Here is a 57,671-nt window from a genome sequence, read left to right as displayed (position 1 = left end):
CACGGCAGAGCACGCGATGGACATCGGCAACCATCGCTGCTATCCAGCGCATGTTAAAGTTTTTACAGCGGGGGCCGTGCTCGCCAGCCAGCAAGTCGTCAACGTAACGACGCATCTGTGGTTGCCAATGACGGTAATTTGACATGTTGATGGCAAACTCACAGGTTTCCTGCGGTATTTCAATATCGGTATCAGTGAGTAAGAACTCACCAACTTTCTGATCCAGAGTGAACACCCGCACGCCGCGACCGGTAGTGAACACTAGCATGGTCGATGGTCCATAAAGGACGTAGCCCGCCGCAACCTGATGAGTGCCTGGCTGTAAGAACATCTCCGGACCCGAAGTTGTCTTATCTGGTGTTGGCAATATCGAAAAAATGGTACCGACGAGACTATTAATATCGATATTAGAACTGCCGTCGAGCGGATCAAAAGCAACTAGGTATTCGCCCGTTTGCTCGCCATCGACAATTCCTTCCTCTTCTTCAGAAGCGACCGCACGAACGTGAGGATTCTCCAGTAGAATATCTTTCAGTAACTGATTGGCGAGGACGTCGAGCATTTTTTGCGTTTCACCCTGAATGTTCTCGTCCAGAGTCGAGCCAAGCACACCTGCCAACTCACCTTGATGGAGCCGGAATGAAATTTCTTTGGCACAAATTTGTAGAGTATTTATGACTGAAAGAAGTCCCTCATCGACCTGATCACGGCGTAACGTAGGAATTAAGCGTTGCATAACGTCCTCATTTGAAGTGCTGCTCAAAATCGCGGCTAAGTTTACCGCAAAAACAGGTAAAATGCCTGCAAGAATCTATGTAAATTGTACCTGCATGCTACACTAGCCCCGTTTTTAGTGCGCACAGCGATGCGATGTAACGACTGGACGAAATTATGCATATTCATATTCTTGGTGTCTGCGGCACCTTCATGGGCGGCATTGCCGCGTTGGCAAAAGCCATGGGACACCATGTTACCGGTAGCGATACTGCCGTTTACCCACCGATGAGCGATCAATTGGCCGCGTTGGGGATCGATGTCTATCAGGGCTACGATCCGGCGCAACTTGAACCATGCCCAGACTTGGTGATTATTGGTAATGTGTTAAGTCGCGGTAACCCAGCAGTGGAAGCGGTTTTGAATCAGCGTATTCCCTATCGTTCTGGGGCACAGTGGTTGCATGACGCATTGTTGCAAAACAAATGGGTACTCGCAGTGGCTGGTACCCATGGCAAAACCACGACTGCCAGCATGTTGGCGTGGATTCTAGCACAAGCCGGTTATCAGCCGGGTTTTTTGGTTGGCGGTGTACTAGCGAATTTTGGTTGCTCAGCACAATTAGGTGCGAGCGACTTCTTTGTCATTGAAGCCGACGAATACGATACCGCATTTTTTGATAAACGCTCGAAGTTCGTGCATTACCAGCCTTCGACCCTGATTTTGAATAATCTCGAATTCGATCATGCGGATATATTCCCGGATCTAGCGGCGATTCAAACGCAATTTCATCATTTGGTCCGGATCATTCCAGGCTACGGTAAAATCATCTATCCAGCTGCGGACGCCAACATTGCGCAAGTGCTGGAGCGTGGTTGCTGGAGCGAGCGTGCAACACTTGCGTCCGCTGCTGCCGGCGCGAACGCAGATTGGCAATTTAAGCTTGTGCACCCAGACGCTAATAGCTTTGCTGTTACTCACCACGATAAAAGCGCTACAGTAGACTGGGAGCTGGTAGGTAAGCACAATGCTGCGAACGCGGTGATGGCCATGGCAGCGGCGCATCATGTCGGTGTTCCGTTAGATGTCTCGGCCGCCGCATTAGGTGAATTCAAAAATACCAAGCGACGTTTGGAATTGCTTGGGACGCCAAATAATATTGCGATTTATGATGATTTTGCTCATCATCCAACCGCGATCGCCAGCACGCTCAACGCATTGCGTGCAAAGGTCGGCTCTGCCCGTATCGTCGCTGTACTTGAACCGCGCTCGAACACCATGAAACGCGGTATTCACGCTGATCAACTTGATGCTGCGTTAAACGCAGCGGATTCATGCTTTATGTTGCAACCTGAAGGGTTACAATGGGCGATCGCAGATTATGTACCAACAGCCAAGGTAACCCACACAGTTGATGAACTTGTAACGCAACTGTTGCGTACTCTAGAGCCTGGCGATCAGGTCCTCATTATGAGTAATGGCGGGTTTGGTGGTTTGCATCAACGGTTGCTGCAAGAATTAGCTGGTCAGCAATGACAAAAGGTAGCTCTATGACGGTCTCAAATTCAGCGATAACACTCGCCATTACCGGCGCTTCGGGTGCACCTTATGCGGTGCGTTTGTTAGAATGCTTACTCCAACAACAGCAGCAAGTGCATGTGCTGATGTCGAGCGCGGCGCGCGTAGTCTTTGTTACTGAACTCGACTGGCAATTGCCAGCGGCTCCACAAGCGATGGGCAACGCGTTACGTGAGCAGTTTAAAGTAAGTAGCGAACAGCTACAGGTTTATGGCAAAGAGCAGTGGTTCGCTCCTTCAGCTTCTGGTTCGGCTGCGCCAAAACGTATGGTGGTGTGTCCATGTTCGACGGGTACTTTGTCAGCGATCGCCACCGGTGCTAGTGATAATTTACTCGAACGTGCTGCCGATGTGGTTATCAAAGAACGCGGGCAGTTGGTCCTAGTACCACGCGAAATGCCGTTATCTGCGATTCATTTGGAAAATATGCTGAAGTTGGCGCGCTTAGGGGTGACGATCATGCCCGCCGCGCCAGGTTTTTATCATCAGCCGAAGCGCATTGAAGATTTGGTTGATTTCGTGGTCGCGCGGGTGCTTGATCACCTTGGTTTAGAGCAAACTTTGCAGCCTCGCTGGGGCTACGGAGAGGAGTCGTAATTCGACATGAAAGCTTTATCGATTAATAACTTAAGAAAAACCTACAAAGGTGGATTCGAAGCTTTGAAAGGCATCGACCTCAATGTTGAAGAAGGCGATTTCTTTGCTTTGCTAGGCCCCAATGGTGCGGGAAAATCGACCACCATTGGTATTATTTCGTCGTTAGTGAACAAAACCGAAGGCAAAGTGAGCGTATTTGGTTACGATCTTGATACCCAGTTGGTTGAGCTAAAACGCCAAATCGGTCTGGTGCCGCAGGAGTTTAATTTCAATCAATTTGAAACAGTGCGCCAAATTGTTGTAAATCAGGCTGGCTACTATGGTGTGCCACGCCAGGTTGCCCATGAGCGAGCGGAGCACTATCTAAAGCAGTTGGGATTGTGGGACAAGCGTGACAACCCGGCACGTATGTTGTCAGGTGGTATGAAACGCCGACTGATGATCGCACGTGCTCTGCTGCATGAACCGAAACTGTTGATTCTTGATGAACCGACCGCCGGCGTCGATATTGAATTGCGCCGCAGTATGTGGGACTACCTGCTGGAGATTAACAAGCAGGGTATAACAATTATTCTGACCACCCATTATCTGGAAGAAGCCGAAACCTTGTGCCGCAATATCGCTATCATCGATCGCGGTGCTATCGTCGAAAATACCTCAATTAAACGCCTATTAGCGACATTGAATCGTGAGACCTTCGTGCTTGATTTAAGTCGTGATGAAGACGAACGCATTGAGCCGCAACTCGAAGGGTTTACTATGCGTCAAACCGACGACCACACGATTGAAGTTGACGTGGAAAAGTCGCAAGGTCTGAACAAAGTATTCGATCAGCTCAGCGCACAAAACATTAAGGTGTTGTCGATGCGTAACAAAGCGAATAGGTTGGAAGAGCTTTTCGTCGATCTCGTGGAACGCGGTCGTACGGCAAAATCAGCAGGGGGAGCCTAATATGACGGCGTCATTCAATTTTATTGCGCTAAAAACGATTTGGATTAAAGAGTGTACGCGATTCTTACGCATTTGGGTGCAAACCCTGGTGCCGCCTGCGATTACCATGACCCTTTATTTTGTTATTTTTGGCAGTATCGTCGGTGAACGGATTGGTGATATGAGTGGCCGCCCTTACATGGAATTTATCGTACCTGGCTTGATCATGATGTCGATTATCACCAACTCGTATTCCAACGTTGCATCGTCATTTTTCAGTGCAAAATTTCAGCACAATATCGAAGAAATGCTGGTCGCCCCAGTATCAACACCGGTGATTATTGTTGGTTATGTCGGTGGTGGTTTGGTGCGGGCGCTGATAGTAGCAGTGATCGTAACCCTGGTGTCGTTCACCTTTGTTGAAAACGTGAGTATTAATAATGCGGGCATATTGGTACTGACGGTGGTGTTAACTTCGACACTCTTCTCACTGGCCGGACTCATTAATGCGATCTATGCCAAGACCTTTGACGACATTTCGATAGTGCCGACCTTTATCTTAACCCCACTAACCTACTTGGGTGGGGTGTTTTTCAGTGTCAGCTTGTTGCCTGGAATATGGGAAACCGTAGCCCGTGCAAATCCAGTGCTGTATATGGTCAACGCCTTTCGCTATGGCTTTCTTGGCGTCTCTGATGTCAATATCACTGTCGCATTGAGCGTGATTATTGCTTTCAACCTGGTCTTTTTCTTCACTGCTTACACTTTGCTACAACGTGGCACGGGTATCCGTTCGTGAGTGCAATGGAATCGCGTCCGGTTACTACTAATCAGCATGGGAATCATGAGGATTTGACCCAAGTGGTCATGCGGCACCTGCGCTCACCCTTCAAAAAGCCAATTCAGGAGCACAACCGTGAAGCTTTTCAGCAGGCAGCGCAGGCTGTTGCTGATTGGCAAGGACCGGTTATTTTGGACTCCTGTTGCGGGGTCGGCGAGAGCACAGCATGGCTGGCGCAGCAAAATCCTGATGCGTTAGTGATTGGGATAGATAAATCTGCCCATCGGTTGCAGCGTCATGCCAACTGTCAAACGAGCGAAGCTGGGCAGCGTTATTTACTGGTACGTGCCGATCTACAAGACTTCTGGCGCTTGGCGGTTGAGGCAAACTGGCAGCTGCAGCAGCATTATATTTTATATCCGAACCCATGGCCGAAAGCCGCGCACTTAAGTCGCAGATGGCATGGCAGCCCCGTATGGCCGTACGTGATGGCATTGGGCGGGGAGTTAGTGATGCGCTCCAATTGGGTAACCTATTTGACCGAAGTGGCGAGCAGTCTCGCGCTGGTAAACTGTTCCGCAACCTTGCAGCCATTACTAGCGAGACACGAGTCGATTACGCCGTTCGAGCGCAAGTATCAACATAGCGGTCAGCAGCTTTGGCAATTAACTGCTACGCTGCCAGAGGATAGTCGCTATTTTTCTGCCATCGAGGCAGAATAATTAGCCCCGCGTAACACTCGAAACATAAGAAGGGTTAAGCTCTTGGGTGATCAAGTTTTTGCTGAAGTGAGTGAAGAAGCGTTACTAAAGATCTTTACGCTGCCAGAAGCTCCAGATTCGACCTTAGGTCGGATCGAAAAGGATTTGTCAGAGAACCTGATGGGGTTTCTTGGCGAGCACATTGTTGCGCGCGAGAAGCCATTACATGAAATTGAAACCAACTTTTCAGACAGCGAAGTACCGGAGCAACCACGTTACGTTTCCGACCACACTGAGTTCCTACTCGATAACTTAGTGGCACATTCGGTACACACGTCGTCACCGCGTTTTATTGGCCACATGACCTCAGCCTTACCCTATTTTTTATTGCCGTTAGCTAAGCTGATGGTTGGTTTGAATCAGAACCTGGTAAAAATTGAGACTTCGAAGGCCTTTACCCCTCTTGAACGCAACGTTTTGGGAATGCTGCATCATTTGGTTTACGGTCGTGATAAGGCGTTTTATCAACGTTGGATGCATAGCGCTCAGCACTCGCTCGGAGCGATGTGCTCCGGCGGTACTGTGGCCAATATTACCGCCCTGTGGGTAGCGCGGAACCTGTTGCTCAAGCCAGAACCAGGATTTGCCGGTGTCGCTGCAGAAGGTTTTGCTGCTGGGCTTACGCATTATGGTTATAAAGGCCTAACCGTGATGGTGTCGGAACGCGGACATTATTCGTTGGCGAAAGCGGCTGATATCCTTGGCATAGGACGCAATAACTTGATCGGGGTTGCGACCGATGATCACAACCGTATTCGCGTTGATAAGTTGCGTGAGGCTTGTGATAAGGTTGCCGCGGATGGCGGTAAGGTGCTAGCCATTGTTGGTGTTGCCGGGACAACTGAAACTGGACACATTGACCCATTGGCCGAACTTGCTGATTACGCAGCAGAGATCGGCGCCCACTTTCACGTGGACGCTGCTTGGGGTGGTGCGACCTTGATGTCGACCCGCTATCGTGAACTACTGAACGGAATCGAACGCGCCGATAGTGTCACTATCGATGCGCACAAACAAATGTATGTGCCCATGGGTGCCGGCATGGTGCTTTTTAAAGAACCGGGCATGGTCCGTGCCATCGAACACCATGCCGAGTATGTGATTCGGCATGGTTCGAAAGACCTAGGGGCGCATACTATGGAAGGCTCGCGGGCGGGCATGGCAATGCTGGTGTATTCTGCCATGCATGTAATGGGGCGCCGTGGTTACGAATTACTAATCGATAAGAGTATCGAGAAGGCCAGGCAGTTCGCGGCTCTCATCCGGCAGCAGAATGACTTTGAAGTGATAACGGATCCGCAGCTGTGTTTGCTGACCTACAGATTTATACCCAAGCAGGTTAAAGTGGCATTGGAAGATGCCACTGCTGAGCAAGTTCGACGGCTGACCCCGCATCTGAATGCCATCACGCGTTTTGTGCAAAAACGGCAACGGGAGACCGGCAAGTCTTTTGTGTCGCGTACCAAATTAACACCGGCACATTATCATCGTGAACCGACGGTGGTATTTCGTGTGGTATTGGCGAATCCATTGACCACGCACGAGATGCTTGCGGATGTACTACAAGAGCAACGTGAAATTGCCGAACAGGCTATGGGTCTGCGCGGTGCTCTGCATACAGAAATGCGCGAGCTGGGCTTACTGTCCCGCAACAGTTAGTTGTTGCGGGAAAACGGTAAGTTATCGATAAGTCGGGTGCTGCCTAAATAAGCAGCCACCAACACCACCAGTTGCTCATCGTCAGCCGTGGCAGGTTGCAAATCGTCTTGCCGTTTCAATTCTAGGTAGTCCATTCGGAAGCCGCTTTCTTGCAAGGCAATGCGCGCTTCGGCCAACGCTTGTTCGGGGTCGATGTTATCGTGCTGAATGGCATGGGCGATACTTTGCAGTACTTGGTAAAGAACCGGCGCTAGCCGTCGTTCTGAAGTTGATAAATAACCATTGCGCGAGCTTAAGGCGAGTCCGTCACTCGCACGCTCGGTTGACATACCAATAATTTCCACAGGAAAGCTTAGATCTTCCGTCATCAAGCGAATAATCTGGAGTTGCTGGTAGTCCTTTTGCCCAAAAATAGCGACATCGGGTTGTACCATATTGAATAACTTGGCGACAACAGTCGCCACCCCGCGGAAATGTCCGGGCCGACTTGCGCCACATAGAATATCTGAGATGTGTGGTACCTCAATTGAAGTCTGAGCGTCGAGCCCGCGAGGATACACGTCACTGACCTGTGGCGCAAAAACCGCATTAACCCCGCGTTCGGCAAGTGCCTGACAGTCGGCGTCCAGCGTCCGGGGGTAGCTGTCGAGATCTTCGTTCGTTCCAAATTGCATAGGGTTAACGAAAATGCTGACAACCACTTGATCTGCGTGTTGCTGCGCGATTTCGACAAGCTTTAGATGTCCTTCGTGGAGATTGCCCATGGTGGGCACTAGCGCTAGTGTACCTTTTTGCTGGCGTCGCCATGCGCGCAACTCTTCGCGGCTGTTAAACAACTGCATGACGTTACCCTTTGAAGCTATGTTCGGGACCGGGGAAACTGCCTTCCTTAACTTGCTGCACGTACAGCTCGACCGCCTGAGTGAGGTCACCCGCCTCTGCCAAAAAGTTTTTCACAAATTTGGGTAAGTAATCGCCGTTCAGACCAAACATATCGTGCATGACCAAAATTTGTCCGTCACAATGAGGACCAGCACCAATACCAATGGTTGGAATCGTTAGTTTCTCGGAAATGCGTTTGGCCAGTGAGGCAGGAACACATTCAAGAACCAGCAATTGTGCACCTGCTTCTTGCAACGCTAAAGCCTGACGTATTGTGCTATCCGCCGCGCTGGCTTCTTTGCCTTGTACTTTGTAGCCTCCCAGAATATTTACTGATTGGGGTAACAGGCCTAAGTGGGCGCAGACGGGAACACTGCGTTCGACCAGCATCCGGACGGTTTCCAGCAACCAGTCACCGCCTTCCAATTTAACCATGTTTGCGCCGGCACGCATGAGTTTCGCGGCCTCCATACAGGCGTGTTCGGGAGTGACGTAACTCATGAACGGCATATCGGCGATAACAAAAGCATCAGGTGCGCCGTTACGTACCGCTTGTGTATGATACGCAACATTTTCGGTGGTTACCGGGAGCGTACTGGAGGCACCTAAAATAGTATTTCCCAAGGAGTCACCGACCAACATAAAGTCGACCCCACATTGAGCGAAGAGTTTAGCAAAGGTAGCGTCGTAAGCAGTTAATGAGGCAATTTTATCGCCTTCGGCTTTCATTTTAGCGAGTTTGGCAATCGTCGTTGCGGTCATGGGGGATCCTTAACGCCAAGCATAAGAGATGCTTCGATTGTATCAGGTAATTTTTACCAGGTCATGACTGGCAATTGCATCCAGTAAATCACCAATTGCGCGACCATCCGGGAGCACTAACTCGGGTGCTAATTCGGCTAGGGGTAGTAATACAAAGTCTCGCTCGGCAAGGCCTGGATGAGGCACCTGTAACCGTTCGTGCTGTAATTTGAGATGACTGTAAAGTAGCAGATCAAGGTCGAGCGTACGTGCACCCCAACGTCGTCCGCGGACTCGGCCAAAGTCGTTTTCCAGCTGCTGCAAGAAGTCGAGTAAGGCAAGTGGGGCGAGCTCGGTTTCAGCGTAAAGTACAGCATTCACATAATCGGGCTGATCTTGTGGTCCCATAGGTTTGCTGCGGTAAAAACTGGAACAACGGCAATGACTCAGTTCGGATAGCTGCTGCACATGCTCAAGCAACTTTCGCAAAGTTGTTACTGGGTCGCCCAGATTAGCGCCCAGCGCAATATAGACTTCTGTCATGAGCTTGCTGGTTTACCCGGTTTTTTGCGGCGCCGGCCACCACGACGGCCGCGTCGTTTTGTCGGTTGCTCTTCGTTATCCGGAGTGGCTGCAGGCGCAGGAGCATGCTCCTGCTGATCGGTCCAGAACTGCGCAAGTTGATTTAGCTTTTTCTGTTCCAATGGCGTCGCTGTAGCACTACGCAATAGTAGAAAATCATAAGCTGCACGGAAACGCGGATGGCCAAGCAATGATTTAACCCGTTTGCCTTTTGCGCGCTCGAGGCGTTGCTGTAGCTGCCAAATTTCACGCGCCGGAATGGTAAAGCGTTTCGGCACTGCGACACTTTGCATTTGTCGTCCAATCACGTCCGCTGCGGCAATATTCATGGCATCGACAGGTGGTAAGCCACTTTCGAACATAAGCTCTTCCATCCGCGCTTGCAGTGGCCACCACAATAGTGCAGCGAACAAATAGGCCGGAGTGATACTCAAGCCTTTAGCAATGCGTTTATCAGTATCTGCAAAGGTCTGTCGCAGTAATTGATAAGGAGCTTCTTCGGGAGCTTTCAAGTAGTTTTTTAACTGCGGGAACAACTGTTGAAACAGATGATAATCACTCAACATTTCGAAATTAGCCAGCGCTTTACCCGCGGTAAATAGCTTTAGACATTCTTCGAAGAGTCGTGCTGCGGGTATGTTCTGCAATAGCTGCGCGTGTTTACGGATGGGGTCGGCCACACTAGGGTCCATCCGCATCGACAATTTGGTGGCGAAACGAATCGCTCGCAACATACGTACCGGGTCTTCGCGGTAACGGGTTTCCGCGTCACCGATCATTCGTAGTACGCCGTTGTTGATATCGCGAACACCGTTAGCAAAATCATGAATCGAGAAGTCAGCGATGTTGTAGTACAACGCGTTAACGGTGAAATCGCGGCGTTGGGCATCCTCTTCGATACTGCCGTACACGTTATCGCGCAGCAGCATGCCATCGTCGTTACTTTTGGCGTGCTTCTGCGCCTGTTCATTTTCTTCGTCGTCGCTGTGGTGGCCACGAAAAGTGGCCACTTCAATGATTTCCCGACCGAACATGATGTGTGCCAAGCGGAAGCGGCGCCCTACTAAGCGGCAGTTGCGGAATAGTTTTTGTACTTGTTCAGGTTTAGCGTTCGTTGCGACATCAAAATCTTTTGGTTTGATATCGAGTAGGAGATCACGCACGCAACCGCCAACCAAATAGGCTTCATAGCCGGCATTGTGCAGTCGGTACAGTACCTTCAGCGCCGGCTCAGCGATATCCTTGCGCGAAACCGGATGCTGATCACGAGGTATGATTAAAGGCTTCGCAAGTATATTGCGAGGTAAGTCGGAACTTGTTTCGGTCTGCCGCAGCGCCCTCTTGGCGAATGCTTTAATGCGTTTGATAATAGTTTTGTCTCCCGAATCAAACCTTTGGTGTGGCTATAACAGTGCGTATTGTAGCGGTTACTGAAGCATCAGGAAAGATACTTTGCCCGCCACGCGGTGGTTGCTTGTTGTAATAGTTCTGTGGTCGAGCTTACCGGTTCGATCCCGCTTAGCTTTAAGAACTCAAACGCCGTCCTAAGTTGCTGTGCGGCATTATTGGCATTTAAGGCTGGTGCGTGGTTCTGTTTACTGAGCTTGCGGCCGCTTGGATCAAGTGCCAGGGGGACATGGGCGAAGCGCGGTGTGCGTTGGCTTAGTTGTTGCCATAATGCGAGTTGCCAGCTGGTAGCCGTCAACAAATCGGCGCCGCGGACGATATCGGTAACGCCCTGGGCGTGATCATCAACGACCACAGCAAGCTGATAGGTATAAAGCTGATCACGTCGAAACAGTAGAAAATCTTCCCGCGCAAACATCGAATCGAGACTAACATGGTCCTGAATACGGTCGCTAAACTGCGTTGTTGGATGGTCGTTGCGAAAACGTACGGCACTGCCGGTAGCCGATCGTTGACGATCGCGGCAATAGCCAGTGTAATGCGCGCCGCGTGCCTTAATTTGTTTACGGGTGCAGGTGCAGAAGTAGGTCAAGCCCTGTGCGTGCAACTGATCGAGCGCATCTTGATAAGCAGAGTCGCGTTGAGATTGGTACCAAACTTCGCCATCCCAGTGCAGACCGTGTTGTTCGAGTTGGGTTAAAATAGTGCTGGCGGCGCCGGGGACGGCCCGCGGTTTATCAACGTCTTCAATCCGCACCAACCACCGGCCGGCATGAGCTTTAGCATCAAGGTAACTCGCAACCGCGGCCACCAATGAGCCAAAATGAAGAGGCCCCGACGGGGTCGGGGCAAAGCGTCCGCAATACGGGAGACGTGTCGCCATTTTAGGCGCCGGTCATTTGCTTCTCTTTGATCTCCGCGAGAGTCTTGCAGTCAACACAGAGATCAGCTGTAGGTCGAGCTTCAAGACGACGGATACCAATTTCGATGCCGCATGAATCACAGAAGCCAAAATCATCTGCTTCAATTTTTTGCAGCGTTTTCTCGATCTTCTTTATTAGCTTACGTTCACGGTCACGGGTGCGCAATTCAATGCTGAATTCTTCTTCTTGCGCAGCACGGTCGACCGGGTCAGGAAAGTTAGCCGCTTCATCTTTCATGTGATGCACGGTACGATCCACTTCCTCGCGCAGCTGGTTACGCCACACTTGCAGAATTTTGCGGAAATGCGCGCGCTGCTTTTCGTTCATATATTCTTCGTTTGACTTATCCTGATAAGGTTCTAAGCCAGCTTGTGCCAAAATGCCATGAGCTTTTTTGGGCGTTCCTTGAGGCATTGTGGATCTCCTATATGAGATGAATCTTCAAAAAAGGTCGGTACATATATCAGAAAGCCGACCCCTTCGCAATTTTATTTGCTGGGTAATTCGCCGATAGCGTAAATGCCCTGCGGGGTGATATCTGTTTCCAGCGCATAAAATTCAACCCCCAGCTGTTTAGCCTCAGCGGCTAATGCGGCATAAGCTGGGTCGCAGTGCTCGGCCGCCTGCACACTGGTGACATCACTGTGTAGCACACAGTAGACCACCGCGGCGCGGTGTCCGTCACCGGTCATATCGATAAGATTATGTAAGTGCTCACTTGCGCGTTTGCTCACCGTATCGGGAAAGTAACCTTGCTGCTGTTCTGCAAGGGTGACACTTTTGACCTCGATAAAAATTTGTCGACCTTGAGCGTCGTTACCATACCAGTCAATCCGGCGGTTGTCGTAACCATAACGTTGCTCGGCACGTAAATTGTCGAGCGGGCCAATGGCTTTGCATAAAGCGTTCTGCAGTGCTTCGCCAACCACGGCGTTGGCGCGTTGAGTATTGACGCAAATGCGCGCTCCAGAGAACGTTTCAGCAAGCTCCCAAGTATAACGATATTTGCGTTTGCTGTTACTTGAGTCACTCAACCAAACCCGCATGCTTGCTTCGGCACAGCCCGTCATGGCGCCTGTGTTTGGACAGTGCACCGTCAATGCTTGCTCAGGCGTTGGATGTTCGGGCCAGTCTGGATGGTAGACATCAGCAAGGAAACGCTTGTAACGGCGGACCAAAAAAGCCTCGCGCAAAGGGTTGTCAAACTGCATTGCCAGCCTCATATAGTTGCAATACGATAGAATTAAATTGATTCGCAACCTTAATGGGAGCTGTAAAGCATGTCTACTGCATTAGCTGTATTTATTGTTAAGCAAGAATTCTCCGATGCTGGCTGGAAAAAGAGCGCCGCCGTAATTATGGGCGACCAGGGCGCAACTATTTATGTAAGTGACGATGAGGCCGAAAATTTACGCAAGATTCAAAAAGCCGGACGTCAGCTTGATTCGCTGGGCGTGACCCAAGTGCAGCTGCAAGGCAGCGACTGGGATTTCGAACGGCAATGGGCGTTCGCCAACGGCTATACGGACACCCGTAGCACCAACGCTATTCAGTGGGCGAATGACTCGGAAACCTTGGGTTCCATGCGTGAACTGGTGAACTGGTCGCGGGAACTGACGAACTTGCCACCTGCGGATATTTATCCAGCATCGCTCGCTAAGCGTGTCTCTGAAAAACTTCAAGCGATCGCACCAGATCATGTCAGCACCCGGGTTATCTCCGGTGACGAGCTGCTTGACGAAGGCTGGATCGGCATTCATACCGTTGGTCGCGGCAGTAAGCATAAGCCGTGTATGCTCATCGTTGATTACAACCCGAGCCAACAAGACGATACTCCGGTGGATGCCGTCTTAGTCGGTAAGGGGATTACCTTTGACTCAGGTGGTTACAGCATCAAGTCGAGCGAAGGTATGTTGGCTATGAAATGCGATATGGGCGGTGCGGCAACCGTCGCTGGCGCGCTTGGCCTGGCGATGCAAAAAGGTTTGCAAAAGCGTGTGCAATTGGTGCTGTGCTGCGCGGAAAACCTGATTGATGGTACTGCCTACAAACTGGGTGATGTGATTACCTACAAAAATGGTACCACGGTTGAAGTTGTGAATACCGACGCTGAAGGGCGATTAGTCCTCGCTGATGGCCTGCAGTACGCTGGTGAAGTTGGAGCCAAGTTAGTTATGGATGCCGCCACTTTAACTGGCGCTGCGCAGATGGCCGTAGGCAACGAATATAACGCGCTGTTTAGCGTCGACGATGAGCTGGCAAATAAAGCCTTAGCGACCGCGGCAAAACAGCGCGAGAACCTGTGGCGTCTACCGCTACATAACTGGCATAAAGAAAATACGCCATCGGCATTTGCCGATTGTGCCAACAGCCGACCGCAAAAAGGTGGTGGTGCTGGTGGCGCGAGTAACGCGGCGGGCTTCCTGTTACGCTTTGCACCAAATAACGGTAAAGGCTGGCTGCATTTCGATATTGCCGGCGCCTACCACAACAGTGCCAACGCCATGTGGGCAACAGGCGCAACAGCGCTGGGAATGCGTACCATTGCGGCGCTATTACACACACACAGCGACTAAGTGAAGAAGACAACAGATCTGCCGGTCGCTGCACTAGTTCCCGAGGTTCTGGCGCAGCTTGGCGGTGCGAAGTTGGTGTTACAGGCACCGCCGGGCGCCGGCAAATCAACTTACCTACCCTTAGCTTTACTGCAACAAGGTCGTTGGCAACAACGGCGTATCCTGCTGCTACAACCGCGGCGTTTGGCTGCGGTCACGATAGCTCATTATCTCGCGGAACAACTTGGTGAACCGGTGGGCGAAAGCGTGGGTTACCACGTCCGTGGCGAACAATGTTTTCAGACGCAGACTCGACTGCTGGTGATCACCGAAGGTATTTTTGTTCAGTACCTGCAGCATGATCCCGAGCTTAGCAATGTTGCGGTGGTACTGTTCGATGAATTTCATGAACGTAATTTATTCAGTGACCTTGGTTTGGCGATGCTACTTGAAGCCTTACCTTTGCGCCCGGACCTGGGCGTGCTAATTATGTCTGCTACCCTGCCTGCGGAAACCATTGCCGCTTGGTTGGGTGATGCTAAGGTGCTGCAAAGTGAGGGGCGGCAACACCCGATTACCCTGCACCACCGTGCGCCGAAAGCGGGGCATGATTGGCTGTCGCATTGTGCCCAGGTGATCAGTGAAGCCTTACAAACAGCCGAGCGTGGTGTATTGGTGTTTTTGCCGGGCTGGCGCGAGATCCATCAGTTACACCAGCGCCTGCAGCTACCGGCGGAAGTTTTGCCACTGCACCGGCAATTACCCTTAGCTTCCCAGCAAGCCGCTTTGCGCGAGCCATCGTTAGGGCAGAAGAAGGTGGTACTGGCGACCAATATCGCCGAGACCAGTCTTACCATTCCCGGGATTGATGTGGTGGTCGATAGTGGTCGCGAACGGCGTTCTATTTTCTACCCACGGCATGGTATCAGCCGCTTGCAAACACAGCGTATTAGCAAAGCGTCGGCGACCCAGCGGGCTGGACGTGCTGGTCGACTAGGTCCGGGCCAGTGTTATCGGCTCTGGAGTCAAAGCGACGAGCATAGTATGCGCGACTACGATGACCCTGCGCTGGTAACTGATGATCTCAGTAGCGCCTCATTGGAGGCCAAACGCTGGGGCTCTGAATTGCAAGACATGCAATTCCTATCGCCACCGAACCCCGTGCATTTACAGGTTGCCATCCAGCAGTTAAAAGCTCTAGGTATTGTTGATGAGCAAGACAATCTGACCGCTTTAGGTCAGCGGGTTGCAAGTTATGGTGCCGAACCACGCATTGCACGAATCGCTGTTGCGGTAGAACAGGCTAATGAACAACGGCGTGGCGAAGCTGCGTTGTTATTGGCCCAGCTTGAGCACCCACCGCGGCAGCCGGAGCAATTCCCGCTCCGCGCCGAACAACTGCAGGGCGAAACCCGCAAGCGCTGGAAGTTTTGGTGTCAGAAGTTTCGGGTAAAACCATCAGTAACCGATATAACAAGCTCTGCAGCTGCTGAGCTCGCGCTATGGGGGTATGGTGATCGCATTGCCCGGCGGCGTGGCGAAAATAGTAACGACGGCACCAGTTATCGGTTGGCGTACGGTGGTGGCGGGAAATTTCATCACGCCGATACGCGTCGTGGTGACGAGTGGTTGCTGGTGCTGACCATGAATTTCACCGAAGCACAGACCGATGCCATCATTGGTTGTGCATTATCGCTAACAGAAGCTGATCTAGCGCATCCGGCATTGACGTTGGCATGGCAGCAAGAGTTGCAGCTCAGTGGCCCGAAACAGCGGTTTGAAGTGGTCGAAGTACAGCGTCTTGGCGCTATATTGGTTGCTCAGCGCGTTGCGCGAACACAGCCGAGTAATGACGAGCGAGTTCAGTTGCTGGTCGACTATGTGCAAGCGAAGAATAGCGATGTCATCGATTGGCAGTCAGTGACGTATTTATTAGCACGATTGCGCTTAGCGCAAAATCATCTGGCAGATCATGAACGACAAGCTTGGCCTGATTTCAGTGACCGTGCTTTACTTGATGAGCTAGCGGGTTGGGCGGCACCTTATTGGCAGCCGATCAAAAACCTTGCCGAGTTACGACGCTGGTCACCCAAGTCGGCATTGTTGGCGCGCCTCAATTATCAGCAGCGACAGCTGCTCGACGAACTTTGTCCACAGCATTGGCTTGCACCAAGTGGTCATCGTCACCTTATCCATTACCAGACTGATGGCGCCGAGGGCATACCGAATGCGACAGCTAATGTTACAACCAACGCCAGTGTCGCGCTAAAACTGCAGGAAGTATTCGGTGCACCAGTGTCGCCGACGATTTGTCGCGGCGAGGTGACGTTAACGCTCGAGCTTTTATCGCCGGCAGGTCGACCGCTACAACGCACCAGCGATCTGGCAAGCTTTTGGCAGAATGCTTATCAGCAAGTCAAAAAAGAAATGAAAGGCCGTTACCCCAAGCATCCATGGCCAGATGATCCACAGCAAGCTCAAGCGACGCGTAAGACCAACCGCTTTCTTTAAATTTAGCGAAAATTATCGGCGAAAGGGTACACATAACTGAAAAGCACAGTATCCTAGTGAGTCTCTGAAATAGGAACATAGATACCGATGCGTTTTTTGCTAAAGACTTCGGCCAAGCTTATCCTCGTGTTGATCATTACGCTTGGTTTTTACGCCATTTATCTCGATAGTTCGCTGACCAAGCGTTTTGCCAGCGAGCGTTATCAAGCCTCGGCAATCGTTTACGCGCGCTCGCTCACTTTCGAGCCGACTACACCTTTGCGGTTGTCGCAGGTGCTGGCAGAGTTGCAGCAGTTACGTTATCTCGAAACCAGTGATTTATCGCAAAGTGGCAGCTATCGTCGCCACGGCAATCAGCTTGAAATTCACCGTCGACCTTTTGATTTTGCTTCCGGTCCGGCAATGGCCCAACGTGTACGGGTGAATTTTGCTAATGGCCGGGTCAATGGCGTTGTGAGCTTGCCCGATGGGCGACCGCTGAATCAGTTTCAACTGGATCCTCTGGTGCTAGGTCAGGTCACTGGCGACAATGGTGAAGATCGTTTGTTGGTTGGCTTGGAACGGGTTCCCAATCTGTTGATTGAAACGCTGCTGCTGGTCGAAGACCGTGATTTCTATCATCATGCCGGCGTCTCGCTAAGCTCTATTGGCCGAGCGGCATTGGCGAACATTGTTGCCATGGAAACTGTACAGGGCGGCAGTACACTCACCCAGCAGCTGGTTAAAAACCTTTACCTAACCCGAGCGCAAACCGTTTGGCGTAAAGCCAACGAAGCATTGATGGCACTTATCATCGACTTTCGGTTTAGTAAAAATGAGATCCTTGAAACCTATTTTAATGAAATTTACTTTGGCCAGGATGGTGGTAGAGCGATACACGGCATCGGGCTGGCGAGTCGCTACTACTTTGGTAAATCGGTGGAGGAATTGGAGCCAGCCGAAATGGCAATGCTAGTCGCCATTGTTAAAGGTCCGTCCTACTACAATCCGCATCGCTACCCTGAACGCGTTAAACAGCGTCGCGACATGATTCTACAGTTAATGTTTAGTGAAGATTTGTTATCGCAACCGGCCTATATCGCTGCGCTGGATAAACAGTTGGTGGTACCGAAAGGGCCGCGCGTGGGACAAACCTGGGCGCCTCATTACTTAGCGCAGGTGAAGAGCGAACTGAGTCAGTTGAATGTACCTGCGGATTGGGCCCAGCAGGGGCTGCGTGTTTTTACTTACTTTGATCCTTTGGCGCAAAAGATCGCAGAAGCCAGTGTTGCAAGTCAATTGCCGCGGCTGAGTAAATCTGAAGAACTTCAGGCCGCAGTGGTGATTGCCGAACCGAGTGATGCCAGTTTGGTGGCATTAGTCGGTGATCGGCAACCGCAGCAAGTTGGTTTTAACCGTGCCACCATGGCCATTCGGCAAGTTGGTTCGTTGATTAAACCGACCATTTACGGACTAGCCTTGCAAAAAAATAGCGGCTATCACCTTGGCACAATTTTGGAAGACCGGTCGATGGAATTACAAGAGGCCGATGGCACGATTTGGCGCCCGGATAATTACGATGGCGAGTTTCGTGGTAGCTTGATGCTCTATGATGCGCTGGCGCAGTCGCGCAATATTCCCGCGGTAAGGCTCGGTATGAGTGTGGGCATTCCCGCCATCGTCGAAAAATTGCAGACCGCCGGAATCGATACGCCGATTCCCAATGTACCCTCACTCGCCCTTGGTTCAGTAGAACTTTCAGCGCTGCAAATTAGCGAACTCTACGGTGTGTGGGCGCAGCAGGGCCGCTACCGCAGTTACGCGACCATTCAAGCCCTCACTGACCATCGCGGTGTGGAATTTTACCAACGTCGTCCGCCCGCCGGCTATGAAGTGTTTGATGAAGTCACTACTGCCTTGGTTAATTATGGTTTACGCGGTGTGGTCAACGAAGGTACGGGTAAAGCGCTGGGGCAGCTGTTCGGTAGCGATGCACTTGCCGGAAAAAGTGGCACCACAAACGACTATCGGGATAGTTGGTTTGTGGCCTACGATCAGGACAGGTTGGTTACCGTGTGGTTAGGACGCGACGACAATAAGCCAATAAATTTAACCGGCAGTTCAGGAGCTTTGCCGGTGGTGGCAGAAATTTTTACTGAACTGGGAGTGCGACCGTTAGCTACGGAACCACCGGTACCTTTGCAACTGACCGCATTCCATCCAGAAACGGGTGTTGCGATTCCATTAGACTGTCCGACACAAAGACGCTTCCCGGCGTATCCGCAGAACTTGCCGGAACAGGTGAATTGTGCAGGAGAACTTGAGAAACGTCCGTGGTGGGAGAAGCTCTTTGATTAAGCTTCTCACCACCAGTTTAGGTGTTTTAGCCTGGATTTAGTTCGGCAAACGCGATGGTTGCGGCTGCTAAGGTTGCATCGATATCGGCATCCGTATGCGCTGCCGACATGAAACCCGCCTCATAGGCCGATGGTGCCAGATAAATCCCTTGTCGCAACATGCTGTGGTAGAACTTGCGGAAATGTTCCATGTTGCACTGAGTGGCTTGGGCATAGCTGGTGACCTTAGCGTCGGTACTGAAGAAAAAGCCAAACATCGAGCCCGCGCTATTGGTGGTAAACGGAATACCAGCGGCATCAGCACGTTCTTGCAGGCCGGTCACCAAGCGTTCGACTTTGGCGCTAAGCTGCGGATAAAGCTGTTCGTCATCGAGCTGTGACAAGGCTGCAAGGCCAGCGGCCATCGCAACTGGATTGCCCGACAAAGTTCCGGCCTGGTAAACCGGGCCAACCGGTGCGATGTAATCCATGATCTCGCGTTTACCGCCAAAAGCACCAACTGGCATACCACCACCGATGACTTTACCTAGCGTGGTCAGATCAGGCGTTACTTGATAAAACTCTTGCGCACCGCCGCGAGCAACGCGGAAGCCAGACATCACTTCGTCAAAAATCAGCACGCTGCCATGGTCATCACAAATTTCACGCAAGCCCTCTAAGAAGCCTGGTGCGGGTGGAATACAGTTCATGTTGCCAGCCACGGGCTCGACGATAATAGTAGCGATGTCGTTACCATGTTCAGCGAAGATTGCCTTGACCGAGTCGAGGTCGTTGAAGGTCACCGTTAATGTGTGTTTGGCAAAATCTTCCGGGATACCCGGTGAGTTGGGTACGCCAAGCGTCAGCAAACCTGAGCCTGCTTTTACCAGCAAGGCATCAGCATGGCCGTGGTAGCAGCCTTCGAATTTCAAAATTTTGTCACGGCCGGTGTAACCGCGCGCCAAACGGATTGCGGTCATGGTGGCTTCGGTACCCGAATTGACCATACGCACCTTCTCAATGGATGGCACTAAGGCTTTAATTTTTTCCGCCATGGTGATTTCACTGGAGGTCGGCGTACCAAAGCTTAAACCGCGTTCCACTGCAGCGTGAGTCGCTTCGCGAATGGCTGCGTTATTATGACCTAAAATCATCGGTCCCCAAGAGCCGACATAGTCAATGTAGCGTTGCTCATCGGCATCAAACATGTAGGCGCCGTCGGCACGTTCAATAAAGATAGGTGACCCACCGACTCCATTGAAGGCGCGTACGGGAGAGTTGACGCCGCCGGGAATGGCGAGCTGGGCTTGGGCAAATAAATCTTCAGATCGAGACATCGTGATCCTCTTTACTGTGTGTTAGACGTTGCGCTTGTCGCTGTACCAGTTGACTTCACATTCATAGTTCTGGACTTGATCAACGACGCCAAGGGTAAGCGCAAACAACGCCATTCGAATAAGTACACCATTGTCTGCTTGACGAAATATGGCCAAATTAGGATTTTGGTTCAAATCATTATCAAGTTCATTCGCTTCGGCGCGAGAATCGCGCGGCAAAGGATGCATAATAACGGTGTTAGGTTTGTAATGTTTGGTGTAAATCTCGCTATTCAGGCGGAACTTGCCACGGTACTGATCTGCTTCTTGCGGTGAAGTGAAACGCTCTTGTTGAATCCGGGTTTGATAGATAATATCGGCGTCGGAGCTGCCACTAACTTGATCCGTAACAGTCACCTTATGGCCTGCATTGCTAAGCACGGCCATGACGCTATCGGGCATCATTAGTTCGCGGGGTGAAATCAGGGTAAAGCGGACATTATCGTACAGTGCCAGTAATCGTGATAGCGAGTGTACCGTACGGCCAAACTTGAGGTCGCCCATCATGCAAATATGCATACCGTCAATCAGATGCCCATGATAGGCCAATTCTTTTTTGATGGTGTAGAGGTCCAGCAAAGCTTGCGTAGGGTGTTCGTTGGCACCGTCGCCACCGTTGATGACCGGAACACGACTGCCTTCAGCAAACTCGGCGACCGCCCCGGATTTTGGATGACGCATGGCGATAACATCGCTGTAGCTGCTTAAAACCCTGGCAGTGTCATAAAGTGACTCGCCTTTCGCCAAAGCTGAGCTCTCCATGCCTGTGGTTTCGCGAACCTCGCCGCCAAGCAAATTAAAAGCAGTGCCGAAGCTTACGCGGGTACGTGTGGAGGGTTCGAAAAACAGGTTGCCGAGAATTGCACCGTCGAGCACGCGGGTACGCTTTTGCCGTCGTGCATAGGGCAACATGCGATCTGCTACGGTAAATATGTCGTCGATACTGTCACGGTTAAATTGGTCAACAGAGAGTATGTTGGCGCCAGTGAAGTTCATGTGTTGCAGCCTCAATGAGTAGCGAAAAGTTGATCAAACACTGGACCGCTATACTAGCAGATAGCGGCAGCAAAAAGAATCTTCGCGATCAAAATGGCTTGAGTATTGCCAGCAACACAATAGCGAACAACGTAAGCACCGGGATCTCGTTAAAAATACGATAGAATTTGTGGCTGCGCCGGTTGCGGTTATGTTTGAAATCAGCCAGTAGCTTGAAGCAATACAAGTGATAACCGTATAAGAACGCGACCAGCAATAATTTAATATGCATCCAGCCACTAGCAGCAAACCATGCGCTGCCATAAGCGATAATTAACCAAACGCCAAAAACCAGCGTCAATACTGCGAAGGGCGTAACAAAATACAGCAGGCGGCGCTCCATGATTTTTAGCTGCGCACTGACTTCAGCAGAATCAGTTTGTGCGTGGTAGACGAACAAGCGCGGCAAATAGAAAATTCCGGCGAACCAAGCCACCATGAAAATGATGTGCAGGGCTTTCACCCAGAGTAAAGTCATTGTCTATTCCTTTTAAGCTGCGTAGCATAGCGTGCGTCCCATGATAAGAAGAGCAGCCATGAATGAGAAGCAAAAGTTTGGTCTAATCGCCGTAGCTACAATTAGCGCACTGATCTTAGGGTACCTGTTCGGGGTGGGGCAGAACTGGTATTTAGCAGAACGCGTTAACGAACTTGAGCAGCGGGTTGAGCGGTTGTATGAGCAAGCCGAAACGCTGGATTATGAAAAACATATTGCTGAAGTTGAATTAGGTATCGAGCGTGCGGCCAGTGAGGAATTGGAGCAGGTACTTACCGCCGGACAGGACGAAATATTAGCATTGAAGCGAGAACTCGCGTTCTTTCGTAAAATCATGGCGCCTGAACTTGAAGCGCAAGGCGTCGTGGTCGATGGATTGGACTTGCTTGCATTGCGTCAACCGGGGCACTATCAATTTCGTCTTGCAATCGTGCAGACCGATCGGCAGCGGGGCGGGGTTAAAGGCGTTTTAGGTTTAACCTTAAATGGTCTGTTGAATGGCAATAAGGTTGCGCTCGACCTGTTTGAGTTAGCTGAGCTACCTGTTGGCGGAAAAGAATTCAGCATGCGTTACTTTAAAGTGCAAACCGGAAGCTTTCGCTTGCCTGACAATTTTGAGCCGGAAAGTATTGATGTACGGGTGAATTTACAGGGCACAGGAAATACTTTGCTGGAACGCACGTTTTTATGGAGCGAGCTGGCGCAGTCTCCCGTCGGCAATACTTGACCCTTTTACTCAGGTACGAGAAAATAGGGTCCTAATCATCGGAGGTAGTAAACGAATGACTGATGCAGCGCAAGCAATTCCTATCCAATTTACTGAGGCAGCAGCAAATAAAGTAAAAAACCTGATCGCAGATGAAGAAAATCCTGCGTTGAAGCTGCGTGTGTACGTAACAGGTGGTGGTTGTTCTGGGTTTCAGTATGGCTTTACGTTCGATGAGAAGGTCAACGCAGGCGATATGGAAATTGAAAAAAACGGTGTCATCCTGGTTGTTGACCCGATGAGTCTGCAATATTTGGCTGGCGGTACGGTCAATTACGAAGAAGGCCTGCAAGGGGCGCGTTTCTTCGTTGATAACCCCAATGCAACCACCACTTGCGGTTGCGGCGCAAGCTTCGCAGTTTAAGCTAATTTCATGGCTCGTGAATCTGCGAGTGATGCCTTCCTGCTAGCTTTACGTTAGAATGCCTTCTTCATTTGCAGGGGAGGTATTCTATGAGTTCTTATGCGGCACATATAGCGACAGTGCAAGCGCGTTTTGACGCGGCGCTGGCTGCAACCAACTTCGATTCAGTATTAGTTTACGCGGGCCAACCACGAGTGGCCTTTCTTGATGATAACCCTGCGCCGTTCAAAGTGAACCCCCTGTTCAAATATTGGCTGCCGGTAACTGAAAGCCCAAAAAGTGCTATTTTTTATGAACGCGGGCAAAAGCCGATAGTGTTCCTCTTTCAGGCGCGCGATTTTTGGCATGCACCTGTCACTATTGAGCCGGCTGAATGGCAAAAGCATTTCGAGCTGGTGGTTATCGATGACCTGGCGCAATTAACTTCGCGGCTTGGCAGTAAGCTTTATGATGCCGCCTTTGTCGGTGAGGACTTTGCCGAGCCTGTCGCCAGCTGGCAGGTAAAATCACGCAACCCACAAGCGTTGCTTGATCACTTACATTTTCATCGTGCCATCAAAACAGATTGGGAACTGGAAAGCTTGCGCGTAGCCAATGAACTTGCCACGCGCGCTCATTTGGCTGCTCGTGATGCGTTTCTGGCCGGTAAAAGCGAGCTAGAAATCCATCATGCGTATCTTGCGGAAATTAATTTTCGCGAGAGCGAGTTACCGTACAACAGCATCGTTGGTCTGAACGAGCACGGCGCTATCTTGCATTATGATGTTTATGAAACCAAGGCTCCGGCTGAAAGCCGTTCTTTTTTGATTGATGCTGGCGCGACTTACCGCGGTTACTGTGCCGATATTACGCGTACTTACGCGCGGGAAGATGGTTTTTTTGCCGATTTAGTGGCAGCGATGGACACCGCACAGCAAGACTTGCTAAGTGAAATCAAACCTGGCGTCGATTACTACCAACTGCATGTTTCGCAACACCTGAAGGTTTCGCAAATTTTAAGTGACTTCGGTTTTGTTAAGGGCTCAGCGGAAAGTATTTATGAGCAGGGGTTCAGCAGCGCATTCTTTCCGCATGGTCTCGGCCACTTTATCGGCCTTCAGGTGCATGATGTCGGTGGGTTCCTGCGCAATGATCGTGGTGATAGCTTTGACCGCGATGCACGTCATCCATTCTTGCGTTTACTGCGTCCGGTAGAAGCAGGACAAGTCTTTACCATCGAGCCGGGGCTTTATGTGGTTGATCAATTGCTAGAAGCACATGCCGACGCTAAAGAGCTGAATTGGGATCGAATCGCGGAACTGCGTCCCTACGGCGGAGTGCGGATAGAAGACAGTATTGTTGTTGGTGCGGATGGTAACAATGAAAATCTTACCCGAGATGCTTTTGCCAAGTTGGGTGCCTGATCTAAAGCTTAGTTTAAGGAAGGAACAGCCCCCCGAGTACAGTGGCGCGGCTAGCGCCCGTCACTGCTGGTAAGTTGCCGGGTTGGCGTAACATGAACTGGCGCGCTAACCAGGCAAAGGCCATCGCCTCCAAATGCTGTGGATCGACACCTAAGGCCTTAACACTGTGCCAGCTAGCTTCCGGGTAGTGCGCGGCTAATCGAGCCATTAGGTGGCTATTGAACGCCCCTCCACCAGCAACAAAAACCTTACCAATAGGTGTTTTTGCGCTTTGCTTTAAGCCTTTCGCCACTGTTGCGGCGGTAAATTCCACTAAAGTTGCCTGTATATCTTCAGCACTCCAAGCGTTTTCCGTTTCGCCATAGTGTTCAAGATAACCGAGCAACCAAGGGTAGTTAAAATACTCACGCCCGGTACTTTTGGGTGGCGCCTGTTGCACGTAGTCGTCAGCAAGCATGGCGGCAAGGAGCTGATCGAGGACTTTACCACTCGCTCCATACTCACCTGCGGCGTCGTAGCCCACTTCAGAATCAGGGTGTTGCAGTTGATACCAAAGGTCCAACAAGGTGTTAGCGGGGCCAGTATCAAAACCGCTGACATGGCTACCATCGCCCGCCAAAATGGTAATGTTAGCAATACCACCGAGGTTAAGCACCGCGGCAGAACTGCCCTGGGCGATACGCTGGCGGAACAAAGCTTCATGAAATGCGGGTACCAATGGTGCGCCCTGACCGCCTAAAGCGATATCTTTACGCCGAAAATCGGCCACGACAGGTATGCCAGTGAGTGCTGCCAGCGTGTTTGGATCGCCAAGTTGCATCGTGTACGGGGTTAAGGCATTTGGTATGTGGCGAACGGTTTGTCCATGACTGCCAATGGCAGCAACAGCCTGGGGGCTGAGATTTGTCTGCTCGAGCAGTTTCATAACAACTTCAGCGTTGTATTCAGCAAATTGCCGATCAGCTGTCGCCAGCCGGTGCAGTTCGTTATTGCCGGGACTGCATAACTGCTGTAGCTCGACCTTAAGGTCAGTTGGAATAGCCTGGGAGTAATGCTGCAGTAGCTGAGGTTGCGCCGCACTGAAGTCGACCAGCACGGCATCAAGTCCGTCCATGCTGGTGCCTGACATTAGACCAATATAGAGCTCATCGCTCATAATCACCGCATGGCCAAATAAACGCGCTTGTTGTCCGCCAGCATAGCCAATCGCAGTTCAGCAATTTCATTAAACTCGGGCATTTCGCTTGCGGTTAACGACTCGGCCTGAGGGAATTGCACCGTACGTGGGTTGCGATGTACCCCGTCGACCAAAAATTCATAGTGTAAATGGGCTCCGGTGACCCGTCCGGTTGCGCCGACACGGCCAATCAAATCACCCTGTTTGACGCGATCACCGCGTTTTACCGCACGTTTGCTCAAATGCAGGTATTTGGTGACATAACGCTCACCATGTTGAATGAACACGTAGTTGCCATTCAAATTATTGTAAGCGCTAGCGATAACTTTGCCGCTACCAGAAGACATGACCGGGGTACCAACATTGGCAGCGTAATCGATGCCGTTATGCGGCCGTACGCGCCCAGTTACTGGATGTAGACGACGTGGGTTAAAGCTTGAACTGATATAGGTAAACTTCACCGGAGAGCGTAAAAACGATTTACGCATAGCATTACCGTTGGTGGCGTAGTAGTCGCCATTGCTGTGCAAGATCGCCTGAAATTTGCGATCTTGATTAACAAATTCGGCAGCCAGCACGCGGCCATAACCAACAAATTCGCCATCAACATATTCTTTTTCGTAAATCACCGAAAACTCATCACCCTTACGCAGATCGAGAGCAAAATCGATATCCCAACCAAAAATATTGGCGATACTCATAATCTGGTTGTCGGTTAGGCCAGCATTAATCCCCGCATTCCAAAAGCTTGATTCAATCTCCGCGTAAGCAAAGGCTTCTTGAATCTGCACCTGTTTGGTATCGATTTCACTGGCGTAGCCTTTTTCTGTTTGGCTAACAATGAGGGTATCAATAGGGCTGATTTGATAAGCGAGCTGCAACAGCGCGCCATCGGCGTTTTTAGCAAAACGCAAGGTATCGCCCGGATGGATTTTTAGCAGGTATTTATTGGCTTGTTGGTCGCGCGTCAGCCGATACAGTTGCTGCGGCGAAAAGCCCATAACGTCAAAGATACGGGCCAGGCTATCCCCTGGCTTTACTTCGTAACCATTCCATTGAACTGAAGGTACCACTGGCTCTTGCACGGCAACGGTGTCAGCCGCAGCAGTTGGATCCGCGGCCGGTTTAAGTTGCACAGATTGTGCTGCGGGTGCGGTAATTTGGTCCTTGAGTTGGACGGGGATTTCAAGCCGTTCACCGAGAATTAGTTGCTGGTCAGCCAGTTTTGGATCAGAGGTATTACGCGACGCTGTCGCTGGCTCAGATGGCAGCAACATGACAATTAGCGTCGCAAGACAAACTCCCGACAATAATAGTTGGTGACGTCGTGGCAGCTGTTTAAGAAATCCTGCCATTCTTATAGTTAATACCTTCATATACTTCCTGAAGTTAGCGCGGCGGAAAACCAGTTTTCCCCTAGGTCTTTTCGCAGAATAATACGAAGCGCTAGCTTTTTCCAGTCGCTTTACCTTTATTTCCGCTTAAAAGACCGTGTTAAATAGCATACAATGCAACGTTTCGGGAAGTTTACCGCGTCAGGGTCTATAGCTTAGGAGTATGAAAGTAATGACAAAACCAGCGGCGGATGCGTTTGCAGAGATAGCACGAGGTACAGAAGAAATTCTGCTCGCCGACGAACTTAAAGATAAGCTCGCAAAAGGCAAGCCTTTGGTGATCAAGGCTGGCTTTGATCCGACAGCGCCAGATTTGCACCTTGGCCATACCGTGTTGATTAACAAAATGCGGGCGTTTCAGGACTTGGGCCACGACATCGTGTTTTTGATCGGAGATTTCACCGGTATGATCGGTGACCCAACGGGAAAAAATGTAACGCGTAAGCCGTTGTCCCGCGAGGACGTTGTTGCTAATGCTCAGAGCTATAAAGAACAAGTATTCAAAATACTTGACCCGAGCAAAACCCAAATTCGGTTTAATTCCGAGTGGATGAATGAGTTGGGTTCTGACGGCATGATTAAACTGGCGGCACGACAAACCGTAGCGCGCATGTTGGAACGTGACGACTTTAAAAAGCGTTATGCCAGCGGTCAACCGATCGCGATCCACGAGTTTTTGTATCCACTGGTGCAAGGTTGGGACTCGGTGGCGTTGCGGGCTGACGTTGAGCTTGGCGGTACCGATCAGCGTTTCAATTTGTTAATGGGCCGCGAACTGCAAAAAGACGAAGGACAAATTCCGCAAACCGTAATCATGGTTCCGTTACTCGAGGGGCTTGACGGCGTGCAGAAGATGTCAAAGTCGTTGGGCAATTACGTCGGTATTACCGAGCCCGCGAACGACATGTTTGGCAAGCTGATGTCCGTGTCTGACGAGCTCATGTGGCGTTACTTTGAATTGTTGAGTTTCCGCCCGTTAGAAGAGTTGGCGCAATTCAAACAAGCGGTTAGCGAGGGTGCTAATCCACGTGACTTTAAGGTGCTGTTGGCAAAAGAAATCATAACCCGTTTTCATGATGCTGCAGCCGCGGAAGCTGCCGAACAAGACTTTGTGCAACGCTTCAGTAAGAATGCTATTCCCGATGATATGCCAGAAGTTTCAGTAAGCACCGCTGAGGGCGAAATCGGGATTTGTCACTTGTTGAAGGAAGCGAAATTAGTCAATTCAACCTCTGATGCTATGCGTATGATCAAGCAAAATGCAGTGAAAATTGACGGTGAGAAAGTTACTGATACTAAGCAAATGATTACCGTTGGCACGTCAGCTGTGTATCAGGTCGGTAAACGCAAGTTTGCGCGGGTAAACGTGGCTTAAACCGACGCTCCAGGATTTTTTGCCTGCCAGCGCTGGCCATCGGGCCAGCGCAACAGTGTCATATGTTCACCCCAAACACAGCCGGTATCCAAGCCGATAACGTCATCGCGACCGGTCTCGCCTTGCAACGCCGCCCAGTGGCCGAACACCAATGTGACCGGTTGCGGCTGCCAAAACACAAACCAAGGTTGCAGTCCATCAGCTTCGGTATCTTTCGACGGAGCGTCTTTGGCATCCAAGTCTAAGCAATGTTGCGCATCTAGAAAACGCATACGAGTGAAGGCATTAATAATAAAACGGATACGATTTGGACCGGTTAACTGCGGTGACCAGCAGGGTGGTTCGTTGCCATACATTTTCTGCAGCCATTGCGGCAGTTTCTGATTCCGCCAGGCGCGTTGCAAGCTAATGCTGACTTCCTCAGCGAGTTCTGCAGCTTCGGCAAGGGACCACTGCGGGTAGATGCCAGCATGGGTCATCACCACATCATCAGCCTGACGAAGTAAGGGTTGTCGCACCAGAAATTCGATCCATTCTTGCTGCTGCGCTTCAGGCAGTGTCAAAATGGCAGCCAGTTTATCTTTGCGGTTGGCTTTGCGGATTCCGGTTAATACCGCCAGTAAATTCAGGTCGTGATTACCAAGTACGCATTTGGCGGCATCACCCAAGTCGCGCAAACGTTGCAAACACGCCAATGAATCTGGCCCACGGGCGACAAAATCGCCGACACACCAGAGCTCGTCAAAACGAGTATCGAATTTTACGGCTGCCAGCAGTTCATCAAGTTGGTTGACGCAACCTTGCAAATCGCCGACAAAATAGCGTGCCATTTGGTACTCCCGAGTTAGTGCAGAATGTTGGGCACGGCAAGTCGAAATGACGGGATCTTCACTTCAAACTTTTCACCGTCAGCAGCAACCATACCGTAATGACCTTCCATCGTACCGATAGGAGTAGCTAACACTGTGCCGCTGGTATAGCTAAAAGATTCGCCGGTGGCAATGTTCGGTTGCTGGCCGACCACCCCATCACCTGCGACGCGGGTGATTTTGTGATCAGCATCGGTGATGCGCCAAGCGCGATTGAGCAGCTGTACAGATTGCTCACCATCGTTGCTAATGGTAATGGTGTAAGCAAAAACATACTGACCATTATCTGGGGCCGACTGCGCCGCTAGATAGTGTGTTTTTACCTCGATACGAATTTTGCTCATACTGTTACTCATAAGGCACCTTGGTTTTCATAGTACCAGTTGGCAAGGCGACAAAAGTCGGCCACTGATAAAGTTTCTGGGCGTGCGCCAGGGTCGATACCCAAAGCTTCGAGTTGTTCTTCGTCAATATGCCTTTTAAAATTATTGCGGATTGTTTTGCGCCGCTGATTAAACGCAATTAAGCAAATTTTCTGCAAAGTTTTGAAATCATGAACTGGATGCGGAGGTTCAGTGTAAGGGGTGAGTCGTACCACCGCAGATTCTACTTTCGGCGGGGGGGTAAACGCACCTGCTGGAACCGCCAGTACGGGCTCCACTGCACAAGCTTGTTGCACGGCAACAGTCAAGCGACCGTAGGCTTTGGTGCCAGGCTCAGCCGCTAAGCGTTCCACCACTTCTTTCTGCAGCATAAAGTGCATGTCGGCGATGGCATCCATCTGGTCGAGCAAATGAAAAATAATGGGGGTCGAGATGTTATACGGAAGGTTCCCGAATACCCTTAATTTCTGACCGTCTTGTCGAAACTGATGGAAGTCGGTTTTTAAGGCATCGCCACGGTAAACGCTAAGCTTTTGCTGTAAAAACGGGTGCTGCTCGAGGCGATCGGCCAAATCGCGATCAAGTTCAACCACGGTAAGGTGATCGATACGATCACAAACCGGTTCGGTGAGGGCAGCAAGTCCAGGGCCAATCTCGACCAGTTGCTCGTCTTTTTGCGGATTAATTGCATCAACGATGGCATCAATCACGAAGGTGTCGTGCAGGAAGTTTTGTCCAAAGCGCTTGCGTGCGCGGTGTCCCAAGTGCGTTTTTGTCATTCCGTTACCATGGTTAGTGCGGTCTCTAAAGCGTAGCAAGCGCTGCCGATGGCAATCTTGCCGGTGCCAGCCTTATCCAGGGCGGTACCGTGGTCGACCGAAGTGCGAACAAAGGGCAAGCCGAGAGTAATATTTACGGCATTGCCGAAGCCCCGATATTTTAGCACGGGCAGGCCCTGATCGTGATACATCGCAATGACTGCATCGGCGCTCTCCAAATAGTGGGGCTGGAACACAGTATCGGCAGGCCATGGGCCGCTGACGTCAATACCGCGCCCCTGCAACGCAGTAAGCGCAGGTTCGATATGTTCGATTTCTTCGCGGCCAAGATGACCTTGTTCACCGGCGTGCGGGTTAAGTCCACACAACAATAGCTTGGGTTGGCGGCATTGGAAACGTTGGTCGAGCTCACGCGCAACAATTTCGGTAACGCTCTCGATTAATGGTTGCGTAATGGCTGCAGGAACCTTGCTTAATGGCAAGTGTGTGGTGACCAGAGCTACGCGCAGCCCTTCGGTAGCAAGCATCATCACCACTTGTTTGGTGTTACTAAGTTCAGCGAAAAACTCAGTATGTCCGCTAAATGGGATCCCAGCGGCGTTAATTACGCCTTTGTGCACTGGTCCTGTCATTACTGCATCGAACTCACCGCTCATGCAACCTTCGCCAGCGCGGCGCAGTATGCTCAGCACATAAGGGCTGTTCGCTGGGTTAAGCTGACCGCTCTGGACGGGCGTTGCGAGTTCATGTTCTGCGACCAACAAGGTTCCCTGCGGCCAACGTTGTGGCGGCCGGTTGACGTCATAATCTTCACAGGAAACGACAAGACCGAGCTGGTGGGCTCGGTCTTGAAGGAGTTGCTTATTGCCAAGTATCACCAATTCGCAGGGCCATTGCTGTTTTGCCACTTCCTGTACTAGATACAGTGCGATGTCAGGTCCAATACCCGCTGGCTCGCCAGAACTATAGGCGATGCGTTTTAGACTCATTTAGTAACCTGTTCAATATAAGCTTGGTCGCGGATTTCTTGCTGCCAGTTTTCTAATTCTTCCTGATACTTACGACGGAACAACAGTTGATAAGCGCGATTTTTCTTGCTGCGCTCGGTTGCATCCTGAGTGCGGCGGTCGAGAACCTCAACAATGTGCCAACCGAACTGCGACTTAAAAGGTTCGCTGATAACGCCGACTTCTGCGTTATCGATGACTTGCTTGAACGCTGGATCATAAACATCGGTTTGCGACCAGCCTAGGTCGCCACCCTGACTAGCGGAGCCAGGATCTGAAGAATGCTCGCGCGCCATGTCCTCAAAACTCGCCTCGCCAGCAATAATTTGCTGACGAATTTCTGCTAGCTTTTCTTTGGCACGTTTGTCGGACAGAATCACTGACGGCTGCAGAAGAATATGGCGGGCCTTTGTTTCTTCAACTTCAACGGTCTCTAAACCACGGGTATCAGTCACTTTCAGGATATGGAAACCAACTCCACTTTTGATCGGACCAATGAGATCACCTTGACGTTTGTCGCGTACCGCTTCGGCGAATAACGTTGGCATTGCGTTAATGTTCATCCAACCCATGTCACCGCCTTCTAAAGCGCGTGAGCCTGACGAAGAAGATACGGCAGTTGAGGCAAAGTCGGCACCGTCGCGCAACAGTTCTAGGAGCTGTTCGACACGTTCGCGCGCGTCTTGCACTTCATCCCCGTTGCTACCGTCACGTAAACCAACAAGGATGTGACTTAAACGGTATTCGACTTCTTTCTCGTTAACTTCTTCAAGCAGTTGCGAGAGGTTTTGAATTTCTTGTGGTGAGATGTAAACGCGCTCGCGTACGGCGCTACGTTGAACTTCGCCTAACATCATCTCTTTGCGTATTGACTCGCGGTAACTTGACCAGGTGCTGCCAAGACGCTCGATTTCATTGCGTAGTTGATCAGCCGTCATATTTGATTCTTGGGCGATGCCCTGAATAGTTTGCTCAAGTTGTGCGTCACTGACTTCAATACCGGCGCGGCGGGCGATTTGTAGTTGCACTTCTTGCAATACCAGACGGTCGATAGCCTGCACACGCAGCACTTTATCGCCGGGTAAGCTCATTTCCTGCTCGGCAGCATTGCGCTTGATCTGTGCCAACATGGCATTGACTTCGCTTTGCAAAATCACGCCGTCATTTACGATAACTGCGACACGGTCGAGCACTTCATTGGCTTGCACGGATACTACGCTGCTTGCGATTGCTAGCCATGCAATGCTCACTATCTTCAACATCTTGTTCATGAAAACTACCTAGTTGCTTAAATAAAACGGGTGGCGATAACCAAATAAGCTCTGCTCTATAAGTTCCAGCAGATTACCATTGTCAGAGCCCAGCCCCTTAATTATGAATTGTATACTGACCCCATTATCGAACTCAGGTTCACCCAATAGTGGATCAAATTGTTGTAATTCAAGATTGCGATTGATGCGACGATAAGCACTCACGCGCACAGCCCAACAACAGTCGTTGTACTGTAACGCAAGAAGTGCGTCGTTGGTACGCTTCTGCTGCAAATCGTAGTACCAATTACTGGCAAACTGCCATTTTGTATTCAGTTGGTAGACCGTCTGCAGGCCCAATTGTTCGATATCATCGTTAAGAATATTGGTCACCTGTCGGTGACTTAGCTGCACGAGGTTACTCTCATTGACGCGATACTCAACCGCAGTTTGACTCTTACGGGTGTTTTCCTGCTCGAGGTCGTACTGCACTGCACCGTTAACAAACCAGCGCTGGCCGAGACGAAAACGTGCTTCAAAAGCTAAATCGGAACGATCATCGGAAACTTGGCTCGCTTCATCAAAGAGATTTACCCGACTGTCGTCGAAATAGTAAATTTGACCGACACTAAAGCGCATCAATTCACGCGCACTGTCGTTGTAGACGCTGGTTGAAGCACCAATGGTGACTTGATTGGCATCGGCAATACGATCGAGTCCAGAAAAGCGACGGGCCCGAAACAGGCCGCGATAGTCATCTTGCATCAAGGTTGAATCATAGATGCCAATATCCGCCTGTTCGCGGTAGGGCACATATAAGTACTGTATTTGGGGCTGCAGAGTCTGCCGGTAGTTGACGTTATCCCAGTTGAAGTCGCGCTCTAAGTTTAACCGTCCGCGCATGCGGAATTGTGGCAAACCGCGCGATGGATTCTCGCTCAAACCACCTTCTGTAGCAGCTTGGTCATAATAGGTGTAACTGTAGCTAAGTTCGGTTAACCAATCGTAGGCCGGTTTTTCGATTGCTAAATTTACTTGCGGTTCGATATGGAAACGTGAGGCGTAGTCGCGGCTATCTTGCTGATTGCGAAAATGGGTCAACTCGGAAAAAACGCCGTAAGAGAGGATACTTGGACCTTGCCATTCAGCCTGACCGAGAATTTGCGGCACGGTGCGATAAGGCGAGCGATAGTTCCCCAGGATCTCAAAATCTTCCGCACGCAACATAACCTGTATGTTGTCGTCCAAATAATCTACCCGGGCATGTCGATAAATCTGAGCATCGGCGCGACTGGCAAAAGCACTACCCAAGTCATTTAGGTAATCATCGTCACTGATGTCTAATGCATTAATGTACGAGCGCCAGTGCTGACTCCAGTTTTGTGCATGTTCGACCCGCCATAAGTAGCGAGAGTCGGAAGTCGCTAAACTGTCGTCCTGGTTCAGGTAGGCGACATTAAGTTGTCCGAAGCCATCTTCTGTCAGCACTCGATATTCGGCTTGCATCTGTAAGCCACGTTCGGCCATGTAGCGTGGAGTTAGGGTGGCATCCTGATCCGGCGCAATATTGATGTAATAAGGTAATTCGAATTCAAAGCCATTTTTTTGCGAGGAGCGGATAGTCGGAAACAAAAAACCGGTTTTGCGCGCGTCAGTAATTGGAAAGTTCAGGTAAGGCACATACAACACCGGTACCCCAAACAACTCAAACTTGGCGTGCCAGGCTTCACCCCAAGCCTCGTCTTCATTGATGCTAATCTCTTCGGCACTCAATTGCCACGCCGGGTCATCGGTTGGACAGGTGGTGAAGGTCGAACCTTCGAGTAAAACTTGTTCCGGAGCAATAGAGAGAATGCTCGCCGTACCATGTGCGCCGGTATTCATCAGTTGATACTCGGCGCCAGCTAAATAAGCGCGGTTACTACCTGAATTAAGCCGGAAATTCTCGCTCGCTACTTGCACGTAGCCGTCAGTGAAACGGGTTGCGCCACTGGCATTGATATTGCCCGTAGCTTGGTTCACAGTAGCTTGTTCAGTTAATAAGTATTGGTCGTTGAACTGCACTTCAACATTGCCGGTGAAGGAGGCAATTGAAGTTTCCGAGTCAATGTTGGCCTGATTTGCTCGGACGCCGATGGCATCGGTGCTAAGGTTAAGGATAGGTTTGAGTTCATCTAATTGGAATAATGGTGCACGCACGGGACACTGAGCGAGAACTGCTGAGTTATCCTGTGTTTGCGCTGAGACCGCAATGGTGCCGCATAAATAAAGGCTGATGCCCCAGCAGGCTCTGCGAATAAATGAATGCATGTTAGTGATGACTCAACTTTGTCCTTAACAATGTGGAAGGTATGATAAAGCAAAATTACTTTGCCTGCCATTTGTGAGCGAGGAAATAGCGTGGAAAATAAGCGAGAGGTTAAGTTGCAGGCGTGGTGCGAGGCCGTGACTGGCTATCCCCAGCAAGATCTGCAACCGGTTTTTGGTGATGCGAGGCCATGGCGATATTACCGCACCCACGACGGGCTGCGCAGTTTGATTGCGATCGATACCATGAACACCGAGGCGGCACTGAACAATTATCTGGCAGTGGCAGATGCTTACAGCGAACGCAGTGTGGCGGTGCCCGAGTTAGTCGCGGTTAACGAACAGCACGGCTTTATGCTGATGACCGACCTGGGTTCAAGCTTGTTATTGAGCCATTTGAGCGAAGCATCACTGAGCGACTGGTATGCCAAAGTATTCGTTGACCTTGCCGATATTATGACGGTCCGGGAAACGCAGGATGGCGCGCTGCCAAAGTTTAACGGTGAGCAATTACAGGCTGAACTTGACCTCATGTACGAATGGTTAGTAGAGGCTCACTTACAAATCGAGTTTACTGCAGCTGAGCAAAAAGTTTGGCAAGATTTCTGTGCGGCGTTGATTGCAAACGCGGAAGCACAACCGCAAGTCGGAGTGCATCGCAAATTCCATGCCCGCAATGTGCTGGTACAAGGAGATAAATCACTGGCTTATACGGGTTTTCATGATGCGGTGGTTGGGCCGATCACTTATGATGTAGTGAGTTTACTGCGTGACTGTTACGTACGTTGGCCAGATGAGCAGGTGCGCCGATTATCGAAGGACTGTTTTGACTACTTGCGTCGCGAGCGTGGCGATTTGGGATTAGATGTAGATGAGGTGACCTGGCAACGTTGGTTTGACCTGATGGGCTTGCAGCGCCATGCCTATGCCAGCGGTTTATTTGCGCGCCGCTATCGACGCGATGGAAACCCAGGATACGTGCAGGATATACCGAGAAATCTGGCATATCTCCACGATATTGCTGCTATCTACGCGGAATTCAAAGATTTTCGCATGTTATTAACAGATCGAATTTTGCCCGCTTTGGCGGCATTGGATTAAGTACGAGGAGTATGCATGTTTTGGGGTAAAGTGCTTGGCGGTTTCTTCGGTTACCTATTTTTAAAATTACCAGGTCTATTTCTGGGTGTACTGATTGGGCATTGGTTTGATCGTGCGTTGCAACAGTCAATGCGGCAGGGTGGTGTAGTCAATCAACACCTGTTTGTCGATACCCTGTTCGCAGTGCTGGGGCACTTGGCAAAGTCGAAAGGTCGGGTGACCGAGCAAGATATCGATTATGTGAATGCGCTGATGCAGCACCTCAAGCTAAGTGATGATGCCCGCAACCGTGCGCAGGAAGCGTTTCGTGAGGGTAAAAAAGCTGATTACCCGTTGGTCAATAAAGTCAGTGAATTTCGTCGCCAAGTCGCTTGGCGGCGCGATATTTTGCAATTTTTCATCGAGCAAATTTTGATTGTAGCGTTGCACGATGGCAAGTTGGATCAGGCTGAGTACGATGTGCTGTTGCGTATCACTCAGGCACTCGGTTTTCGCCGTGCGCAACTCGATGTCTGGTTACAAATGGCGCAAGCAGGGCAGCGCTTCCGCGGTGGACGCGGCGGTGCCAATGGTGCGACGCAAGCGAGTCAAATCGATGATGCTTACGCGGTACTCGGGGTTGAGCGTAAGGCTAGCTTTGCAGAGGTGAAGAAAGCTTATCGCAAGCTTATGGCTAAACATCATCCGGATAAATTAGCGGCGCAGGGTCTGCCGGAAGAAATGCGAGCGTCAGCACAAGAGAAAGCGCAAGAAATTCAGGCTGCCTATGAAGTTATTAAAAGTCAGCAGGGCAGTGAAAGTTAACGGGCTGGCCACTTAGCGGATGCTGAAAACCGATCTCTTCAGCATGCAGAAGTAAGCGCGGTGCGGCAGCGTAAGCTGTCGCATCAGCATAGAATTTATCCCCGAGGATCGGTGTTCCCAATACCTGCATGTGCACACGTAGCTGGTGTGAACGTCCAGTAATCGGAAATAACATGACCTCACTCGATTGGCCGTCAAAACCAAGTACTTGATAGCGTGTTTGCGCTTGCCGTCCTTCCAGCAAATCGATCATTTGTCGCGGCCGGTTGGGCCAGTCACAACGCATTGCTAAGTCAATAATCCCTGTTGTCGCCGGCAGCTTGCCGGCCACGCGGGCGCGGTAGTACTTATGAACTTTGCGTTGCTCAAACTGCCGTTGCAGGTAGGCCTGCGCAGTTTTATGTAGTGCCAGAACGATTAAACCCGAAGTTGCCATATCCAGCCGATGTACCACCCGCGCGCCCGGCAAAACCCGAGTCACCCGCGTCCAGACTGAATCACGATGGGCAGGATCTTTGCCTGGCACGCTTAACAACCCTGGTGGCTTATTGAGCACCACAATGGCTTCGTCACGGTGGACAATTTCCAGATAGGGATCGGTTGGCGGCTCGTAGCGAAGTAAGGTCATTCGGGTGAGTTGACCACGATACGGACACTGTCCAGCTGCAGCATTGGTTTTACAATAGCTGCCGTTAACTGCAGCTGGCGTGAGCTTAGTGCATCAACTTCACTCTGCCGTACCGTAGGGTTGCGTTGTTGCAGTTCCTGCAAGCGTTGTTGAGCACTTGCCATGCGCTGTTCGAGCACTTGCTGCGCCTGTTCCAGCAGCAGCTGTTGTTGTGCTTCGGCCGGCTGCCACGCACTGTGAATATGCTGTTGTATACTTTGCCGCAGTTCTTGTAACAAGGCGCGGGCTTGCTTCTTGTCGACGAATAGCAGTTGCTTATCGAAGGCTGCCGTTTGGACTCGTGACGTTAGGTCACGACCCTGGCTATCCAGCAGAATACGAATTGCTTGCTGAGGATAAAACTCGTGAGCCACCAACTCTGGCGCTGTGGTCAGTTGACTGATGTAGGTCAGTTCAATAAACCATGCCCCGGCAGGTAGTGCACGATTTTGCATCAAAGCCACGCAAGTGCTACCAAAACTGTCATTACTCAGTAACTCCAATGCATGTTGTACTTGCGGATGATCCCAACTGAGGAATTCGACCTGTTCATTGGCCAGCGCATAGTCGCGCGAAAACGTCACGGTGAGGCCATCATCGGGTAAACCAGGCAGTTGAATGCGCATATGTTCTGTCGGTCGTAACCAACCACTATCGGCATTTAGTTCGTCATAATCGAGACCGAATCGAGTCCAGAAATCGTGCATGAAATCTGTCAGTTCCTGTTGACGTTCATCTGCTGCTATCGTTGCCAGGATCGCTTCAGCTTGCTGGGGCCGATAGGCATTGAGTTCCTGCAAGCGATCACGGCCTTGTTTAATCTGCTCACGTAGTTGCTCGGCACGTTGGGCGGTTGCCTCAAGCACCTCAGCAAAACCAACTTCATCATGATAGTCGCCCGTCAGGAAAGCTTGCAGCTGCTGCTGGAAGTCATCGTAAAGCATTGCACCGACCGCGTTCGGGGACCGAAATGCCTGCATGGCCTCATACCATTGGTACAAGTACGCGTCGCGGCTGTCGGCTAAATAGGGAATATGAATTTGTACGGTTTCAGTTTGTCCGAGACGGTCGAGACGGCCAATGCGTTGCTCGAGTAGATCTGGGTGTTCGGGCAGATCAAACAACACTAAGTGATGAGCAAATTGAAAATTACGGCCTTCGCTGCCAATTTCAGAACAAAGTAATATCGGACAGCCATCTTCCGGACTGGCAAAGAACTCTGCGGCACGATCACGCTCAAGCAAGCTCATACCTTCGTGAAACACCGCTGCATGTATACCGTGCTGGATGCGCAGGAAATCGTAGAGCTCTTGCACTTGAGCTGATGAGTGACAAATCAGAATAAACTTGTCAGATTTATGTTCACTCAACAGCTGTTTTAACCAACTGGCTTTAGTAGTGAAGGGATTGTCATCATTCGCATCTAATGCAACCGGATAGCACTGCCGTTCGGGAAAACCACCGACATGGGCGCGGCTATTGCGGAACATCAACCGGCCGGTACCATAGTGATCGAGCAAACGATCGAGCAGCTTGTCGGCACCAACTTTGGCCAACACCTCTGCCAAAGGGGTTAGCTGCTGATAACTTTCTTGTTCAGTCATAAAATCGTTAAACGAATGGAAACGATCGGGGTCGAGCAACTGAAGTCGGGCAAAGTGACTGTCTAATCCGGCTTGTTCAGGGGTGGCCGTCAGCAGTAACACACTGGGGATGGCCGCGCAAAGTTGCTGCAGTTGGGTAAAGTGGGCCGTTTGTGGAGCGATACGATGAGCTTCATCGACAATCAGTAAGTCGAATTCAGCGGCAGCCAGCTGCGCTTGCCAGCGCTCGCTTTGCAACAGACTTTGAGGTAGCACGACCAACTGCTCGGCCGTAAAAACATTATCGTGTTCCTCCACGGTTTGCTCACAGCGTTCTTGATCGAACAAACTAAAGGCTAAGGCAAAGCGTCGTTTCAGCTCGATCAGCCATTGATGGCACAAACTGTCTGGTACAATCAGCACCACCCGCTGGCTGCGGCCACTGAGTAACCGACGCTGTAAGATCAGTCCGGCTTCAATGGTTTTACCCAGCCCAACTTCGTCAGCGAGCAGCACTCGTGGTTGATAACGGTCGGCAACCGTATGGGCAATATACAGCTGATGTGGTAAAAGTTCTGCGCGCGCGCCGAGTAAGCCTGCCACCGATGATTGTTGCCAGCGTTGTAAATGATGCTGCGCTTGCTGGCGCAGTCGATACATGTCGAGGCGATCGGTCTTACCAGCGAGAATGCGGGTTAACGGATGCTGGGTGGCGACTTGCGCGGCAAGTTGCGCCTCGGGCAAGCTGGTGGTTTCTGCCGTATCTTCACGTTTGCCGGTGTAGTGTAGAATACCGCCTCTGTTTTCCACATCAGTTACGCGAAAAAACCAACCATCAGCGTGCTGACCACGATCATCAGGCAACAATCGATAGCGGGCCAGCGGAGCCTGCTGGCTGGCATAGTGGCGGATTTCACCGGTTGCCGGAAACAGCACGGTGAGCATGCGGCCTTCGACTTGGGTTAATAACCCTAAACCTTGCTCCAATTCTGTTTCACTTAACCAACGTTGACCCACCACATAAGTGTGCACGCTATCTTTTGACATCCAAAAACCTCTACAACTGAGTACGCTCGCTGGCGCTGAAACCAAGGGCGCACATGGTAGCGAAATTTTTTTCAATGTTCACACCATTTTCATGAAAACTGCGCTAGTCTTTAAAGTGCATGGCAAGCCAAAATTATAATTAAACTTTATAGCTGCTTGAGGTCGCGCATGACAGAAACAACGTCCAAATATTATCTGTTAGACACCAACATTCTCCTCCACGAGCCCCTCGCCTTTCTAAATTTTGACGAACATAACGTTGTGATACCCATGGTCGTGCTAGAGGAGCTCGACAATATTAAAGACCGCCATAAAGATGTCAGCCGCGAAGCGCGAGTAGCAATTCGCTCGCTCGAAGATGCGTTAAAAGATGCCAGTCCGGAAGAAATCCTCGAGGGTGTGTCTTTGAGTCGTATGCAAGGCGCACATCACGCAGAAGGAACCTTGGCAATTTTCCCAGATTATCAGTTGAAGCAAACCGACTCAGTGCTTAACCTTTCGGAGAATGACCACCGCATTATCCAAGCCGCAATTGAATTACAAAAGAGACATAAGAATGCCAAGATCGTGCTGGTGACCAAAGACATCAACATGCGTCTAAAAGCAAAAGGCGCAGGCGTGAAGTATGTTGAAGATTACCGTACCGACCAACTGATCGATGATATTCGCTTTTTATCCAAAGGCTTTGTGGAACTGGAAGGCGACTTTTGGCAAAACGTGGGCGAGGTGACGAGTGTACAGGAAGGCCGCGAGACCTTTCATGAGGTCGAACGAGAGGTGCTGCCAACGGTATTTCGTAACCAATATTTGATTGACGAAACCGAGCTCTTTGCGGCCAAGGTGGTGGGTTACGACGAGCAACATGTGCGGCTGCATGATCTAGGTTTTGAACGGATGATGAGCTATCACGCTTGGGGCATTCACCCGAAGAATATTTATCAAGCCATGGCGATGAACGCGCTATTGGATCCAAGTATTGATCTGGTGATATTGACAGGCCCTGCAGGCAGCGGTAAGACCTTACTTGCTTTGGCTTCAGCGCTGGAGCTAGTGATTGAGCAAGGCATTTATGAAAAAATCATCGTCACCCGGAATACGCCGGAAATCGCGGAATCTATAGGTTATTTACCGGGTACCGAAGAAGAAAAAATGGCCCCTTGGTTAGCGGCAATAACGGACTCGTTGGAAGTGCTGCATAAAAATGACGAAAGCATGGAGTCGAGTCTGAACTATATTATGAATAAAGCGAACATTCAGTTTAAGTCATTGAATTTCATGCGTGGGAGGAGCATTCAGAATGCTATTGTGTTATTGGACGAATCGCAGAACCTGACCGCTTCGCAGCTGAAAACAATTATTACTCGCTGTGGTACCGGCACCAAAATCATTTGCTCGGGTAATCTGGCGCAAATCGACAGCTATTATCTGACTGCGGTGACCTCAGGTTTGACCTACATTGTGGAGCGCTTTAAAGATTATCCAGGCAGTGCCACGGTGAACTTAAATGGTGTGGTGCGCAGTAGTTTGGCGCAATACGCTGAAGAAAATTTATAGTTTTAGCGACTGCGCTGACGCAGCTGGCTCATGTAGTCTTCAAGAATCAGTTGTGCTGCAGCGCTGTCGATCTTGTCTTTACTGAGCTGGCGAAAGCCACCGCGGGCGAATAACTCTTCCTTAGCAGCAACCGTGGTTAAACGTTCGTCCTGCAGCTCGACGGGTAGGCCAAATCTACCGTGTAAACGATTGGCAAATTTACGCGCAAGATCGGTAAGTGGTTGCTCTGTGCCATCCATATTAAGCGGTAAGCCCACCACCAAAGATTGCGGTTGCCATTCTTGAATGATCGCACCGACGCGCTGCCAGTCGGGTTGACCATCTTTCGCTTTAAGAGCTGCTAGTGGCGAGGCGGTACCGGTAATTGTTTGACCAACGGCGACGCCAATATTGTGAGTACCAAAGTCAAAGCCCAGCAGCTGACTCATGCGTGGCCAGCTCCGGGACCAAGTTGCCAGGCGTGAAAACCCAACTTCTCGGTGGCTTTCTGCCAGCGTTCGCTGATCGGCGTGTTGAACAAAATATCGGGGTCCGCGGGAATCGTTAGCCAGCTGTTATCTGCTAACTCTTGTTCGAGCTGTCCGGCGTCCCAGCCAGCATAACCGAGAGTCAGTAAAAACTTGTCTGGAGCCTTACCGCTGCCCATTGCTTCGAGGATATCTTTCGACGTGGTGATCATTATCTCGTCACTTATGCGTGCCGAGCTGCGCCACTCTTCGTCAGGCGAGTGCAGAACAAAGCCACGGTCACGGGCGAGCGGACCGCCCGCAAACACCTGGCGATCGAACATCAATGAATGCTCAGGTACCACGATTTCAAGTTGTTCCAATAACTTTGCGACATTCAATTCAACCGGTTGGTTGATCACTAGACCCATGGCGCCATCTTCATTGTGCTCACAAATATAAGTGACCGAGCGATGAAAGAACGGATCTTCCATGGTCGGCATGGCGATCAAGAAATGGTTCTGTAAATTCGTTAATGCTTCCATAACTGCCTTATGCCTTACGGCGTGCCTCGATGGCTTCAAATAGTTTACCGGCGATATTAATGTCATATGCGGTCTCGATCTCACGCATGCAAGTGGGGCTAGTGACATTAATCTCGGTAATGCGGTCACCAATGACGTCGAGTCCAACTAAAAACAGGCCGCGACGTTTCAGTTCAGGCCCCACTTCACGCGCTAACGCCCAGTCGCTATCACTCAATGGCTGTGGTCGGCCGCTGCCACCTGCGGCCAGATTGCCGCGGGTTTCCCCGGCCGACGGAATGCGCGCCAACGCATAAGGCATGGGTTCACCATCAACGATGAGAATACGTTTATCGCCGTCTTTAATTTCTGGCATATACCTTTGAATCATAGCAAATTGGGTGCCATGCGCAGTCAGGGTTTCGATAATAACGCCCAGATTATTGCCGTCGCTGCCAACCCGAAAGATCGACGCGCCGCCCATGCCGTCCAGGGGCTTCAAAATAATATCTTTGTGCTCCTGATGGAAGCTGCGGATTTGTTCTGCGTTGCGCGTGACAATGGTCGGCGGGGTAAGATGCGCGAACCAGGCGGTAAAGAGCTTTTCATTGCAGTCACGTAAACTCTGCGGTTTATTGACGACTAAGGCTCCCGCTTCTTCAGCCAGTTCGAGCATGTAGGTTACATACAGGAATTCGGTATCGAACGGCGGATCTTTACGCATCATAATTACGTCAAAATCAGCCAACGGCTGCTCGGTAACACCCTCGAGGTGGTAAAAATCTTCGGCTTGATCAACTACCGAGACCTTACGCGCCCGCGCCACGGGTTTGCCAGCGATCAGGGAGAGATCGGACATTTCCAGATAAAAGCATTCGTAACCCCGTGCCTGCGCTTCAAGCAACAACCGGAAACTAGTGTCTTTATAGGTCTTCACGGTGGCAATGGGATCCATAATCATTGCTAACTTCATAAGGTTACTCCTGCATTGAAGGCGTCGCTAAATCGCCAAACTGATATTGCATGACACTAAGTGCCGTTAAGGCTGCGGTTTCTGTACGTAATACACGTGGGCCCAGGCGTACCGGCTGAAACTCAGCTGCGGCTGCGGCCGCGATTTCTTGTTCACTTAAACCGCCTTCCGGACCAATCAGCAGTTGCACCTCAGAATTGGTGAGTTCTTGCTCGCGTAGCGCTTTCTGTGCTTGCGGATCAAGTGTTAGCCTTAGTGCCGGTCCAAGTTGGCCGAGCCAGGTTTCTAAGCTAACAGGTGTATGAACCTGTGGCACCACACTGCGACCACTTTGTTCACATGCGGCGATGACAACTTTCTGCCATTGCTGCTGTTTTTTCTGCAATCGGTCACCGCTCAGTTTTACCCCACAACGCTCTGTGAACAGTGGAGTGATGCTGTGCACACCAAGTTCGACGGACTTTTGTAAGACAAAATCCATCCGATCGCCCCGTGAAACACCTTGTCCGAGATGGATCTTCAACGGTGACTCAGTTTCATTGGCGTTCATTGCGGTAATCTCTACGCGTACGTTTTTCTTCGACGCTGCGAGGATAACCGCCTGATAATCCTGACCATCCCCGGTAAACAGCAGCAGGGGCTGCCCCTCCTGCATGCGCAAAACACGGCCGACATGGTTAGCCGCTTCGGCGCACAGGTCAATCTCCTGGCCAACGCTAAGCGATGGCGGTCCTGCCTTCGTCGAGCTGATTTCAGCACTACTTGTCGCTAAAGGATGATAAATTCGCGGTACTCGCATAACATGGTCCTAATTTCGTTTACGATATCATCTTACCAGAAGGAAACCTTTTATGGCGATACAGCAGCAACTGATTCAGTGGGCGAGTGCAGCTACACTTGTCACTGCGGTAGCTTCATCAGCAAATGTCTGGGCGCAGGATGCACACAGTTACGCTAAGCTTGATGAAGTCACGACTCCACATCTGGAGTTAGACCTGACGATCGATTTCGCGGAGAAGCGTCTTACGGGCACAGCGACTTACGATTTAGCACGCCACGGCGAGGCGGATAGCATTCACCTTGATACCCGCGAACTGCGCATTCACAAGACCGAAGTCTGGCAGGATGGCGCGTGGCAGGAGACTGCTTTTGCGCTAGGCGAACCCCATGAGACTTTAGGCCAGGAGCTGACAGTAGCGATTGGTGAGAGCAGCGACAAGTTACGTATTCACTATGAAACAGCGCCAACCGCCAGTGGGTTGCAATGGCTTACACCGGCGCAAACCGCAGGCAAAAAGCATCCCTTTATGTTCAGCCAGTCGCAACCGATCCATGCGCGCAGCTGGATTCCTATTCAGGATACGCCCGCATTACGCTTAACTTACAATGCGGAATTACGTACACCGAAAGGCTTGTTGGCGGTCATGAGTGCCGACAATAGCTTAAGTGACAATCGCGACGGCTCCTACAGTTTCACCATGCCGCAGCCAATACCACCTTACCTGATCGCGATTGCCGCCGGTGATCTGGAAATTAAATCGATTAGCGATAACGTGGCGGTGTTCGCAGAGTCTTACATTGTTGACGAAGCAGCCTGGGAATGGGCTGACACGCCGGCGATGATCGAAGCGACCGAAGAAATGTACGGTCCGTACCGCTGGGATCGCTATGACTTACTGGTACTGCCACCTAGCTTTCCTTATGGCGGTATGGAAAATCCACGCTTGTCATTTATTACGCCCACAGTGGTATCAGGCGATCGCTCACTGATCAATCTGATTGCTCATGAGTTGGCGCATTCCTGGTCCGGCAACCTTGTTACCAATGCCAGCTGGCGCGATCTCTGGATCAACGAAGGTTTTACCAGTTATGTTGAAAACCGCATCATGGAAGCGCTGTTTGGTGAGCGTCGGGCACAAATGGAACTGGCGCTGGGCTATCAGGATCTGTTGGTTGATATGTCGCGGTTAGCGCCGGAAGATACGGTGCTCAACATCGACCTTGGCACCCGTCACCCGGATGATGTTTTTTCAAATGTGCCTTATGTGAAAGGGCAGCTATTCCTGGTTTATCTGGAAAACAAATTTGGTCGGGAAAAGTTTGATGCCTTTTTACGTCAGTACTTTGATGACTTTGCTTTCGAAAGTATTTCGACCGCGGAGTTTAAAGATTATATAGCAAGCAACTTACTGGCCAAGTACCCGAATGTGGTCAGCATGGACAAAATCAACGAGTGGATCCATCAACCAGGTTTACCTGCCGACGCACCGCAACCTGAGTCTGATGCTTTTGCGCAAGTTGAACAGCAAATGCAGCGATGGTTGAAAGGTGGCAAGTTGCAAACTGCGGAGTGGACGACCCATGAGTGGCTGCACTTTATCAATAATTTGCCGTTGGATATCTCAAGTACCAATATGCAACGCTTGGATAAGGACTACGATTTGACCGCAAGCAAGAACGCCGAAATTGCCCATGCCTGGTTAAAGTTGGCGATTACCAAAAAATATGAACCAGCACGCGAACGTTTACGTAACTACTTGCTTACCATTGGCCGCAATAAGCTTGTCAGTCCGTTGTATCGAGAGCTGGCGAAGACCCCGGAAAACCTGAAGTGGGCGCGCGATGTCTACCAACAGGCGAAGCCTGGCTATCATCCGTTGACACAATCCGTTAACGAAGCCTTGTTGTATCCGCAAAACTAAGCGAAAAAGGAGTTAACCATGCCACTAGCTATAGGCTATGCAGCACATGCAGCAGACCAGGAACTCGAGTATTTCGAATTCGACCGTCGTGAGCCAACGGCTCTCGATGTTGAAATTGAAATTGCCTACTGTGGTGTCTGTCACTCAGACTTACATCAGGCGCGCGACGAATGGGGTGGTAATACCGTATTCCCTTGCGTGCCAGGCCATGAAATTGTCGGTAAAGTTACCCGGGTAGGCGACAAAGTCAGTAAATTTAAAGTTGGCGATACAGTAGGTGTTGGCTGCATGGTCGATTCGTGCGGACATTGTCATAGCTGCGATGAAGGGCACGAGCAATACTGTGAAAACGGCTTTGTAGCGACTTACAACGGTGAAGACAAACACTCAGGTGGGGTGACTTATGGTGGTTACTCAAATCGCATCACGGTCACCGAAGAATTCGTGCTGCGGGTTTCCGATGACGCCGATCTTGCTGGTGTCGCGCCGCTTTTGTGTGCTGGTATCACGACCTACTCACCGCTGCGTTACTGGGGTGTGAGCAAAGGCCATAAAGTTGGCGTCGTAGGCTTAGGTGGTCTCGGTCACATGGCGGTTAAACTGGCCAAAGCCATGGGGGCAGAAGTAGTATTATTCACAACCTCGCCTGGTAAAGTCGACGATGGCAAGCGCTTGGGTGCCGATCATGTGGTCATTTCAAAAGACGAAGACGCGATGAAAGCCTGGGTTAATTCCCTCGACTTCATCCTTAATACGGTCGCTGCACCACACAATCTTGACGATTATCTGAGTTTGTTACGCTTAAACGGCACCATGTGTCTGGTGGGCGTGCCGGCGAAGTCGCATCCATCCCCAGCGGTGTTCAATCTGATCGCGAAACGCCGCAGTCTGGCGGGCTCACTGATCGGCGGTATCGCTGAAACACAGGAAATGCTCGACTTCTGCGCTGAGCACAACATCACTTCAGATATCGAACTTATTGCGATGGATGACATTAACGACGCTTACGAACGCATGTTAAACAGTGATGTGAAGTATCGATTCGTTATTGATATGGCAACCTTGAAACAGCGATAAAGACTTTTAGACGTCTAAAAGTAGAAAGCTGGGCGTAGTTTCGTTAAACTACGCCCAATTTTTTAAGTCTGAATCAGCAAAAATAGAGATACACACACTATGGCGAAGCACCTTTTTACTTCTGAATCAGTTTCAGAAGGGCATCCAGATAAAATCGCAGACCAGATTTCAGACGCTGTTCTTGACGCTATTTTGGCGCAAGATCCGCGTGCACGAGTGGCCTGCGAAACCTATGTGAAAACCGGCATGGTGTTAGTCGGTGGTGAAGTGTCGACCCAGGCCTGGGTTGATATTGAGGAGCTGGCGCGCAATACCGTGCGTGAAATTGGCTATGTACATTCCGACATGGGCTTCGACGCAGACTCTTGCGCCGTTCTGAATGCTATCGGTAAACAGTCTGCGGATATTAATCAAGGTGTCGATCGGGCTTCGCTTGAAGAGCAGGGCGCCGGTGACCAGGGCTTAATGTTCGGTTATGCATCAAACGAAACAGACGTGTTAATGCCGGCACCTATTACCTATGCGCACCGGCTGATGCAACGCCAGGCAGAAGTGCGTAAGAACGGCACTTTGCCCTGGTTGCGTCCGGACGCAAAAAGCCAGCTTACCTTTATCTATGAAGACGGTAAGCCGGTCGCCATTGATACCGTAGTTTTATCAACGCAACATTCAGAAGGGATCAGTCAGGCGGATTTACGTGAGGCGGTGATCGAAACCATTATCAAACCGGTGCTGCCGGAAGAATGGTTCCCGGTGAATCAGGAACGGATCTTTATTAACCCAACGGGTAAGTTTGTCATTGGCGGGCCTATGGGTGACTGTGGACTGACTGGCCGCAAAATTATTGTCGACACCTACGGCGGCATGGCACGCCATGGCGGTGGCGCTTTCTCGGGCAAAGACCCATCAAAAGTGGATCGCAGTGCCGCCTACGCAGCACGTTATGTTGCCAAAAACCTGGTTGCGGCAGGGTTAGCGGAGCGTTGTGAAATTCAGATTTCTTATGCCATTGGTGTTGCGGAACCCACTTCGATCAGCATTGAAACCTTCGGCTCCAGTCAGTATAGCGAAGAGCAGCTTATTGCCGTGGTACGTCGCCACTTCGACTTGCGTCCGTTTGGTTTAATTAAGATGCTCGACCTTGAACGACCTATGTATCTTGCCACGGCAGCCTACGGCCATTTTGGTCGTGAAGAGTTTCCATGGGAGAAAACAGACAAAGCAGAAGTGCTTCGCGCTGACATCTGATTTGCTTAGAAGCCCCGAATTGTGGAGAATACGCGCACCAAGTGAGCATTTTCTCAAGCAGCAATTCGGGGTTATTTGTTATGACGACAGCAGTTTCTGAGCGTAAGCATCTCGCCAACGCTATCCGTGCCCTCAGCATGGATGCGGTTCAGCAAGCAAACTCGGGCCATCCAGGCGCACCTATGGGGATGGCAGATATCGCCGAAGTTCTGTGGCGCGACTACCTGAAACACAATCCTGAAAATCCAAGTTGGGCCGATCGCGATCGTTTTGTGTTATCCAACGGTCATGGTTCCATGTTGATTTATTCATTGCTGCATTTGACCGGCTATGAATTAACCATCGATGATTTGAAAAACTTCCGTCAGCTACACTCGAAAACCCCAGGCCATCCTGAATACGGCTATGCTCCGGGCATCGAAACAACTACCGGTCCCTTAGGTCAGGGTCTTTCTAATGCTGTTGGTATGGCGCTCGCCGAGAAAGTTCTTGCTGCCCAGTTTAACCGTGATGGCCATGAAATTATCGATCACCACACTTACGCCTTTTTAGGCGATGGTTGCCTGATGGAAGGTATTTCTCATGAGGTCTGCTCATTAGCGGGTACCCTTGGTCTGGGTAAGCTCGTGGCATTTTATGATGACAATGGTATTTCTATCGACGGTGAAGTTGAAGGCTGGTTCACTGATGATACCGCGAAGCGTTTTGAGGCCTATGGCTGGCACGTTGTAGAAGACGTTGATGGCCATGACCCCGATGCGATTCAGCATGCCATTGAAGCAGCTCGTGCAGAAATTGCCCGGCCAACGCTTATCATCTGTAAAACCATCATTGGTTTCGGTGCGCCGAATAAACAAGGTTCAGAAAGCTGCCACGGAGCTCCTTTAGGAGCTGACGAGATTGCCGCAGCGCGTGAACAGCTCGGTTGGCATTATGACGCCTTTGAAGTGCCCGCTGATGTTTACAACGCCTGGTCAGCTAAGAACGACGGCGCCAAACGCGAGCAAGCGTGGAATCAACGCTTCGACGCCTACGCCGCCGCTCACCCGCAACTGGCGATCGAGTTGCAGCGTCGTCTGGCTGGTGATTTACCTGAAGACTTCGCTGCGCACGCGCAGGATTACATTGAAAAGTTACAGGCTGAGCCAGCTGATATAGCGAGTCGTAAGGCTTCGCAAAATACCCTAAATGCTTTTGGCCCAAAACTTCCGGAACTGCTAGGCGGTTCGGCTGACCTTGCTGGTTCGAACCTGACGCTGTGGAATGATGCGAAAGGGGTTACAGCAGACGATGCCAGTGGTAACTACGTGTATTACGGCGTCCGTGAGTTTGGTATGTCGGCGATCATGAACGGTATTGCACTGCACGGTGGTTTAATCCCCTACGGTGCAACCTTCCTGATGTTCATGGAGTACGCCCGTAACGCTGTACGCATGGCCGCATTGATGAAGCAGCGCAGTATTTTCGTCTACACCCATGACTCGATTGGTCTGGGCGAAGACGGGCCGACCCACCAACCGGTCGAGCAACTGGCAAGTTTACGCACGACCCCCAATATGAGCACCTGGCGGCCGTGTGATCAGGTTGAATCCGCGGTGGCGTGGAAAGCAGCGTTGCAGCGTAAAGACGGACCAACAGCATTGATTTTCAGTCGCCAAGGGTTAGCGCAGCAGCCTCGTACGCCAGAGCAACTTGCGGATATTGCACGGGGCGCATACACACTGTTGAACTGCCAAGAGACGCCTGAACTGATCTTGATTGCTACGGGTTCTGAAGTGGCATTGGGTGTTGCTGCAGCGAAAACTCTGCAAGCTAAAGGTCATCAGGTTCGCGTGGTATCAATGCCAGCCACAGATATATTCGACGCGCAGCCCGCGGAGTACCGTGAGCAAGTGCTGCCACGCGCGGTGACCAAACGTATTGCCGTCGAGGCAGGTATTGTTGATTACTGGTACAAATATGTCGGTCTCGGAGGTCGCATTGTTGGCATGAACTCGTTCGGTGAATCAGCTCCAGCTGGTGATTTGTTCAAGCATTTTGGTTTCACCCCTGAGCATGTTGTAGCGGCAGCAGAGGAGTTGTTAGCGGAATGACGCAAGCACCGGCTCGTATTGCCTTAAATGGCTTCGGTCGAATTGGACGCAGTGTACTGCGTGCGCTGTATGAACGTGGTTTTCGTGAGCATATCGAGATCGTCGCGATCAACGAACTGGCACCGGTCAGTGCTATGGCGCATCTACTTAAGTATGACACGACCCATGGCCGCTTTGCGCAGCCAGTGACCACGCCGGACGAACATCTGCTATGCGTCGGCGATGATAGTATTCGGGTTTCGGCGGAATCAGAAATTAGTCATCTGGCATGGCAGGATCTTGATGTCGATCTGGTGCTCGATTGCACTGGTGTGCACGGTACGCGCGAAGATGGCGCGCATTATCATGAAAACGGTATAGCGCAGGTGCTGTTCTCGCATCCGGCTGCCCCTGACGTGGATTTTACCGCAATTTTTGGTGTCAATACGGAACAGCTAACAGCCGAGCATACCATCGTCTCGAATGGCTCATGTACCACCAATTGTTGTGTTCCGGTGCTCAAAGTACTAGACGAAGCTTTTGGCATTAAAAGTGGGGCGATCACCACTATTCACGCTGCCATGCATGATCAGCAGGTGATTGATGCCTATCATCAGGACCCGCGCTTGGCCCGCGCTGCAGGTCGCTCAATTATTCCGGTGGATACCCGACTTGCGCGCGGTATCGAACGGATCATGCCGCATTTTGCCGGTAAGTTTGAAGCCATTCAGGTGCGGGTACCGACAACTAATGTAACAGCCATGGATTTAAGCGTTACGGTTCGCGATGAGGTCTCGATTGACAAGGTCAACCAAGTTCTGGCGCAGGCGGCACGAGGTAAAATGGCAGCTATTTTGGGTTTTACCGATGAACCTCTGGTGTCGATCGATTTTAATCACGATCCGCGCTCCAGTATTGTCGATGGCACTCAAACCCGCGTCGCCGACAAACATTTAATTAAAGTTTTGTGTTGGTGTGATAACGAGTGGGGCTTTGCCAATCGCATGCTTGATACTGCTCAAGTCATGTTGCACCAGCAGCAAAACACGCGCTAAAAATTAACCAGAGAGGAAGCAACGATGTCCGCTGTTATCACCATGGATGATCTCGATTTAGAAGGATTGCGTGTCTTGATCCGTGAGGATCTTAATGTTCCGGTCAAAGCTGGCAAGATCAGCTCTGATGCCCGTCTGAAGGCGGCGTTACCAACTCTGAAACAAGCTCTGGATGCGGGCGCCAAAGTCATGGTCATGTCGCATCTTGGGCGGCCGAACGAAGGTAAGTATGACGCCGAATTTTCGCTGCAACCGGTGGTCGATTATCTGGATCAAGCGTTGGATGCGCCGGTACGCCTCGCCAAAGATTATCTCGATGGTGTTGAAGTTGCTGTGGGTGAGGTTGTGGTGTTCGAGAACGTACGATTTAACCCAGGTGAAAAAAGCAACGATGATGCACTGGCGCAGAAGTTAGCCGCATTGTGTGATGTGTTTGTGATGGATGCGTTCGGTACCGCGCATCGTGCTCAAGCTTCGACCCACGGTGTTGCTAAGTATGCCGATGTCGCTTGTGCTGGCCCCTTGTTGGCCGCAGAGCTTGACGCTTTGGGCAAAGCGTTGGCCAACCCAAAACGACCTTTGGTTGCAATTGTTGGCGGTTCAAAAGTCTCGACTAAGCTGACTGTACTCGAATCTCTTTCGGGTGTTGTGGATCAGCTGATTGTCGGTGGGGGGATTGCCAATACCTTTGTCGCAGCAGCAGGTCACCCGGTAGGTAAATCATTGTATGAAGCGGATCTGATTCAAGAAGCCAAACGTTTAGTGGCGGCCGCACAAGCGAAAGGTGGTGATATTCCGGTGCCATCAGATGTGGTGACAAGTAAAGCCTTTAGTGCAGATGCAGAAGCTGAAATAAAAGCTGTAGATGCCATTGTTGCCGACGATATGGTACTGGACATTGGTCCTGATACGGCTGCCGTATTTGCAAAAATTTTGCAAAACGCTGGTACTATTGTATGGAATGGACCGGTAGGTGTGTTTGAATTTGATCAATTTGGTGCTGGCACTAAGGCTTTAGCTGAGGCTATTGCTGCAAGCTCGGCATTTTCGATTGCCGGCGGTGGCGACACCCTGGCCGCAATTGATAAGTATGGGATCGCTGATAAAATTAGTTATATCTCAACCGGCGGTGGTGCCTTCCTGGAATTTTTGGAAGGTAAAAAACTTCCCGCAGTAGCGATTCTGGAAGAACGCGCAGAACATGGCTAAGCCTAGCCACTCAGAACAGGAAATCAGGAGATAGAAAATGGCTTTAATTTCATTACGCCAATTGCTCGACCACGCCGCGGAAAATGGCTATGGCGTGCCAGCATTTAACGTTAATAACCTCGAGCAAATGCGCGCCATTATGGAAGCTGCAGACGAAGTCGACAGCCCGGTTATCGTGCAAGCTTCAGCAGGTGCGCGCAGTTATGCAGGTGCACCGTTCTTGCGTCACCTTATTTTGGCTGCAATTGAAGAGTGGCCGCACATTCCAGTGGTGATGCACCAGGATCACGGTACTTCACCAGCGGTGTGTCAACGCTCGATTCAACTGGGTTTCAGCTCGGTGATGATGGATGGCTCGTTAAAAGAAGATGGTAAGACACCAGCTGATTACGATTATAACGTGCAGGTAACCCAAACTGCTGTAGCCATGGCGCATGCCTGTGGTGTGTCAGTAGAGGGCGAACTTGGCGTGCTGGGTTCATTGGAAACCGGTGAAGCCGGAGAGGAAGATGGCGTTGGCGCTGAGGGTAAATTAACCCATGACCAGTTGTTAACTGATCCGGAAGAAGCAGCACAATTTGTTAAAGCTACTAATGTTGATGCTTTGGCTATTGCTTGCGGAACTTCACACGGTGCCTATAAGTTTAGTCGTCCGCCAACTGGCGACATTCTGGCTATTGATCGTATCAAAGAGATCCACAAACGTATTCCAACCACGCACCTGGTGATGCACGGTTCGTCGTCAGTGCCACAAGAATGGTTGAAAATTATTAATGACTTCGGTGGTGATATTCCGGAAACCTATGGGGTTCCAGTTGAACAAATCGCCGAAGGCATTAAGCACGGTGTGCGTAAAGTGAACATCGATACCGATTTACGTCTGGCATCTACCGGTGCAGTTCGCCGTCATATCGCGCAAAACCCCAACAACTTTGATCCGCGTAAGTTTCTAAAAGCCTCAACAGACGCGATGTATGACATCTGTAAAGCGCGTTTTGAAGTTTTTGGTTCTGCTGGTCAAGCGCATAAAATTAAAACGGTTTCGCTTGAAGAAATGTATAAACGCTACGAAGCGGGAAGTTTAGACGCTAAAGTGAATTAATCGGGGTTCTTTTCGACCACAATGCCACGTTATACTTATGTAAAGGTGGATGGTGGAAGAACAGAAGAGGTGTTTGTGGCGTATCAAAAGACTTTAACAGCAGTGGCTATTCTTGCCTGTGTTGCCGGTAGTTCGGTAGCTCAGGCGCAAGCGTCAATTTTTATGTATGACGATGCCAATGACTTGAATACTGAGGAGAAAAAGGACTGGGATGCTTCTGCTGAACTGGGCCTACTCTTCACTTCAGGTAACACCAAGACAGAAACCTTCAAAACCAAGTTGAGTGCCGCGCGCGATTATCAGAATTGGCGCCATAAAGGCATTATTGATTACTATCGTTCAAAACAAGAAGATCAAAGCACTGGTGACACCTACGTAACTGGTGACAAGCTTTTTGTATCGGGTCAATCAAACTACAAATTTAGTCCTGAAAGTCGTTCATCAGTATTTCTCTTCGGCTCGTATGAGGAAGACAAGTTCAGTGGTTACGAGTATCAAGGAACTGTCGCTGTGGGTTATGGTGCGCGCTATCGTTATAGCGAGTCGTTGTACACAGATTACGAAGTGGGCCCAGGTTACTCTGTCAACAAACCCATAGTGAACGGCGTGGTTCGAGAGCAAGAAAGCAGTGCTATTCTACGGCTTGCCGGTAATTTGGTTTGGGATATCACTAAAACATCTAAATTCAATGCGTTAGCTTCAACTGAAATAGGTGAAGATAATACCAAATCGCGTGCTGAGGTTTCTGTTTCTGCCAATGTGAATAGTTCCTTCGCATTAAAATTTTCGGTGGCTGCGAATCACAACTCGTATTTAGAAGACTCAAGTAAAGAAAACCTCGACACGGAAACGGCAGTGACCTTGGTCTACAGTTTCTAGCGCGTCGAGTTTACTCGTTGTCTTTGTCGAATCCAGAGCGGGTTGCCGATTAATCTTCGGCAATCCGCTTTTTCAAATGCATCGGTTTATTGCGCTTGCGAACTTTGATGTTGAGCAATTCGACAATGAGTGAGAAGGCCATCGCGAAGTAGACATAACCTTTTGGTACGTGGAAACCGAGGCCTTCGCCCATCAAGGTAAAACCGATCAGGATCAAAAAGCTGAGCGCAAGCATTTTAATGGTTGGATGACTATCGACAAACTCACCGATGGCTTTCGCCGCTAGCATCATCACGAGTACGGCCACCACCACGGCAATAATCATGACAGCGACATAATCCACCAGGCCGACAGCGGTAATCACCGAGTCCAACGAGAAAACAATATCGATAATTGCAATTTGCGTAATGATGGCGCCAAAAGTTGCTACCTTACCGGTTGTTTTTTGTTCTTCGACGCCTTCGAGGCTGTGGTGAATTTCTAACGTACTCTTAGCCAGCAAGAACAAGCCGCCAAAAAACAGAATCAAGTCACGCCCGGAAAAGGCGAAATCAAACACGGAAAATAATGGCTCAGTAAGACCCATAACCCAAACGATTCCGAGCAGCAGAAGAATACGCATACCCATTGCCAGCAATAGGCCAATTTGCCGCGCTTTTTGTCGCTGAGCCTCAGGTAGTCGACCAACAAGAATCGAAATAAAGATTATATTATCGATACCTAAAACAACTTCTAAGGCGGTTAGTGTCGCCAAAGCAATCCAGGCTTCTGGCAAAAAGATCCATTCGAACATGCGGCTGTCCCTTACAAAATGTGATGATTGGATTACAATAAACAGGTTGTTGAACAAAAACAACGGTGAATAAACTTTGCGTGTGCTTTACGATTTAGCTAGTATGCGCGCACCCCGAAAAAAGGGGAACAATCGATTCTAATAGCAGCAACAAAGGCGAACTTTTATGTCTGCAAACTCGTTTCTTGGCGTCTTCGCAAAATCTCCGATCAAACCTATGATCGAGCACATTTCTCAAGTGCATGACTGCGCAATGACCTTAAAACCTTTTTTCCAAGCTGTGTACGCAAACAACTGGGATGATGCTGAAGAACATCGCAAAGCCATCGTTAAAAAAGAAAAGGCTGCGGATGATATGAAGCGCGATATCCGTCTTAACCTGCCTGGCGGATTGTTCATGCCAGTAGAGCGTACCGACCTTCTTGAACTGGTATCCCAACAAGACCGCATCGCTAACAAAGCCAAGGATATTTCTGGCTTGATTACCGGTCGTGAATTGCAAATTCCAAAAGACATGATCGAAGGTTTTGATGCCTACCTGCAGCGTTGTCTCGATGCTACGGATAAAGCTAAAGAAACTATCGGTGAATTTGATGATTTATTGGAAGTTGGCTTCAAAGGGCGTGAGCGCCGTATCGTTGACAGTCTGATTTCAGAGTTGGACAGCATCGAACAGGACACCGACGCGTTGCAAGTTAAGCTGCGTCGTCAATTGCGTGCATTAGAGCAAGAAATGAATCCGTTGGATGCTATGTTCCTGTACAAAATTCTTGATTGGGTCGGTGATCTCGCGGACCTCGCCGAGCGTGTGGGTGCGCGTTTTGAACTCATGCTGGCACGGGTCTAAGTCGGAGAGAAACAATGGATATTATTTCTACTTATAATCTCACGCTGATCCTGTTGGCGGCAGCTTTTGCCTTCTTTATGGCGTGGGGTATTGGTGCAAATGACGTCGCCAATGCGATGGGAACCTCAGTTGGTTCTAAAGCATTAACTATAAAACAAGCCATCATCGTCGCCATGATTTTCGAGTTTGCTGGCGCTTATCTCGCCGGTGGTGAGGTGACCTCAACAATTCGTAAAGGAATTATTGATTCTGCCTACTTTGTCGATGCTCCAGAGCTGCTGGTGTTCGGTATGATTGGCTCGCTACTAGCAGCGGGTTTTTGGTTGTTGATTGCTTCCTACCTTGGCTGGCCGGTATCGACCACGCACTCCATTATCGGCGCTATCGTTGGTTTTGCTGCCGTTGGTGTTAGTCCTGATGCTGTGGAATGGGGGAAAGTTCTCGGTATAGTTGGTAGTTGGGTGGTCACTCCAATGATAGCGGGGTTACTTGCCTATTTTATTTTCATCAGTGCTCAGAAGTTGATTTTCGATCAAGAAAATCCGCTCGAGATGGCGAAGCGTTATGTGCCGTTTTATATGGGATTGACTGGTTTCGTTATTGCGCTTGTAACCATCAAAAAAGGCCTCAAGCACGTTGGCATTAACTTCTCGTTCTTTGAAGGTATTGCGCTTGCTGTTGGTATCGCTGTGGTGGTGTTCGTTATTGGCAAAATCATGATCGGGCGATTGAAGTTTGACCCCTCTGCCGATAGAGACATGCACTACACCAACGTCGAAAAGGTGTTTGCCGTATTGATGGTAGTGACCGCATGTGCGATGGCATTTGCCCATGGTTCGAATGATGTTGCCAACGCGATTGGCCCGCTTGCTGCGGTCGTCAGCATTGTACAAAGTGGTGGTGAAATCGAGAGCAAAGCACAGTTAGCCTGGTGGGTATTGCCCGTTGGTGCTTTAGGTATTGTGTTAGGTCTGGCCATGCTTGGTAAACGTGTTATCGCGACCATTGGTAACGGTATCACTCATTTAACGCCGAGCCGCGGTTTTGCCGCAGAGCTTGCTGCGGCATCGAC

Annotated in this window: 52 protein-coding genes (2 of these 52 running past the window's edge); 26 read left to right on the top strand and 26 right to left on the bottom strand. The window is 50.5% G+C overall.

Features of this window, described 5'->3' with window-relative positions:
• On the bottom strand, positions 1–736 hold the 5' portion of the coding sequence (locus ACQ5ES_RS08450) for a class 1 fructose-bisphosphatase (protein ID WP_445015800.1). It extends 257 nt beyond the left edge of the window; only the first 736 of its 993 coding nucleotides appear in the window; its start codon is at positions 734–736; its stop codon lies off the left edge, out of view.
• A 155-nt stretch (positions 737–891) separates the two neighbouring features.
• On the opposite strand from ACQ5ES_RS08450, the gene mpl reads away from it, so the two are divergent.
• Genes mpl through panP form a run of 6 tightly spaced genes read left to right on the top strand, consistent with a single transcriptional unit; the run spans position 892 to position 7,019 of the window.
• On the top strand, positions 892–2,250 hold the full coding sequence (mpl, locus tag ACQ5ES_RS08445; RefSeq protein WP_445015798.1) for a UDP-N-acetylmuramate:L-alanyl-gamma-D-glutamyl-meso-diaminopimelate ligase: 1,359 nt from the start codon (positions 892–894) through the stop codon (positions 2,248–2,250).
• Positions 2,251–2,264: 14 nt separating this feature from the next.
• The gene (locus tag ACQ5ES_RS08440) at positions 2,265–2,888 is read left to right on the top strand and encodes a flavin prenyltransferase UbiX (RefSeq protein WP_445015796.1); all 624 of its coding nucleotides are present in this window, start codon (positions 2,265–2,267) and stop codon (positions 2,886–2,888) included.
• A 6-nt stretch (positions 2,889–2,894) separates the two neighbouring features.
• Positions 2,895–3,839: an ABC transporter ATP-binding protein gene (locus ACQ5ES_RS08435; protein ID WP_445015794.1), complete on the top strand. Its 945-nt coding sequence runs from the start codon at positions 2,895–2,897 to the stop codon at positions 3,837–3,839.
• 1 nt (position 3,840) lies between these two features.
• Positions 3,841–4,617, top strand: a complete 777-nt coding sequence (locus ACQ5ES_RS08430) for an ABC transporter permease (RefSeq protein WP_445015792.1) — start codon at positions 3,841–3,843, stop codon at positions 4,615–4,617.
• A complete protein-coding gene (gene trmB / locus ACQ5ES_RS08425) occupies positions 4,614–5,321 on the top strand; it encodes a tRNA (guanine(46)-N(7))-methyltransferase TrmB (protein WP_445015790.1) in 708 nt (235 codons plus the stop codon). Before ACQ5ES_RS08430 ends, trmB begins: the two co-directional genes overlap by 4 nt.
• A gap of 42 nt (positions 5,322–5,363) precedes the next feature.
• A complete protein-coding gene (gene panP / locus ACQ5ES_RS08420; RefSeq protein WP_445015788.1) occupies positions 5,364–7,019 on the top strand; it encodes a pyridoxal-dependent aspartate 1-decarboxylase PanP in 1,656 nt (551 codons plus the stop codon).
• Here panP and panC read toward each other — a convergent pair.
• The 7 genes from panC to sfsA all read right to left on the bottom strand — a co-directional run bounded on the left by panC (position 7,016) and on the right by sfsA (position 12,765).
• Entirely contained in the window at positions 7,016–7,861 is an 846-nt protein-coding gene (panC, locus tag ACQ5ES_RS08415; RefSeq protein ID WP_445015786.1) for a pantoate--beta-alanine ligase, read from the bottom strand. The two genes, panP and panC, sit on opposite strands and share 4 nt — an antisense overlap.
• Before the next feature lie 4 nt (positions 7,862–7,865).
• Positions 7,866–8,663, bottom strand: coding sequence for a 3-methyl-2-oxobutanoate hydroxymethyltransferase (gene panB / locus ACQ5ES_RS08410; protein ID WP_445015784.1), 798 nt, complete (start codon positions 8,661–8,663; stop codon positions 7,866–7,868).
• 42 nt (positions 8,664–8,705) lie between these two features.
• Entirely contained in the window at positions 8,706–9,185 is a 480-nt protein-coding gene (folK, locus tag ACQ5ES_RS08405) for a 2-amino-4-hydroxy-6-hydroxymethyldihydropteridine diphosphokinase (protein WP_445015782.1), read from the bottom strand.
• The gene (pcnB, locus tag ACQ5ES_RS08400) at positions 9,182–10,519 is read right to left on the bottom strand and encodes a polynucleotide adenylyltransferase PcnB (protein ID WP_445015824.1); all 1,338 of its coding nucleotides are present in this window, start codon (positions 10,517–10,519) and stop codon (positions 9,182–9,184) included. The genes folK and pcnB overlap by 4 nt, the downstream gene beginning before the upstream one ends.
• Positions 10,520–10,662: 143 nt before the next feature.
• Positions 10,663–11,514, bottom strand: coding sequence for a tRNA glutamyl-Q(34) synthetase GluQRS (gluQRS, locus tag ACQ5ES_RS08395; RefSeq protein WP_445015780.1), 852 nt, complete (start codon positions 11,512–11,514; stop codon positions 10,663–10,665).
• Position 11,515: 1 nt separating this feature from the next.
• On the bottom strand, positions 11,516–11,968 hold the full coding sequence (gene dksA / locus ACQ5ES_RS08390) for an RNA polymerase-binding protein DksA (RefSeq protein WP_445015778.1): 453 nt from the start codon (positions 11,966–11,968) through the stop codon (positions 11,516–11,518).
• A gap of 74 nt (positions 11,969–12,042) precedes the next feature.
• Positions 12,043–12,765 carry a DNA/RNA nuclease SfsA gene (gene sfsA, locus ACQ5ES_RS08385; RefSeq protein ID WP_445015776.1) on the bottom strand — a complete coding sequence of 241 codons (723 nt, stop codon included), beginning with the start codon at positions 12,763–12,765 and terminating at the stop codon, positions 12,043–12,045.
• A 69-nt stretch (positions 12,766–12,834) separates the two neighbouring features.
• On the opposite strand from sfsA, the gene pepB reads away from it, so the two are divergent.
• The 3 genes from pepB (at position 12,835) to mrcB (ending at position 18,957) form a co-directional block, all read left to right on the top strand.
• Complete coding sequence (gene pepB, locus ACQ5ES_RS08380) at positions 12,835–14,130, top strand: aminopeptidase PepB (protein WP_445015774.1); 1,296 nt, start codon at positions 12,835–12,837, stop codon at positions 14,128–14,130.
• The gene (hrpB, locus tag ACQ5ES_RS08375; protein WP_445015772.1) at positions 14,131–16,620 is read left to right on the top strand and encodes an ATP-dependent helicase HrpB; all 2,490 of its coding nucleotides are present in this window, start codon (positions 14,131–14,133) and stop codon (positions 16,618–16,620) included.
• A gap of 87 nt (positions 16,621–16,707) precedes the next feature.
• Complete coding sequence (mrcB, locus tag ACQ5ES_RS08370; protein ID WP_445015770.1) at positions 16,708–18,957, top strand: penicillin-binding protein 1B; 2,250 nt, start codon at positions 16,708–16,710, stop codon at positions 18,955–18,957.
• Between the two features lie 25 nt (positions 18,958–18,982).
• Here mrcB and hemL read toward each other — a convergent pair whose 3' ends face one another.
• The 3 genes from hemL to hemJ form a co-directional block, all read right to left on the bottom strand.
• The gene (gene hemL / locus ACQ5ES_RS08365; RefSeq protein ID WP_445015768.1) at positions 18,983–20,272 is read right to left on the bottom strand and encodes a glutamate-1-semialdehyde 2,1-aminomutase; all 1,290 of its coding nucleotides are present in this window, start codon (positions 20,270–20,272) and stop codon (positions 18,983–18,985) included.
• 21 nt (positions 20,273–20,293) lie between these two features.
• Positions 20,294–21,307, bottom strand: coding sequence for an aspartate carbamoyltransferase (locus ACQ5ES_RS08360; protein ID WP_445015766.1), 1,014 nt, complete (start codon positions 21,305–21,307; stop codon positions 20,294–20,296).
• Positions 21,308–21,395: 88 nt separating this feature from the next.
• Complete coding sequence (hemJ, locus tag ACQ5ES_RS08355; protein WP_445015764.1) at positions 21,396–21,824, bottom strand: protoporphyrinogen oxidase HemJ; 429 nt, start codon at positions 21,822–21,824, stop codon at positions 21,396–21,398.
• 58 nt (positions 21,825–21,882) lie between these two features.
• Here hemJ and ACQ5ES_RS08350 point away from each other — a divergent pair, with 58 nt between their 5' ends.
• From ACQ5ES_RS08350 to pepQ, 3 genes are all read left to right on the top strand, one after another.
• Positions 21,883–22,569, top strand: coding sequence for a DUF6776 family protein (locus tag ACQ5ES_RS08350; protein ID WP_445015762.1), 687 nt, complete (start codon positions 21,883–21,885; stop codon positions 22,567–22,569).
• Positions 22,570–22,624: 55 nt separating this feature from the next.
• On the top strand, positions 22,625–22,972 hold the full coding sequence (erpA, locus tag ACQ5ES_RS08345; protein ID WP_445015760.1) for an iron-sulfur cluster insertion protein ErpA: 348 nt from the start codon (positions 22,625–22,627) through the stop codon (positions 22,970–22,972).
• 89 nt (positions 22,973–23,061) lie between these two features.
• Positions 23,062–24,375, top strand: coding sequence for a Xaa-Pro dipeptidase (gene pepQ, locus ACQ5ES_RS08340; protein ID WP_445015758.1), 1,314 nt, complete (start codon positions 23,062–23,064; stop codon positions 24,373–24,375).
• A gap of 13 nt (positions 24,376–24,388) precedes the next feature.
• Here pepQ and ACQ5ES_RS08335 read toward each other — a convergent pair whose 3' ends face one another.
• Together ACQ5ES_RS08335 and ACQ5ES_RS08330 are read right to left on the bottom strand one after the other, a co-directional pair.
• Positions 24,389–25,531, bottom strand: coding sequence for an anhydro-N-acetylmuramic acid kinase (locus ACQ5ES_RS08335; protein WP_445015756.1), 1,143 nt, complete (start codon positions 25,529–25,531; stop codon positions 24,389–24,391).
• A 2-nt stretch (positions 25,532–25,533) separates the two neighbouring features.
• A complete protein-coding gene (locus ACQ5ES_RS08330) occupies positions 25,534–26,907 on the bottom strand; it encodes a peptidoglycan DD-metalloendopeptidase family protein (protein ID WP_445015754.1) in 1,374 nt (457 codons plus the stop codon).
• Positions 26,908–27,118: 211 nt separating this feature from the next.
• On the opposite strand from ACQ5ES_RS08330, the gene tyrS reads away from it, so the two are divergent.
• The gene (tyrS, locus tag ACQ5ES_RS08325) at positions 27,119–28,321 is read left to right on the top strand and encodes a tyrosine--tRNA ligase (protein WP_445015752.1); all 1,203 of its coding nucleotides are present in this window, start codon (positions 27,119–27,121) and stop codon (positions 28,319–28,321) included.
• Here tyrS and ACQ5ES_RS08320 read toward each other — a convergent pair.
• Genes ACQ5ES_RS08320 through ACQ5ES_RS08295 form a run of 6 tightly spaced genes read right to left on the bottom strand, consistent with a single transcriptional unit; the run spans position 28,318 to position 34,919 of the window.
• Positions 28,318–29,151, bottom strand: coding sequence for a symmetrical bis(5'-nucleosyl)-tetraphosphatase (locus tag ACQ5ES_RS08320; RefSeq protein WP_445015750.1), 834 nt, complete (start codon positions 29,149–29,151; stop codon positions 28,318–28,320). The two genes, tyrS and ACQ5ES_RS08320, sit on opposite strands and share 4 nt — an antisense overlap.
• Before the next feature lie 14 nt (positions 29,152–29,165).
• Entirely contained in the window at positions 29,166–29,546 is a 381-nt protein-coding gene (gene apaG / locus ACQ5ES_RS08315) for a Co2+/Mg2+ efflux facilitator ApaG/CorD (RefSeq protein ID WP_445015748.1), read from the bottom strand.
• The gene (gene rsmA / locus ACQ5ES_RS08310) at positions 29,543–30,352 is read right to left on the bottom strand and encodes a 16S rRNA (adenine(1518)-N(6)/adenine(1519)-N(6))-dimethyltransferase RsmA (RefSeq protein WP_445015746.1); all 810 of its coding nucleotides are present in this window, start codon (positions 30,350–30,352) and stop codon (positions 29,543–29,545) included. The genes apaG and rsmA overlap by 4 nt, the downstream gene beginning before the upstream one ends.
• On the bottom strand, positions 30,349–31,341 hold the full coding sequence (pdxA, locus tag ACQ5ES_RS08305) for a 4-hydroxythreonine-4-phosphate dehydrogenase PdxA (RefSeq protein ID WP_445015744.1): 993 nt from the start codon (positions 31,339–31,341) through the stop codon (positions 30,349–30,351). Before pdxA ends, rsmA begins: the two co-directional genes overlap by 4 nt.
• A complete protein-coding gene (surA, locus tag ACQ5ES_RS08300; protein WP_445015742.1) occupies positions 31,338–32,630 on the bottom strand; it encodes a peptidylprolyl isomerase SurA in 1,293 nt (430 codons plus the stop codon). Before surA ends, pdxA begins: the two co-directional genes overlap by 4 nt.
• A 9-nt stretch (positions 32,631–32,639) precedes the next feature.
• Positions 32,640–34,919: an LPS-assembly protein LptD gene (locus tag ACQ5ES_RS08295; RefSeq protein ID WP_445015740.1), complete on the bottom strand. Its 2,280-nt coding sequence runs from the start codon at positions 34,917–34,919 to the stop codon at positions 32,640–32,642.
• Between the two features lie 90 nt (positions 34,920–35,009).
• Between ACQ5ES_RS08295 and ACQ5ES_RS08290 the strand changes: the two genes are divergently transcribed.
• Together ACQ5ES_RS08290 and djlA are read left to right on the top strand one after the other, a co-directional pair.
• On the top strand, positions 35,010–36,017 hold the full coding sequence (locus ACQ5ES_RS08290; protein ID WP_445015738.1) for an aminoglycoside phosphotransferase family protein: 1,008 nt from the start codon (positions 35,010–35,012) through the stop codon (positions 36,015–36,017).
• Between the two features lie 15 nt (positions 36,018–36,032).
• Positions 36,033–36,821, top strand: a complete 789-nt coding sequence (djlA, locus tag ACQ5ES_RS08285) for a co-chaperone DjlA (RefSeq protein ID WP_445015736.1) — start codon at positions 36,033–36,035, stop codon at positions 36,819–36,821.
• Here the strand turns inward: djlA and ACQ5ES_RS08280 are convergent.
• Positions 36,793–37,449 carry a pseudouridine synthase gene (locus tag ACQ5ES_RS08280; protein WP_445015734.1) on the bottom strand — a complete coding sequence of 219 codons (657 nt, stop codon included), beginning with the start codon at positions 37,447–37,449 and terminating at the stop codon, positions 36,793–36,795. The two genes, djlA and ACQ5ES_RS08280, sit on opposite strands and share 29 nt — an antisense overlap.
• Positions 37,446–40,118: an SNF2-related protein gene (locus ACQ5ES_RS08275; RefSeq protein WP_445015732.1), complete on the bottom strand. Its 2,673-nt coding sequence runs from the start codon at positions 40,116–40,118 to the stop codon at positions 37,446–37,448. Before ACQ5ES_RS08275 ends, ACQ5ES_RS08280 begins: the two co-directional genes overlap by 4 nt.
• Positions 40,119–40,286: 168 nt before the next feature.
• Here ACQ5ES_RS08275 and ACQ5ES_RS08270 point away from each other — a divergent pair, with 168 nt between their 5' ends.
• Entirely contained in the window at positions 40,287–41,672 is a 1,386-nt protein-coding gene (locus ACQ5ES_RS08270; protein WP_445015730.1) for a PhoH family protein, read from the top strand.
• 2 nt (positions 41,673–41,674) lie between these two features.
• Here the strand turns inward: ACQ5ES_RS08270 and ruvX are convergent, their stop codons facing one another.
• From ruvX to ACQ5ES_RS08250, 4 genes are read right to left on the bottom strand one after another with little or no spacing between them, the layout of a single operon-like run.
• Positions 41,675–42,100, bottom strand: a complete 426-nt coding sequence (gene ruvX, locus ACQ5ES_RS08265; protein ID WP_445015728.1) for a Holliday junction resolvase RuvX — start codon at positions 42,098–42,100, stop codon at positions 41,675–41,677.
• Positions 42,097–42,663, bottom strand: a complete 567-nt coding sequence (locus tag ACQ5ES_RS08260; protein WP_445015726.1) for a YqgE/AlgH family protein — start codon at positions 42,661–42,663, stop codon at positions 42,097–42,099. The genes ruvX and ACQ5ES_RS08260 overlap by 4 nt, the downstream gene beginning before the upstream one ends.
• Before the next feature lie 7 nt (positions 42,664–42,670).
• Positions 42,671–43,615 carry a glutathione synthase gene (gene gshB, locus ACQ5ES_RS08255; protein ID WP_445015724.1) on the bottom strand — a complete coding sequence of 315 codons (945 nt, stop codon included), beginning with the start codon at positions 43,613–43,615 and terminating at the stop codon, positions 42,671–42,673.
• A 4-nt stretch (positions 43,616–43,619) separates the two neighbouring features.
• A complete protein-coding gene (locus tag ACQ5ES_RS08250; protein ID WP_445015722.1) occupies positions 43,620–44,414 on the bottom strand; it encodes a 16S rRNA (uracil(1498)-N(3))-methyltransferase in 795 nt (264 codons plus the stop codon).
• Positions 44,415–44,466: 52 nt separating this feature from the next.
• Between ACQ5ES_RS08250 and ACQ5ES_RS08245 the strand changes: the two genes are divergently transcribed.
• From ACQ5ES_RS08245 to ACQ5ES_RS08210, 8 genes are all read left to right on the top strand, one after another.
• Entirely contained in the window at positions 44,467–46,317 is a 1,851-nt protein-coding gene (locus ACQ5ES_RS08245; RefSeq protein WP_445015720.1) for a M1 family metallopeptidase, read from the top strand.
• 18 nt (positions 46,318–46,335) lie between these two features.
• A complete protein-coding gene (locus tag ACQ5ES_RS08240) occupies positions 46,336–47,394 on the top strand; it encodes an NAD(P)-dependent alcohol dehydrogenase (protein WP_445015718.1) in 1,059 nt (352 codons plus the stop codon).
• A gap of 99 nt (positions 47,395–47,493) precedes the next feature.
• Entirely contained in the window at positions 47,494–48,642 is a 1,149-nt protein-coding gene (metK, locus tag ACQ5ES_RS08235; protein WP_445015716.1) for a methionine adenosyltransferase, read from the top strand.
• A gap of 80 nt (positions 48,643–48,722) precedes the next feature.
• Positions 48,723–50,735, top strand: a complete 2,013-nt coding sequence (gene tkt / locus ACQ5ES_RS08230) for a transketolase (RefSeq protein WP_445015714.1) — start codon at positions 48,723–48,725, stop codon at positions 50,733–50,735.
• Positions 50,732–51,769 carry an erythrose-4-phosphate dehydrogenase gene (gene epd, locus ACQ5ES_RS08225; protein ID WP_445015712.1) on the top strand — a complete coding sequence of 346 codons (1,038 nt, stop codon included), beginning with the start codon at positions 50,732–50,734 and terminating at the stop codon, positions 51,767–51,769. Before tkt ends, epd begins: the two co-directional genes overlap by 4 nt.
• Positions 51,770–51,793: 24 nt before the next feature.
• On the top strand, positions 51,794–52,978 hold the full coding sequence (locus tag ACQ5ES_RS08220; RefSeq protein WP_445015710.1) for a phosphoglycerate kinase: 1,185 nt from the start codon (positions 51,794–51,796) through the stop codon (positions 52,976–52,978).
• A 37-nt stretch (positions 52,979–53,015) separates the two neighbouring features.
• Positions 53,016–54,080, top strand: a complete 1,065-nt coding sequence (gene fba / locus ACQ5ES_RS08215) for a class II fructose-bisphosphate aldolase (RefSeq protein ID WP_445015708.1) — start codon at positions 53,016–53,018, stop codon at positions 54,078–54,080.
• A 75-nt stretch (positions 54,081–54,155) separates the two neighbouring features.
• On the top strand, positions 54,156–54,959 hold the full coding sequence (locus ACQ5ES_RS08210; protein ID WP_445015706.1) for a DUF481 domain-containing protein: 804 nt from the start codon (positions 54,156–54,158) through the stop codon (positions 54,957–54,959).
• Between the two features lie 49 nt (positions 54,960–55,008).
• Here the strand turns inward: ACQ5ES_RS08210 and ACQ5ES_RS08205 are convergent, their stop codons facing one another.
• Entirely contained in the window at positions 55,009–55,752 is a 744-nt protein-coding gene (locus tag ACQ5ES_RS08205; RefSeq protein ID WP_445015704.1) for a TerC family protein, read from the bottom strand.
• A 166-nt stretch (positions 55,753–55,918) separates the two neighbouring features.
• Here ACQ5ES_RS08205 and ACQ5ES_RS08200 point away from each other — a divergent pair, with 166 nt between their 5' ends.
• Both ACQ5ES_RS08200 and ACQ5ES_RS08195 read left to right on the top strand, forming a co-directional pair.
• On the top strand, positions 55,919–56,599 hold the full coding sequence (locus tag ACQ5ES_RS08200) for a TIGR00153 family protein (RefSeq protein WP_445015702.1): 681 nt from the start codon (positions 55,919–55,921) through the stop codon (positions 56,597–56,599).
• Between the two features lie 14 nt (positions 56,600–56,613).
• On the top strand, positions 56,614–57,671 hold the 5' portion of the coding sequence (locus ACQ5ES_RS08195; RefSeq protein ID WP_445015700.1) for an inorganic phosphate transporter. The gene runs 211 nt beyond the window's last position; the window shows 1,058 of its 1,269 coding nt (coding positions 1–1,058); the start codon lies at positions 56,614–56,616; the stop codon falls past the right edge of the window.

Source organism: Pseudidiomarina xizangensis (assembly GCF_052541995.1).
The sequence above is the reverse complement of the archived record's forward strand: the minus strand, read 5'-3'. Positions and strand labels throughout refer to the sequence as shown.

What these genes read in the sequence shown, in the direction of transcription:
- ACQ5ES_RS08245 (WP_445015720.1), top strand. Translation starts at nt 44,467, where the DNA reads ATGGCGATACAGCAGCAACTGATTCAGTGGGCGAGTGCAGCTACACTT.
- ACQ5ES_RS08250 (WP_445015722.1), bottom strand. Translation starts at nt 44,414, where the DNA reads ATGCGAGTACCGCGAATTTATCATCCTTTAGCGACAAGTAGTGCTGAA.
- gshB (WP_445015724.1), bottom strand. Translation starts at nt 43,615, where the DNA reads ATGAAGTTAGCAATGATTATGGATCCCATTGCCACCGTGAAGACCTAT.
- ACQ5ES_RS08335 (WP_445015756.1), bottom strand. Translation starts at nt 25,531, where the DNA reads ATGAGCGATGAGCTCTATATTGGTCTAATGTCAGGCACCAGCATGGAC.
- fba (WP_445015708.1), top strand. Translation starts at nt 53,016, where the DNA reads ATGGCTTTAATTTCATTACGCCAATTGCTCGACCACGCCGCGGAAAAT.
- erpA (WP_445015760.1), top strand. Translation starts at nt 22,625, where the DNA reads ATGACTGATGCAGCGCAAGCAATTCCTATCCAATTTACTGAGGCAGCA.
- pepB (WP_445015774.1), top strand. Translation starts at nt 12,835, where the DNA reads ATGTCTACTGCATTAGCTGTATTTATTGTTAAGCAAGAATTCTCCGAT.
- ACQ5ES_RS08430 (WP_445015792.1), top strand. Translation starts at nt 3,841, where the DNA reads ATGACGGCGTCATTCAATTTTATTGCGCTAAAAACGATTTGGATTAAA.
- tkt (WP_445015714.1), top strand. Translation starts at nt 48,723, where the DNA reads ATGACGACAGCAGTTTCTGAGCGTAAGCATCTCGCCAACGCTATCCGT.
- surA (WP_445015742.1), bottom strand. Translation starts at nt 32,630, where the DNA reads ATGAACAAGATGTTGAAGATAGTGAGCATTGCATGGCTAGCAATCGCA.
- panB (WP_445015784.1), bottom strand. Translation starts at nt 8,663, where the DNA reads ATGACCGCAACGACGATTGCCAAACTCGCTAAAATGAAAGCCGAAGGC.
- mpl (WP_445015798.1), top strand. Translation starts at nt 892, where the DNA reads ATGCATATTCATATTCTTGGTGTCTGCGGCACCTTCATGGGCGGCATT.
- ACQ5ES_RS08200 (WP_445015702.1), top strand. Translation starts at nt 55,919, where the DNA reads ATGTCTGCAAACTCGTTTCTTGGCGTCTTCGCAAAATCTCCGATCAAA.
- ACQ5ES_RS08240 (WP_445015718.1), top strand. Translation starts at nt 46,336, where the DNA reads ATGCCACTAGCTATAGGCTATGCAGCACATGCAGCAGACCAGGAACTC.
- ACQ5ES_RS08205 (WP_445015704.1), bottom strand. Translation starts at nt 55,752, where the DNA reads ATGTTCGAATGGATCTTTTTGCCAGAAGCCTGGATTGCTTTGGCGACA.
- gluQRS (WP_445015780.1), bottom strand. Translation starts at nt 11,514, where the DNA reads ATGGCGACACGTCTCCCGTATTGCGGACGCTTTGCCCCGACCCCGTCG.
- sfsA (WP_445015776.1), bottom strand. Translation starts at nt 12,765, where the DNA reads ATGCAGTTTGACAACCCTTTGCGCGAGGCTTTTTTGGTCCGCCGTTAC.
- pepQ (WP_445015758.1), top strand. Translation starts at nt 23,062, where the DNA reads ATGAGTTCTTATGCGGCACATATAGCGACAGTGCAAGCGCGTTTTGAC.
- mrcB (WP_445015770.1), top strand. Translation starts at nt 16,708, where the DNA reads ATGCGTTTTTTGCTAAAGACTTCGGCCAAGCTTATCCTCGTGTTGATC.
- tyrS (WP_445015752.1), top strand. Translation starts at nt 27,119, where the DNA reads ATGACAAAACCAGCGGCGGATGCGTTTGCAGAGATAGCACGAGGTACA.
- ACQ5ES_RS08260 (WP_445015726.1), bottom strand. Translation starts at nt 42,663, where the DNA reads ATGGAAGCATTAACGAATTTACAGAACCATTTCTTGATCGCCATGCCG.
- ACQ5ES_RS08320 (WP_445015750.1), bottom strand. Translation starts at nt 29,151, where the DNA reads ATGGCACGCTATTTTGTCGGCGATTTGCAAGGTTGCGTCAACCAACTT.
- metK (WP_445015716.1), top strand. Translation starts at nt 47,494, where the DNA reads ATGGCGAAGCACCTTTTTACTTCTGAATCAGTTTCAGAAGGGCATCCA.
- ACQ5ES_RS08330 (WP_445015754.1), bottom strand. Translation starts at nt 26,907, where the DNA reads ATGGCAGGATTTCTTAAACAGCTGCCACGACGTCACCAACTATTATTG.
- ACQ5ES_RS08295 (WP_445015740.1), bottom strand. Translation starts at nt 34,919, where the DNA reads ATGCATTCATTTATTCGCAGAGCCTGCTGGGGCATCAGCCTTTATTTA.
- ACQ5ES_RS08435 (WP_445015794.1), top strand. Translation starts at nt 2,895, where the DNA reads ATGAAAGCTTTATCGATTAATAACTTAAGAAAAACCTACAAAGGTGGA.
- ruvX (WP_445015728.1), bottom strand. Translation starts at nt 42,100, where the DNA reads ATGAGTCAGCTGCTGGGCTTTGACTTTGGTACTCACAATATTGGCGTC.
- hemL (WP_445015768.1), bottom strand. Translation starts at nt 20,272, where the DNA reads ATGTCTCGATCTGAAGATTTATTTGCCCAAGCCCAGCTCGCCATTCCC.
- rsmA (WP_445015746.1), bottom strand. Translation starts at nt 30,352, where the DNA reads ATGACAAAAACGCACTTGGGACACCGCGCACGCAAGCGCTTTGGACAA.
- ACQ5ES_RS08220 (WP_445015710.1), top strand. Translation starts at nt 51,794, where the DNA reads ATGTCCGCTGTTATCACCATGGATGATCTCGATTTAGAAGGATTGCGT.
- ACQ5ES_RS08440 (WP_445015796.1), top strand. Translation starts at nt 2,265, where the DNA reads ATGACGGTCTCAAATTCAGCGATAACACTCGCCATTACCGGCGCTTCG.
- hemJ (WP_445015764.1), bottom strand. Translation starts at nt 21,824, where the DNA reads ATGACTTTACTCTGGGTGAAAGCCCTGCACATCATTTTCATGGTGGCT.
- apaG (WP_445015748.1), bottom strand. Translation starts at nt 29,546, where the DNA reads ATGAGTAACAGTATGAGCAAAATTCGTATCGAGGTAAAAACACACTAT.
- ACQ5ES_RS08275 (WP_445015732.1), bottom strand. Translation starts at nt 40,118, where the DNA reads ATGTCAAAAGATAGCGTGCACACTTATGTGGTGGGTCAACGTTGGTTA.
- ACQ5ES_RS08270 (WP_445015730.1), top strand. Translation starts at nt 40,287, where the DNA reads ATGACAGAAACAACGTCCAAATATTATCTGTTAGACACCAACATTCTC.
- panC (WP_445015786.1), bottom strand. Translation starts at nt 7,861, where the DNA reads ATGCAGTTGTTTAACAGCCGCGAAGAGTTGCGCGCATGGCGACGCCAG.
- folK (WP_445015782.1), bottom strand. Translation starts at nt 9,185, where the DNA reads ATGACAGAAGTCTATATTGCGCTGGGCGCTAATCTGGGCGACCCAGTA.
- ACQ5ES_RS08360 (WP_445015766.1), bottom strand. Translation starts at nt 21,307, where the DNA reads ATGAACTTCACTGGCGCCAACATACTCTCTGTTGACCAATTTAACCGT.
- djlA (WP_445015736.1), top strand. Translation starts at nt 36,033, where the DNA reads ATGTTTTGGGGTAAAGTGCTTGGCGGTTTCTTCGGTTACCTATTTTTA.
- dksA (WP_445015778.1), bottom strand. Translation starts at nt 11,968, where the DNA reads ATGCCTCAAGGAACGCCCAAAAAAGCTCATGGCATTTTGGCACAAGCT.
- epd (WP_445015712.1), top strand. Translation starts at nt 50,732, where the DNA reads ATGACGCAAGCACCGGCTCGTATTGCCTTAAATGGCTTCGGTCGAATT.
- pdxA (WP_445015744.1), bottom strand. Translation starts at nt 31,341, where the DNA reads ATGAGTCTAAAACGCATCGCCTATAGTTCTGGCGAGCCAGCGGGTATT.
- ACQ5ES_RS08280 (WP_445015734.1), bottom strand. Translation starts at nt 37,449, where the DNA reads ATGACCTTACTTCGCTACGAGCCGCCAACCGATCCCTATCTGGAAATT.
- ACQ5ES_RS08350 (WP_445015762.1), top strand. Translation starts at nt 21,883, where the DNA reads ATGAATGAGAAGCAAAAGTTTGGTCTAATCGCCGTAGCTACAATTAGC.